Source organism: Kitasatospora sp. NPDC091335, assembly GCF_044757205.1.
In the GTDB taxonomy this organism is placed as follows: Bacteria; Actinomycetota; Actinomycetes; order Streptomycetales; family Streptomycetaceae; genus Kitasatospora.
The window spans coordinates 57,305-102,179 of record NZ_JBIVUM010000027.1 but is presented as its reverse complement, the minus strand read 5'-3'; the positions used below and the strand labels follow the sequence as shown (position 1 = coordinate 102,179).

Here is a 44,875-nt window from a genome sequence, read left to right as displayed (position 1 = left end):
GATAAAACGCGCACGCCGAATATGCCCCAGGCCGTCACGCGGAAAAGCGAAACGACCGGCACGAACCGGAAGTGGTGATTCAAAGGATTGGCCGCCCCGGGACCGTCCGCGCAAACGCGTGTCCGGTGCTCCCAGCCAGGCAGCTCGAAGAACCCTACGCGCTTCTGCGGCCGGATGCAAACGTCGTGCAGAGACGGCCGGCCGGACCCCGGGGAGAGGGGTCCGGCCGGTGGAACCGTGGCAGCTCAGCTGTTGGTGGGGAAGCCCAGGTTGATGCCGCCGTGCGACGGGTCCAGCCAGCGCTGGGTCACGGCCTTGCCCCGGGTGAAGAACTGCACGCCGTCGGATCCGTACGCGTGGGCGTCGCCGAACAGCGAGGCCTTCCAGCCGCCGAAGGAGTAGTAGGCGACCGGGACCGGGATCGGCACGTTGATGCCGACCATGCCGACCTCGACCTCGAACTGGAAGCGCCGGGCCGCGCCGCCGTCGTTGGTGAAGAGGGCGGTGCCGTTGCCGTACGGGTTGGCGTTGATCAGCGCCAGGCCCTCCTCATAGGAGGCGACGCGCACGACCGAGAGGATCGGACCGAAGATCTCGTCGTTGTAGACGGACATGCCGGGCTTCACGTGGTCGAAGAGCGTCGGGCCGAGCCAGAAGCCGTCGGCCGTCGGGGAGCCGTTCTCGTCCTCGGCGGTGACCGGGTGCTTGCGGCCGTCCACCGCGAGCTCGGCGCCGTCGGCGACACCGGACTCGACGTAGGAGGTGACCTTGTCGCGGTGCTGGCCGGTGACCAGCGGGCCCATCTCGGAGTCGCCGTTGCAGCCCGGGCCGACCTTCAGGCCGGCGACCCGCTGCTTGATCTTCTCGACCAGCTCGTCACCGATCGGGTCGACCGCGACCAGCACGGACACCGCCATGCAGCGTTCGCCGGCCGCGCCGAAGCCGGCGTTGACGGCGGCGTCGGCGGCGAGGTCGAGGTCGGCGTCGGGCAGGACCAGCATGTGGTTCTTGGCGCCGCCCAGGGCCTGCACGCGCTTGCCGTAGCGGGTGCCGGTCTCGTAGACGTAGCGGGCGATCGGGGTGGAGCCGACGAAGCTGACCGACTTGATGTCCGGGTGCTCCAGCAGGCGGTCGACGGCCGCCTTGTCGCCGTGCACGACGTTGAACACGCCGTCCGGGAGGCCGGCCTCCTTCCACAGCTCGGCGAGGAAGTTGGCGGCGGACGGGTCCTTCTCCGAGGGCTTCACCACCACGGTGTTGCCGGCCGCGATGGCGATCGGGAAGAACCACATCGGCACCATGGCCGGGAAGTTGAACGGCGAGATGATCGCGACCGGGCCGAGCGGCTGGCGGATCGAGTAGACGTCGACGCCCGTGGAGGCCTGCTCGGTGAAGCCGCCCTTGACCAGCTGCGGGATGCCGCAGGCGTACTCCACGACCTCCAGGCCGCGGGCGATCTCGCCCAGCGCGTCGGAGTGCACCTTGCCGTGCTCCGCCACGATGATCGAGGCCAGCTCGTCGCGGCGGGCGTTCAGCAGCTCGCGGAAGGCGAAGAGCACCGTCGTCCGCTTGGCGATCGACGCGGTGCGCCACCCGGTGAAGGCCGAGGCGGCGGCGGCCACCGCCTGGTCGACCTCGGCGATCCCGGCGAAGTCGACCTGGCCGGCGACCTGGCCGGTGGCCGGGTCGAAGATGTCGCCGCGACGGGGGGCCGCACCGGCGGTGGCGACCGGCTTGCCGCCGATCCAGTGAATGATGTGCTTGCTCAAGGTCCGTCTGCCTCCGAAGTCCCGGGCGGCGTGCTGCCACCGGTCCGGCCTGGCGCCGCCCGCGGGTGGGCCGGGCGACGGAAATTCACGGGGCTACCGCGCTCGTCTCCCAGTCTGGTGGCCGCTTCGGCCAGGCTCAACGAACAGGCTGACGGGGATCGTGGATTCAGCCTTACAGGTCGTCCGGTGGCTCACTCGGACGGCCGCACCCAGCGGTGGGGCGACCCCAGTCCGCCGGGCCGCCCCGGGAGGAGAGCGCTCTCAGGCCTCCTCCCCGGCCTCCGGCTCCTCCAGGTACGGATCGTGCAGCCCGTCCGCCGCCTCCTGGGTCTCCAGCAGGTCCAGCCTCAGGTCCTGCGCCCAGGCCAGCGCCCACCGCTTCCGCTCGTCCACCTCTCCGGCCGGAACGCCCCGGGCGCGGAACCGCCCGTCCGCCGCCTCGGCGAGCGTCTCCAGCCGCTCGGCGAGCGCGGCAGGCTGGAACTCCGGATCCAACTCCCCGGCCAGTGCGAGCAGTTCGCCCTCCCGGTAGCACCGGGTGAGGGCGTGCACGTCGATCAGGTCGCGCGGCATGCCCCGGTCCACGAGCAGCACGGTGGTCAGCGCGCCCGCGTCCTCCAGGGCGACGACCGGCAGCACCACCGGCGGCTCGTCCGGTCCGGGCGCGCCGAGGTCGAGGCGGACCGGACGGTGGCCCAGCGGCTCCTTGCGCAGCTCGACCGAGTGCGACCGGCCGCCCAGTGCCAGCCGGACGGTGAGCTGCTCCAGCCGCGGGGTGCCCGGCCGCTCGACGGCCCCGCCGCCCGCCGCCCGGTACGCCTCACCCAGCGCGGCGGCCACCTCCGGCAGATCGGCGGCGCCGGTCACCAGGGTGAGCCCGTCCTGCGGGCAGGCCGCGACGCCGTGGGCGCGCAGCGCGTGCCCACCGGCCAGGGCGAGGCCGTACCGGTCACAGACCGGTGCGGCGAGCGCGGCCAGGCGCAGCTGGGCCGGTCCCGGGCGAAGGGACGCGTCGACGGCGTGCGGGGCGGTGGTCACGCCTCCAGTCTGACGCGACCGCCCGGCCCGCGCGCCGTCGTCGCCCGCCCTCACCGAACGCCACCGTCGCCCGCCGGCTCCCGCCCGCCCGGGCTCACCCGGCCTCACCGGGCTTCACCGGACCTCACCAGCCGCTGAGCCTCGCGGCCGCCTCGTGCAGGGCGAGTTCCAGCAGCATCGGGTCGGTGAGCCGCCCGGACCCGTCGGGCGGGACCAGCCAGCGCACGCCCCGGCTGCTGCGCTCGGGGTGCGGGACGACGATCCAGGTGCCCTCCCCCGAACTGCGCACTCCGGTGCCGATCCAGCGGGAGGCGGTGCCGACGGGCACCAGGAAGTTGACGTGCTCGCCCCCGAAGTCGGTGAGGACCGGCCCGCGGGTGCGCGGGTCCAGGACCTCCAGGGCCGGGCGCCCGAGCCGTCCGGGGACGGAGAGGACGTCCCAGCGCCGGCCGGCCGGCAGCAGCATCAGGCCCAGCCCGGTGCGCTCCCACTGCTCCCGGAAGGACTCCGGGTCCGGTGCCACCTGGGCGAGCCAGTGCAGTCCGGTGGTCTCCATAGTCGTGTCCCCGCTTCTTGCCGTTCGTCCTGTTCGGAGACGGCGGGAAGACCGAGACCCGCCGTCACCAAGGAGAGGCGGACGGCGGGTCCCGATTACACGACTACGGAGCACCCGACCGGGGGACTTTCACGCGTCAGCTGTCGAAGCCCAGCCCCAGCCGGTCGAGGGTGCGCAGCCAGAGGTTGCGGTGGCCGCCGGTGCGGTCCGCCCGTTCCAGGGACCGGGTGGTGAGTTCGATCCCGGCCCAGCGCACCGGCTCGGGCGGGAACGGCAGCGGCTTGCTGCGCACCATGTCCAGCGAGGTGCGCTCGGTGCGCTCCCCGGCGAGCAGGTCGAGCATCACCTCGGCGCCGAAGCGGGTCGCGCCGACGCCGAGCCCGGTGTAGCCGACCGCGTACGCGACCTTGCCCCGGTAGCCGGTGTCGAAGAAGGCGGAGAACCGGCTGCAGGTGTCGATCGCGCCGCCCCAGGCGTGGCTGAAGCGCAGGCCCTCCAGCTGCGGGAAGCAACGGAAGAAGTGGTTGGCCAGGGTGCGGAAGGTCTCCGGCCGCTGGTCGTACTCGTGCCGGACGTGGCCGCCGAAGTGGTAGACCGCGTCGTAGCCGCCCCAGAGGATCCGGTTGTCGGCGGAGAGCCGGAAGTAGTGGAACTTGTTGGCGCTGTCGCCGAGGCCCTGCCGTCCGCGCCAGCCGATCGAGGCGAGCTGCTCGTCGCTGAGCGGCTCGGTCATCAGCGCGTAGTCGTACACCGGGACGATGTACGGGCGGACCCGCTTGAGCAGGGACGGGAACACGTTGGTGCCGAGCGCGACCTTGCGGGCGAGGACCCGGCCGTACGGGGTGCGGACGGCCATGCCGCTGCCGTGCTCCCGCAGGTCGGTGGCCCTGGTGTGCTCGAAGATCCGCACGCCCTGGCCCAGGCAGGCGTCCTTGAGGCCCCAGGCGAGCTTGGCGGGGTGGACCATCGCCACGCCCTCCTTGTCCCAGAGGCCGCCGAGGAAGGTCGGCGAGTCCACCTCGGCGCGCAGCTGGTCGGCGTCCAGGACGGTGATGTCGAAGCCGTACCGGGCGACCGCCTCGGCGATCTCGTGGAGTTCCTCGACCTGGTGGGGCTGGGTGGCGACGTCGATCTCGCCGGTGCGCTCCCACTCGGCGTCGATGCCGTAGCGCTTGAGGGTGGCCTCGATGCCGTCGAGGTTGGCTGCACCGAGCCGCTCCAGCTGGGCCAGCTCGGACGGCCAGCGGTCCAGGCCGTTGCCGAAGCCGTGGGTGAGGCTGGCCGCACAGAACCCGCCGTTGCGCCCGGACGCGGCCCACCCGACCTCGTTGCCCTCGACCAGCACGACGTCCAGCGAGGGGTCGCGCTCCTTGGCGATGAGGGCGGTCCACAGGCCGGAGTAGCCGCCGCCGACGACCAGCAGGTCGCAGGTGGTGTCGCCGACCAGGGCGGGCAGCGCCGCCGGCCGGCCGGGATCCTCCAGCCAGAAGGGGGTGGGCCTGGCGTCACTGAGCGCGCGGGCGGAGTCCATGCATTATCAGCCACTTTCTAGGAATAGATGACGGTTTCGCGTGTCACCGCTGCCGACCGTACGTCAGGCGGCGGCCTTCCGGCGGTTGCCCAGCCACTGGCCCCCGACGGTCAGCAGGACGGCGGCGAGGAACATCGCCGTGCCGATGACGTTCACCTGCACCGGGATGCCGCGCTGCGAGGCGCCCCAGACGAACATCGGGAAGGTGACCGTGGTCGGGCCCGAGTTGAACTGGGTGATGATGAAGTCGTCGAAGGAGAGCGCGAAGCTGAGCAGCGCGCCCGCCGCTATCCCGGGCGCCGCCAGCGGCAGGGTGACCCTCAGGAAGGTCTGGGTGGGGGTCGCGTAGAGGTCCTGGGCGGCCTGTTCGAGCCTCGGGTCCATGCTCATCACGCGCGCCTTGACCGCCGTCACCACGAAGCTGAGGCAGAACATGATGTGCGCGATGAGGATGGTGGTGAAGCCGAACGGGATGCGCATGTTGAGGAAGAGCGTCCCGAGCGAGGCGGCCATGACCACCTCGGGCATGGCCATCGGCAGGAAGATCATCGCGGTGGTGGCCGAGCGGCCGCGGAAGCGGTGGCGGGCCAGCGCGAAGGCGACCATGGTGCCGAGCACGGTGGCGCCGATGGTGGCGAGCACCGCGATCCGCAGGCTGAGCGAGAGCGACTGGCACATGTCGGCCACGCCGCAGGGGTTCGTCCAGGCGTCGGTGGAGAACTCGTTCCACTCGTAGTTGAACTTGCCCACCGGCTTGTTGAACGAGAAGGCGAGCACGACCAGGTTGGGCAGCACCAGGTAGGCGAGGGCCAGCAGGCCGGCCAGCACCACCAGGTGGGCGCGGATCCACTTGAACATCCGGGACATCAGACCAGATCCTCCGTCCCGGCCTTGCGCATGTAGACCGTCACCATGCCCAGGATGAGGGCCATCAGGATGAAGCTCAGCGCGGCCGCCGTGGGGTAGTCGAGCACGTTCAGGAACTGCTTCTGGATGCCGTTGCCGACCATCTGCTCGCTCGGCGAGCCCAGCAGCTGGGCGTTGATGTAGTCGCCGGAGGCGGGGATGAAGGTCAGCAGGGTGCCCGCGACCACGCCCGGCAGCGAGATCGGGAAGGTGACCTTGCGGAAGGTGGTGAACGGCCGGGCGTAGAGGTCGCCGGCCGCCTCGTGCAGGCGCGGGTCGATCCGCTCCAGCGAGGTGTACAGCGGCAGGATCATGAACGGCAGGAAGTTGTACGTCAGACCGCAGACCACCGCGAGCGGCGTGGCCAGCACCCGGTCGCCCGAGGTGAGGCCGAGCAGGTTGGTGACGTCCAGGACGTGCAGCGCGTCCAGCGCGCCGACCACCGGGCCGCCGTCGGACAGGATGGTCTTCCAGGCCAGCGTGCGGATCAGGAAGCTGGTGAAGAACGGCGCGATGACCAGGATCAGGATGACGTTGCGCCAGCGCTTGCTCGCCTTGAAGGCGATCGTGTACGCGAGCGGGTAGCCGACGGCCAGGCAGAGCACGGTGGCGACGGCCGCGTACGAGAACGAGCGCAGGAAGTGCCACCTGTACTCGACCAGGGCGTCCCAGTAGGTCGAGAAGTGCCAGGTGACCTTGAAGCCCTCTTCGAGCGAGCCGGTCTGCAGCGACGTCGACCCCTGGTAAAGCATCGGGACGGCGAAGAAGACGACCAGCCAGGCGATGCCGGGCAGCAGCAGCCAGTACGGGGTGAGCTTGCGCCTCGGCTTCGGCGACGCGGGTTCCGCCAGGGGGCCGCCGTCGGGGGGTATCGGCTGCGGCGGCGCGGCCGCGGTGGTGGCGGTCATGCGGCCTCCTCCGCGGTGCCCGCGTCGATCGCCTGCGCGGCGTCCAGGGCGAAGGAGTGCGCGGGGTTCCAGTGCAGCAGGACAGGGGCGCCGGGGACGACCCGGGCGTCGCGCTCCATGTTCTGCTCGAAGACGGTGACCTCCTGGCCGCCGTCGGTGCGCACCACGTACTGGGTGGAGACGCCGATGAAGCTGGAGTCGAGCACCGTGCCGGCCAGCCGGTTGCGGCCGTCGGCGACCTGCTCGGAGGCGTGGCTGATGGTGATCTTCTCCGGGCGCACGCCCAGGTGGACGCGCTTGGCGTCGGTGGCGCAGCGCGCCTTCGGCACCGCGAGCCGGGCGCCGGCCGCGCTGAGCAGCAGGTCGCCGCCCTCGGTGCCGGTGACCTCGGCGGGCAGCAGGTTGGACTGGCCGAGGAAGTTGGCCACGAAGGTGGTGGCGGGGTTCTCGTACAGCTCGGCGGGCGCGCCCAGCTGCTCGACCCGGCCGCCGTTCATCACCGCGATGGTGTCGGCCATGGTCATGGCCTCCTCCTGGTCGTGGGTGACGTGCACGAAGGTGATGCCGACCTCGGTCTGGATCCGCTTGAGCTCCAGCTGCATCTGGCGGCGGAGCTTGAGGTCGAGCGCACCGAGCGGCTCGTCCAGGAGCAGCACCTGCGGGTGGTTGATCAGTGCGCGGGCGACCGCGACGCGCTGCTGCTGGCCGCCGGAGAGCTGGTGCGGCTTGCGCCGGGCGTACTGGCCGAGTTCGACCAGCTCCAGCATGTCGTCGACCTGCTTCCTGACGTCCTTCCTGCCGCGCCGGCGCAGGCCGAAGGCGACGTTCTCGAAGATGTCCAGGTGCGGGAAGAGCGCGTAGCTCTGGAAGACGGTGTTCACCGGCCGCTTGTACGGGGGCAGGGCGGTGACGTCCTGGCCGCCGATCAGGACGGTGCCGCTGGTGGGCTCCTCCAGGCCGGCGATCACGCGCAGGGTGGTGGTCTTGCCGCAGCCGGAGGCGCCGAGCAGGGCGAAGAACGATCCCTGCGGGACGGTCAGGTCGAGCGGGTGGACGGCGGTGAAGGAGCCGTAGGTCTTGCCGATGCCGGTGAGCCGGACGTCGCCGCCGACGGCCGTGTCACGCTGCTGGTCTGTCATGGCGTGGTGTCTTCCTGGGTTTCTCTGCCGGGAGTGGGGGTCAGGCGCCGATGAGCTTGGAGAACTTCTGCTCGAAGTCGCTCTCCTCGCTCTCGGAGAGCGTGCGGAACACGTGCGCCTTGACCGCCATCTCGGGGGTGGGTACGACCAGCGGGTTGGCCGCGGTGTCCGGAGCGATGCCGACGAGCTCGTCCTTCATCCCGGTGACGGCGGAGACGAAGCCGATGCCCGCGACCAGCTGCGCCGCGATCTTCGGCTGGTAGTAGAAGTCGATCAGCTTCTCCGCGTTCGTCTTGTGCCGCGCCTTGGCCGGGACCAGCATGTTGTCGGTCGAGGCGATGTAGCCCTTCTCCGGGATCACGAACTCGATGTCCGGGTTGTCGGCGCGCAGCTGGATCAGGTCGCCGCCCCAGGCGACGCAGGCCGCGATGTCGCCCGCGGAGAGCTCCTGGCCGTAGTCGTTGCCGGTGAAGCGGCGGATCTGCTTGCTGTCGACGGCCTTCTGGAGGCGGGCGACCGCGCCGTCGTAGTCGTCGGCGGTGAACCTGGTGACGTCCTTGCCCTGGTCCAGCAGGACCATCCCGACGGAGTCGCGCATCTCGGAGAGGAAGGTGACCCGGCCCTTGAGGTCGGGGTCGTCCAGCAGCTGGGAGACGCTGGTGACCTCCTTGCCCCTGGTCGCCTTCCGGTTGTACGCGACGACGGTCTGGATGCCGGCCCACGGGTAGGTGTAGAGCCGGCCCGGGTCCCAGTCGGGGGCGCGGAAGCGCGACTCGATGGTGGTGATCGCGGTGGTGACGTTCGCCGGGCTGAGCTTCTGCGCCCAGCCGAGCCGGATCAGCCGGGCGGCCATCCAGTCGGTGAGCACCACCAGGTCGCGGCCGGTGTCCTGGCCGGAGGCGAGCTGCGGCTTGATCTTGCCGAAGAACTCGACGTTGTCGTTGACGTCCTCGGTGTACCTGACCTTGATCCCGGTGGCCTCGGTGAAGGCCTCCAGGGTGCCGTGCTTCTCCTTGTCCTTCTCGTCCGCGTCCACGTACAGCGGCCAGTTGGAGAAGGCGACCTCCTTCTGCGTCTCCGAACGGTCCTCGGCGGCGTTCGCGGTCGAGTCGCCGCTCACCCGGGGGGCCGCCGGGATGCCGCAGGCGGCCAGGGTGCCCGCTCCCGCGGCCAGCCCGGCGGCGCGCAGCAGGGTGCGGCGGCCGAGCGCGGCCCGACCGCTGGTCAGACTGCGTTCCCAGGCCCTTCGGACCGGTTCGGGCAGACCGTCGGTGAGCTCGTTGAACGCCATGGAACGGGCCTCCTGGAGGAGAGGGGGTGTGGGGGCACCCGCTGGGGCCGGGGGTTATCTGTCTCCGAAGACGGTGCGGTGCCAGTCCTTGCGGGCCACCGCCGTGGTGTCGAACATGACGTGCTTGACCTGGGTGTACTCGTCCAGCGAGTACTGGGACATGTCCTTGCCGTAGCCGGACGCCTTGTAGCCGCCGTGCGGCATCTCGCTGATGATCGGGATGTGGTCGTTGACCCAGACGCAGCCGGCCGCGATCTCCCTGGTCGCGCGCAGCGAGCGGTGCACGTTGCTCGTCCAGGCGGAGGCGGCCAGGCCGTACGGGGTGTCGTTGGCCAGCCGCAGGCCCTCGTCGTCGCCGTCGAAGGGCAGCACGGCGAGCACCGGGCCGAAGATCTCGCCCTGCACGACCTCGCTGTCCTGGGCCGCGCCGGTGATCAGGGTGGGCGGGAAGTACGCGCCCCGGGTGAGGTCGGTGCCGTCGTGGCCCGTCTCCGGGACCCGGCCGCCGGTGACCACGGTGGCGTACGAGCGGGCGCGCTCCACGAAGCCGGCCACCCGGTCCCGGTGGGCGTAGGAGACCAGCGGGCCGAGGTCGGTGTGCGGGTTCAGCGGGTCGCCGGTCCGGATCGCCGCGTACAGCTCGGCCACCCCGGCCACGAAGGCGTCGTAGAGCGGGCGCTGGACGTAGGCGCGGGTGGCGGCGGTGCAGTCCTGTCCGCCGTTGATCAGCGAGGCGGCGACCGCGCCGTGCACCGCGGCGTCCAGGTCCGCGTCGTCGAAGACCACGAACGGGGCCTTGCCGCCGAGTTCCAGGTGGGTGCGCTTGACGCTCGCGGTGGCGATCTCGGCGACCCGCCTGCCGACGCCGGTGGAGCCGGTGAAGGAGACCATCGCGACGTCCGGGTGCCCGACCAGGTGCTCGCCCGCGGTGCGCCCGGCGCCGGTGACCACGTTGACCACGCCGTCCGGGATGCCCGCGGCGGTGCAGGCCCGGGCGAACATCAGCGAGGTGAGCGGGGTCAGTTCGGCCGGCTTGAGCACGATGGTGTTGCCCGCGGCGATCGCCGGGAGGATCTTCCAGGCGGCCATCTGCAGCGGGTAGTTCCACGGCGAGATCGAGCCGACCACGCCCACCGCCTCGCGCCGCACGTACGAGGTGTGGTCGCCGGAGTACTCGCCGGCCGCCTTGCCCTCCAGGTTGCGGGCCGCGCCGGCGAAGAAGGCGGCGTTGTCGACGGTGCCCGGCACGTCGAACTCGGTGGCCAGCCTGACCGGCTTGCCGGTCTGTGCCGTCTCCACCCGGGCCAGGTCGTCGGCGGCGTCGGCCAGGACGGCGGCCAGCCTGGTCAGCGCCTCGGAGCGCGCGCCGGGGGTGGCCGAGGACCAGCCGGGCAGGGCGGCCTTCGCGGCGGCGACGGCGGTGTCCACGTCCTCGGTGGTGGCCAGCGCGACCTGCTCGACCACACTGCCGTCGGCGGGGTTGACGACCTGGAAGGGTTCGCCGCTCCCCCGGGTCTGGCGGCCCGCGATGTACTGCGCGCCCGGGCCGAAGTCGGTCAGGTCCATCTGATTCCTCCAAGTGCCGTGGTTCGACCGCTGCGGGGTCACGCGTCCGCGGTGGGGGTCTGCGGTCCCGCTGACCTTGCCTGCTGCGGGGCCGGGGTGACAAGGGTCACTCCGACAGTCTCGACACGAAGGGCCTTACAGGGTGCAAGGGTGCGCGCAGGGCAACAGGTCGTCGGGGGGATGGATGATTTACCTGACACCCTGATCCCCCGGAGCCTCCCGTTCCGGTTTCCCACCGCCCCCGGAGGCCCGCGATGCTCCCCACCGTCGCCCGAGTCCTCGACCTGGACGTGATGCGGCGCGGCCTGCCCCAGGTGGTGGCCGGCGCCGACCACCTGGAGCGGCCGGTCCGCTGGGTCCACGTCAGCGAGCTGCCGGACGTCGCCGGGATGCTCCGCGGCGGCGAGCTGGTGCTGACCACCGGCATCGCGCTGCCCGAGGACCGCGAGGGCCTCGCCCGCTACGTCCGCGAGCTGGACGACGTCGGGGTGGCCGGCCTGGTCGTCGAGTTCGGGCGGCGCTACTTCGACTCGCTCCCCCGCGCCCTGGTCAACGCCGCCGAGCAGCGCGGACTGCCGCTGATCACGCTCCGCCGCGAGCTGCGCTTCGTCGCCGTCACCGAGGCCGTGCACGCCCTGGTGGTCAACGCCCAGCTGGAACAGCTGCGGGCCTCCGAATCCGTCCACCAGGTCTTCAACGAGCTGGTCGTGGAGGGCGCCGAACCGCCCGAGGTGATCCGCCAGGTGGCCCGGATGGCCGGCGGCCCCGTCATCCTGGAGAACCTGGCCCACCAGGTGCTCGCCCACGACACCGCCGGACGCCCGGAGGCCGAGGTGCTGGAGGACTGGGAGCGCCGCTCGCGCGGGGTCCGGCCGGCCGGCCGCACCGGCCACGACCCGCGCAGCGGCTGGCTGGTCACCACCGTCGGTGCCCGCGGCCAGGACTGGGGCCGGCTGGTGCTGGTGCAGGAGCCGGGACCACTGCCCGAGGGTGAGGCCCACCCGCACACCATGCTGCTGGAGCGCGGCGCCTCCGCGCTGGCGCTCAACCGGCTGGTGGTCCGCGACCGGGAGAGCCTGGAGCGGCAGACCCACCGCACCCTGCTCTCCGGCATCCTCACCCACGCGCTGACCGTCTCCGAGGCGGCGCTGCGCGCCCAGGCCCTCGGCGTCCCGCTGGAGGGCCGCCGGCTGGTCGGCGTGGTGCTGCGCCAGCGGCGCGGGCCGATCCCGGCCGCGCTGGAGGCGCAGGCCAGGCTGCGGGACTTCACCGAGCTGGCCGCCGGCGCGGCCCGGGCCTGCCGGCTGTCCGCCCTGGTCGGCGCGCTGGACGACGAGGCCGTCGGCCTGCTGGTCACGCTCGGCACCCAGCAGGACGAGCACGCCGCGCTGGACGCCCTCTCGGCCGCGCTGCGCCGGATGTCGGCCGAGTCCGGACGGGAGGGCGCCGACCCGGCCGGCCCGGTGGTCGCGGTCGGCTCCTCGGTCGGCTCGGTGCGCGACGCCCGGCGGACCCTGCTGGAGGCCACCCAGGTCGCCGACGCCGCCCTGCACGACGCGCCCGGCGGCCGCAGCTCCTCCTACTACCGGCTGCCGGACGTCCGGCTGCGCGGCCTGCTCCACCTGCTGCGCGACGACGCCCGGCTGCAGACCTACGTGGAACGGGAGTTGGGCCCGCTGCTGGCCCACGACGCCGAGCACAACGGCCAGTTGGTGCAGATGCTGCGGATCTACCTGGAGCAGGGCCGGAACAAGTCGGCCGCGGCGGACGCCGCGCACCTGTCCCGGCCGTCCTTCTACGACCGGCTGCACAAGGTCGAGCGGATCCTCGGGGTCGACCTCGACCAGGTGGAGTCCTGCCTCTCCCTGCACGTGGCGCTGCTCGCCCTGGACGCCGTACGGCGCTGAGGCCCGCGCCTCGCACCCCAGCAGCTTTCACACCCCGGTGATGCGCCCCCAGACCTTGTGCAGCTCGGGCCGCTCCGCCGAGGTGACGTCGCGCATGGTGCGCAGCCGGGCGCGCATCTCCTCGGTCGGGAAGACCAGCGGGTTCTCGGCGAGTTCGGCCTTCTCCTTGTCGCCGCTGGCCGCCAGCACCTCGCGGGCGGCCGGCACCGGGCAGATGTACTGGACGAACGCGGCGAGTTCGGCGGCCACCTCGGGCTGGTAGTAGTGGTCGATCAGCAGCTCGGCGTTGCGCTTGTGGGCGGCCCGGTTGGGGATCATCAGGCTCTCCGCCCACAGCTCGCCGCCCTCCTCCGGCACCACGAACTCGATGTCCGGGTTCTCGGCGGTGAGCTGGACGGCGTCGCCGGAGTAGGCCTGGCAGGCGATCGCCGCGCCGGAGGCGAGGTCGCTGGTGTAGTCGTTGCCGGTGAAGCGCCGGACGTGGCCGCTGTCGACGACCTTCTGCACCAGGTCCATCGCCTTGTGGGCGTCGTCGTCGCTGAACTCCGCGATGTCCGCGCCCTGGGAGAGCATCAGCAGCCCGAGCGCCTCGTCGAGCCCGGCGAACAGCGTGACCCGGCCCTTGAGGTCGGGGGCCCACAGGTCCTCGGTGGACCTGATCTCCCGGCCGAGCGCCTTGCGGTTGTAGGCGATGCCGGTGATCCCGGACTGCCACGGCACGCTGCGCCGGCGACCGGGGTCGAAGGACGGGTCGGTGAGCTGCGGGTCCAGGTTGGCCGTCACGTTGGGCAGGTTGGCCCGGTCCATCGCCTGCACCCAGCCCAGCGAGACGTACCGCCCGGCCATCCAGTCGCTGATCACCATCAGGTCCCGGCCGGGGGCGGCACCCTGGGTGAGCACCGGGCTGATCTTGCCGAAGAACTCGTCGTTGTCGTTGATGTCCTCGGTGTAGGTGACCGCGATCCCGGTCTTCTCCCTGAAGGCGTCCAGGGTCGGGCGCCCGCCCTCGTCGTCGGTGTCGATGTACTGCGTCCAGTTGGAGAAGGCGAGCCGCCTGTCGCTCTCCGAGCGGTCCGGCGCCGAGCGGCGGTCCTCGGCCACGTACGCGGACGGGATGCCGCAGCCGGTGAGCGTGCCCGCGCCGAGCAGCGCGGCCCCGCCGAGCACGGAACGCCGGCGCACTGCCGGGGAGTCGGACGGACGGCGGGTCAGGGTGGAGCTGCTGGGCATGGCGGGGGCCTTCCGGAGCGTGGGACGGCCCCGGACACACACACGCGCGGGTGTCCGGGGCCGTCCTGGGAGGTACGTCGTCCTGGTCGGTACGTCAGACGGTGTGGGCGTCGGTGAGCGTCAGCACCTCGTCCAGCACCGCGAGGCCGGCCTTGGCCTCCTCCTCGGTGACGGTGCACGGCGGGACGACGTGGAAGCGGTTCATGTTGACGAACGGCCAGAGCCCGCGCTGCTTGCAGGCGGCGGCCAGCTCGCCCATCGGCGCGTTGTCGGCACCGGCCGCGTTGTACGGGACCATCGGCTCGCGGGTCTCCCGGTCCCTCACCAGGTCGAGCGCCCAGAACACCCCGAGGCCGCGGACCTCGCCGATCGACGGGTGCCGCTCGGCCAGCTCGCGCAGGCCGGGGCCGAGCACGGTCTCGCCGATGTGCTTGGCGTTCTCGACGATGCCCTCCTCCGCCATGGTGGTGATGGTCGCCACCGCGGAGGCGCAGGCCAGCGGGTGGCCGGAGTAGGTGAGCCCGCCGGGGAAGGCCCGCTCGGCGAAGGTGGCCGCGATCTCGCCGCTGATCGCCACGCCGCCCAGCGGCACGTAGCCCGAGTTGACGCCCTTGGCGAAGGTGAGCAGGTCCGGGGTGACGCCCCAGTTGTCGGCGGCGAACCACTCTCCGGTGCGGCCGAAGCCCGCCATCACCTCGTCCAGGATGAACACGATCCCGTGGCGGTCGCAGATCTCCCGCACCCCGGCCAGGTAGCCGGCCGGCGGGACCAGGACGCCCGCGGTGCCCACCACGGTCTCCAGGATGATCGCCGCGACGGTGGCAGGCCCCTCGAACGCGATCACCTGCTCCAGGTGCTCCAGCGCGCGCTCGCACTCCTGCGCCTCGTTCTCGGCGTGGAAGTTGGAGCGGTAGGGGTACGGCCCCCAGAAGTGCACCACCCCGGAGACGCCGGTCTCGTTGGGCCAGCGCCGCGGGTCGCCGGTGAGGGCGATCGCGTTCGCGGTGGCGCCGTGGTACGAGCGGTAGGTGGACAGCACCTTCTGCCGGCCGGTGTGCAGCCGGGCCATCCGGATGGCGTTCTCGTTGGCCTCGGCGCCGCCGTTGGTGAAGAAGATCTTGTCCAGGTCGCCGGGGGTGCGCTCGGCGATCAGCCGGGCGGCCTCGCTGCGCGACTCGACCGCGAAGCCGGGCGCGATGGTGCAGAGCTTCGCCGCCTGCTCCTGGATCGCGGCGACCACCCTCGGGTGCTGGTGCCCGATGTTGGTGTTGACCAGCTGCGAGGAGAAGTCGAGGTAGCGGTTGCCGTCGTAGTCCCAGAAGTACGAGCCCTCGGCGCCGGCCACCGCGAGGGGGTCGATCAGCGCCTGGGCGGACCACGAGTGGAAGACGTGCGCACGGTCGGCGGCCTTGACCGCCTGGCCGGCGGCGGGGTCAGCGGTGGGGATGCTCATGCCGGTAAGGCTAGGACGGCCCGTCCCCGAAGGGCAGTTCCATCGTGTCAGCCGGTCGCGCCAACCGTCGACAGGGTGCAAAGGGACAGGGCCCGGGTCGACAAGACCCGGGCCCACTGTCGCATCAGCCGACCATCAGATCGCGGTCATCCTGCGCTCAATGGCCATGACCCGCTAGATCGCGGTCATCCTGCGCTCAATGGCCATGACTCGCTAGATCGCGGTCATCCTGCGCTCAATGGCCATGACTCGCTAGATCGCGGTCATGACGTGCTTCACCCGGGTGTAGTCCTCGAAGCCGTACGCCGACAGGTCCTTGCCGTAGCCGGACTTCTTGAAGCCGCCGTGCGGCATCTCGGCGACCAGCGGGATGTGGGTGTTGATCCAGACGCAGCCGAAGTCCAGGCGGCGCGACATCCGCATGGCGCGGGCGTGGTCCTTGGTCCACACCGAGGAGGCCAGCGCGAACTCGACGCCGTTGGCGTACTCGACGGCCTGGTCCTCGTCGGTGAACTTCTGCACGGTGATGACCGGGCCGAAGACCTCGTTCTGGATGATCTCGTCGTCCTGGTTCAGGCCGGAGACGACGGTCGGGGCGTAGAAGTAGCCCTTGTCGCCGACCCGGTGGCCACCGGCCTCGACCTTGGCGTGGGCGGGCAGCCGCTCGATGAAGCCGGAGACCTGCTTCAGCTGGTTGGCGTTGTTCAGCGGGCCGTACAGCACGTCCTCGTCGTCCACGCCGCCGGTCTTGGTCTCGGCCGCGGCCTTGGCCAGCGCCTCGACGAAGGCGTCGTGGATCGACTCGTGCACCAGCACGCGGGTGGCGGCAGTGCAGTCCTGGCCGGCGTTGAAGTAGCCCGCCACCGAGATGCCCTCGACGGCCTCGGCGATGTCGGCGTCCTCGAAGACCACGACCGGGGCCTTGCCGCCCAGCTCCAGGTGGACGCGCTTGACGTCCTTGGAGGCCGACTCGGCGACCGAGATGCCGGCGCGCACCGAGCCGGTGATGGAGGCCATCGCCGGAGTCTTGTGCTCGACCATCAGCTTGCCGGTCTCGCGGTCGCCGCAGATGACGTTGAAGACGCCGGCCGGCAGCTCCAGGTCCTTGAGGACGCCGCCGATGATCTCGGCCAGCAGCACGGTGGAGGCCGGGGTGGTGTCCGACGGCTTCAGCACGACGGCGTTGCCCGCGGCGATGGCCGGGGCGAACTTCCAGACGGCCATCATCATCGGGTAGTTCCACGGCGCGACCTGGGCACAGACGCCGACCGGCTCGCGGCGGATGATCGAGGTCATCCCGTCCATGTACTCGCCGGCGGCCTTGCCCTCCAGCAGGCGGGCGGCACCGGCGAAGAAGCGGATCTGGTCCACCATCGGACCGATCTCCTCGGAGAGGGTCATCGCGCGGGGCTTGCCGGTGTTGCGCACCTCGGTGTCGACGATCTCGTCGGCCCGGGCCTCGACCGCGTCGGCGATCTTCAGCAGCAGCTTCTGCCGGGTGCTCGGGGTGGAGTCGCGCCAGATCGGGAACGCAGCCGCGGCGGAGGCCATGGCCGCGTCGACATCGGCGGCGCCGGACAGCGGCGACGTCGCGTACGCCTCGCCGGTGGTCGGGTCGACGATGTCGAGCGTGCGGCCGTCGGCCGCGTCGACGAACTCACCGTTGATGTAGTTGCGCAGCGTGCGAAGGTCGCTCACGGGTCTCTCCTCGGTCTGGGCCTGCGGCGTTGCAGATTCCGGCGCCATGGTACGTCGGCGGATACGGCATACGAAGGGTGCCGCCGAGTGGCCGCGTCCGGAGCGACGCGGTCCACTGGTGGCGGTATGTGCGCCGCCCCTCGGGGTCGCGCGCGTACCGTGTCAGGGTAGCCGCACGACTGCTGGTATCGACAGACCGAGTGCGCTTGGGCGATGAAATCCGCATGTGTTTTCCAAGATCACAACGAAATCAGCAGCTTCCTCGCTTGCGAACACGAGAGCGATCAGGCACAGTGGCCGCGTGGCCAACCGCGACCGGAACGCCAGCGTTCCCCTCGACGCCGCCTCCAAGGCGATCATCGAGCAGCTCCAGGAGGACGGGCGCCGCCCGTACGCCGCCATCGGCAAGGCCGTCGGCCTGTCCGAGGCGGCCGTGCGGCAGCGCGTCCAGAAGCTGCTCGACCAGGGCGTGATGCAGATCGTCGCCGTCACGGACCCGCTCACCGTCGGCTTCACCCGCCAGGCGATGGTCGGCATCCGGGTCGAGGGTGACATCGAGCCCGTCGCCGACGCGCTGGCCGCCCTCGACGAGGTCGACTACGTCGTCTGCACCGCAGGCTCGTTCGACCTCCTGGCCGAACTGGTCTGCGAGGACGACGAGCACCTGCTCGAACTGATCAACAAGCGCATCCGCGCCCTTCCCGGCGTGCGGAGCACCGAGAGCTTCGTTTACCTGAAGCTCCGGAAACAGACCTACACCTGGGGCACCCGATGACAGCCGACCCGGCGCAGAAGGACCTTTCCAAGACCGCCTACGACCACCTGTGGATGCACTTCACCCGCATGTCGTCGTACGAGAACTCCCCCGTGCCGACGATCGTCAAGGGCGAGGGCACCTACGTCTGGGACGACAAGGGGCGCAAGTACCTCGACGGCCTCGCCGGCCTGTTCGTCGTGCAGGCCGGCCACGGCCGCGAGGAGCTCGCCGAGGCCGCCGCCAAGCAGGCCAAGGAGCTCGCCTTCTTCCCGGTGTGGAGCTACGCCCACCCGAAGGCCGTCGAGCTGGCCGAGCGTCTGGCCAACTACGCCCCGGGCGACCTGAACAAGGTCTTCTTCTCCACCGGCGGCGGCGAGGCCGTCGAGACCGCCTGGAAGCTCGCCAAGCAGTACTTCAAGCTGACCGGCAAGCCGACCAAGTACAAGGTCATCTCGCGCGCCGTCGCCTACCACGGCACCCCGCAGGGCGCGCTGTCGATCACCGGCCTGCCGGGCCTGAAGGCCCCGTTCGAGCCGCTGGTGCCGGGCACCCACAAGGCCCCGAACACCAACATCTACCGCGCCCCGGCCTTCCTCGAGGGCCCGGACGGCACGGTCGACCCCGAGGCCTACGGCCGCTGGTGCGCCGACGAGATCGAGGTGGCCATCCTCAACGAGGGCGCCGAGACCGTCGCCGCCGTCTTCGTCGAGCCGGTACAGAACGCCGGTGGCTGCTTCCCGCCGCCGCCCGGGTACTTCCAGCGCCTGCGCGAGATCTGCGACCGCCACGACGTGCTGCTGGTCTCGGACGAGGTCATCTGCGCCTTCGGCCGCCTCGGCACCATGTTCGGCGCCGACAAGTTCGGCTACCAGCCCGACATGATCACCTGCGCCAAGGGCATGACCTCGGGTTACTCCCCGATCGGCGCCACGATCATCTCGGACCGCCTGGCCGAGCCGTTCTACAAGGGTGACAACACCTTCCTGCACGGCTACACCTTCGGTGGCCACCCGGTCTCCTCCGCGGTGGCGCTGGCCAACCTCGACATCTTCGAGCGCGAGGGCCTGAACCAGAAGGTCCTCGACAACGAGTCCGCCTTCCTGGGCACCCTGAACAAGCTGCGTGACCTGCCGATCGTCGGCGACGTCCGCGGCAACGGGTACTTCTACGGCATCGAGCTCGTGAAGGACAAGGTCACCAAGGAGTCGTTCAACGACGACGAGGTCGAGCGCGTGCTCTACGGCTTCCTGTCGAAGGCGCTCTTCGACAACGGCCTGTACTGCCGCGCCGACGACCGTGGCGACCCGGTCATCCAGCTGGCCCCGCCGCTGATCTCCGACCAGTCGACCTTCGACGAGATCGAGCAGATCCTGCGGACCAGCCTGACCGACGCGTGGGCGAAGATCTGACCCCCTGATCCTTCTTCCCCACCCTCCGCCGAAGGGCGGTCCCGCTCCCCGCGGGGCCGCCCTTCGGCGTCTCCGGGCCCGCTTTTCCCGGCCGCAACATCACAGTCGTACGACCAAACATGCCTGAATGCGGGTGATTTGCCCGTGATGGACCAGTGCGCCGCATCCGCCACCAGGCCCCGTCGTTCTAATCTGACGACTGTCATATCCCTGCGGCCACCCAGGATGGATCCTCATGTCAGCGGCACCGCCTGACAACGACGTGCTGTGGGCCCGAGGGATCGTCAAGTCCCATGACGGCACCCCCGCCGTGCGCGGCATCTCGATCGGCGTCCGCGAGGGCGAGGTGCTCGCCGTCACCGGCCCGCGCGGCTGCGGCAAGAGCACCCTGCTCGGCTGTCTCTCCGCACAGCTCCCGGTCGACGAGGGCGAGGTCTGGTTCAACAGCGCCCCCGTGCACACCCTCTCCCGGGCCGGCCGCGAACGGCTGCGCCGCGACCGCTTCGGCTTCGTCGGCTCCGAGCCGCACCTGGTGCCCGAACTGACCGCCCGGGAGAACGTCGCCCTGCCGCTGCTGCTCGCCGGGGCCGGCAACAAGGCCGCCTACACCGCCGCCGCCGAGTGGCTGGAGCGCCTCGACGTCGGCGACTGCGCCCGGCAGCGCCCCGAGCGGCTGCTCCAGAGCCAGCGCCAGCGGGTCGCCGTCGCCCGCGCCCTGGCCCCGCTGCCGCCGGTCGTCTTCGCCGACGACCCCACCGCCCCGCTGCACCGCGAGGCCTCCGACCAGGTCATGCGGATACTGACCAGCGCGGCCCGATCCCACCAGCTCACCCTCGTCCTGGCCACCCACGACCCCGAGCTCGTCCGGTTCGCGGACCGCGCCGTCGCCCTCGTCGACGGACGGCTCACCGCCCCCGCCGCCCCCGTCCCCCGCGGCCCCGCCGTCCGCGGGACCGCAGCGGCCGCCGTCACGGCCAACCACCGCTGACCACGCCGAGCCGCGAAAGAGTCGACGTGTTCTATCTCCGTCTGGCCCGGGGCTACCGGGTGCCCGACCTCGGCCGCTGGCTGCTCACCACCCTGGCCGCCGCCGTGGTCGCCGCCTTCCTGCTGCGCTCCCTCGGCCGGGCGATGAGCGACCCGACCGGCGGCGCCGACCCGCTGGCCCGGCTGCTCTGGTGCCTGCCCCCGCTCGCCGCCGTCGCCTGGTTCGCGGCCGTCACCGCCCGCGCGGTGCCCGCCCGGCGGCCCGAACGGATCGCCGGCCTCACCGCCGCCGGGGCCGGCTCCCGCCGGATCCGGACGCTGATCGCCGGCGAGGTCACGCTCGCCTCCACCCTCGGCAGCCTGCTCGCCCTGCTGCTCTTCCTGGTGCTGCGCAACGACATCGCCGGGCCCGCCCTCGCCCCCGACCTCGGCATGGGCGTCCCGCTGCCCGCGGCCGCGCCGATCGCCCTGCTCACGCTCGTCCCGCTCACCGCCGGCACCGCCGCCGCCTGCGCGGTGCCCTCCCCCGAGGGCCTGCCCGGTGGCCGCGTCCACGCCCCGACCGGCTTCGGCGTCTGGCGGATCGCCCTGGCCACGGGCCTGGGAGTGATCGGCGCCGCGCTCGAACTCATCGCGCTGCGGCCCGGCGCCGCCGCCGACGGCCGGCCGATCCACCTGCCCGCCGGACTCGGCACCACCAGCACCGCCGCCCTCGGCGGCTGGGCCGCCAGTGCGCTCGGCCTCGCCCTGCTCACCGGACCGCTGCTGGCCTGGACCGGGCGGCTGCTCGCCGTCGGCCGGCCCACCCCGCTGCGGCTGCTCGCCGGGCGCGGACTCACCGCCCAGGCCCGGCGGCTCGGTGCTCCGCTGGCCGTGCTCACCCTCGCCGTCGCGCTGGTGCTCACCACCGTCCGGTACTGGATCGGGGCGCCGGACAGCGCCGACGCGCTGCCCGCCGTCGAGGCCGGGCTGGTGCTCGGCTGCGCGGCCGCCGCGGTGATCGCCCGGCTCGCCGAGGTCCGCACCGACCGCCGCGAGGTCACCGACGCGCTGCTGCGCCTCGGCACCTCACCCCGGATGCTGTTCGGCGCGGTCGCGCTGCGCACCCTCGCGGTGGGCAGCACGCTGCTGCTGACCGGCGGGGCGACCGCCGCGCTGGCGGCCGCCGGACTGCGCTGACCCGGACTTCCCCCGGCAGGCCTCCTGCCCAGGGCTCCCGCGGTGGGGCTCAGCCCGCCGCGGCGAGCTGGCCGCAGGCGCCGTCGATCTCCTGGCCGCGGGTGTCACGGACGGTCGTCGGCACACCGTGCGACTGGAGCCGGCGGACGAACTCGCGCTCGTCCTCGGGCCGGGAGGCCGTCCACTTCGAACCGGGCGTCGGGTTCAGCGGGATCAGGTTGACGTGCACCCGGCGGTTCTTGATCAGCCGGCCGAGCAGGTCGGCCCGCCAGGCCTGGTCGTTGATGTCCTTGATCAGGGCGTACTCGATGGAGATCCGGCGGCCGGACTTCTCCGCGTAGTTCCAGGCCGCGTCCAGCACCTCGGCGACCTTCCAGCGGGTGTTCACCGGCACCAGCTCGTCGCGCAGCTCGTCGTCCGGGGCGTGCAGCGACAGCGCGAGGCGGCAGCTGAGGCCCTCGTCGGCGAACCGGTGCATCGCCGGGACGAGGCCGACGGTGGAGACCGTGATGCCGCGCTGGGACAGGCCGAAGCCGTCCGGCGCCGGGTCGGTCAGCCGGCGGATCGAGGCCAGCACCCGGTTGTAGTTGGCCAGCGGCTCGCCCATGCCCATGAAGACCACGTTCGACAGCCGCGCCTCGCCACCCGGACTGCCGCCGTCTCCAGGAACCGACCCCCCGCGCGCCCCGAACTCCCCCGCCTTGAGCGAGCGCATCCCGGCGGCGATCTGCTCCACGATCTCGCCGGTGGAGAGGTTGCGGGTCAGCCCGGCCTGGCCGGTGGCGCAGAACGGACAGTTCATGCCGCAGCCGGCCTGGGAGCTGATGCACATGGTGACCCGGTCCGGGTAGCGCATCAGCACCGACTCCACGAGCGTGCCGTCGAAGAGCTTCCAGAGCGTCTTGCGGGTGGCGTCGTCGTCGCAGGAGACGTGCCGGACCACCGACATCAGCTCGGGCAGCAGGCTCCCGGTGAGCTTCTCCCGGCTGGCGGCGGGGATGTCCGTCCAGCTCTCCGGGTCGTTCGACATCCGGCCGAAGTAGTGGTTGGAGAGCTGCTTGGCGCGGAACGGCTGCTCGCCCAGCTCGGCGACGGCCTCCTTGCGCTCGGCGGGGCTCAGGTCGGCGAGGTGTCGCGGGGGCTTTGCGCCGCGCGGCGCGACAAAGGTGAGTTCTCCGGGCTTAGGCATGGTTCCTCAAGTGTCGCAGACGCGCGGGGGCCCCGGACGCCAGGCGTCCGGGGCCCGTCGTACCCGCGGGTCAGCTGCCGACGAAGGCCGCCAGCAGCAGCCAGACCACCGGGGCGGTCGGCAGGAGCGAGTCCAGCCGGTCCATGATGCCGCCGTGGCCGGGCAGCAGCGTGCCCATGTCCTTGATCCCGAGGTCGCGCTTGATCATCGACTCGCCCAGGTCGCCCAGGGTCGCGGTGACCGCCGCGCAGCCGCCCAGGATCAGGCCCTGCCACCAGCTGCCGCCGTCGATCATCAGCTGCATCAGCAGCGCGCCCGCCAGCATCGACAGGCCGATGCCGCCGGCCAGGCCCTCCCGGGTCTTGCCGGGGCTGATCGTCGGGGCCAGCTTGGTCTTGCCGAACTTGTAGCCCACCGCGTAGGCGCCGGTGTCGCTGCAGATCGTGACGATCAGGAAGAGCACGATCCGCTGGGGACCGTCGTCGGCCGCCAGCATCATCGCCACGAAGGTGGCCAGGAACGGCACGTAGAAGGCCGTGAACACACCTGCCGTTATGTCCCGCAGGTAGTCCTCCGGCGGCTCCGCCATCCGCCAGACCATCACCGCGAGCCCGGTCAGCGCGAGCGAGGCGGCGGCCCACTGGATGCCGGACCAGTAGCCGGTGGCCACCATGGCGATGCCGCCCACGACCAGCGGGACCAGCGGCGCCTTGATCTGCTTGCGCTCGGAGAGCCGACTGGTCAGCTCCCAGACGCCGACCGCGACCGCGGCCATCACGACGACCAGGAACATCGCCTTCACCACGAACAGCGAGGCGACGATCACCGCGCCGAGGCCGACGCCCACGCCTATGGCGGCCTGGAGGTTACGGCCGCCGCGCTGCTTGCGCGGCTGCGGCTGCGGCTGCGGGGCGGGCTGGGCGGCCACTGGTGTCTCCTGCCCTGGGTGGGACGTCGGCACGAAGCGGGGCTGCCCGGCCGCCGGGTGGTTCGCCGGCGGCGCGGGATGCACCGGTGCCCCCGGGTGCGGCTGGGTGCCGTGACCGGGGGCGGGGGTCGTGTCGTCGGATATCGCGCGCAGCACGACCGTCTCCGTCACGCCCGGCGGCGCCGGGTCGGGCTGCTCGTCCCGGAACAGCGGGCCGCTCAGCCGGCCGGCCTCGCGGGCCTGCCCCTCCTCGGGGTCGGCCGGGCCGCCGTGGGCGGATCGGCCGTCGGCCGCGGGCCAACCGTGGGATCCGGGCCGGCCGTGGGACGCGGGCCCGCCGTGGGATCCGGGCCGACCGTCAGCCGCGGGCCGGCCGTGGGCGGCCGACCGACCGGGGTCGGGCGCGCCGGGCGGCGGGCCGGGGTCGGCCGGTACGGGAGGCATGACCTGAGTCTCCTCCGCGTCGCCGCCCCAGTACACCGGAGGCTGCTGCGACTGATCCGAACGGAGGCCCGGTGCCCCCGGAACGGGGCCCGGCGCGCCCGGGGGCACGACGTGGCCGCCCGGGTGGCCGGGGTGTCCCTGGACCGGTGCCGGCTGCTCTCCGTACCCCGGCGCCTGGTGGGCCGGAGTACGGACCGCCTGCGGGTGCGGCGCCGGACGGTAGGGCTGGAACTGCTGGTCGGACGTGCCCCAGTAGCCGGGGGCGTCAGGGGCGTCGTTCATCAGACCTCGAGCAGCTCGGCTTCCTTGTGCTTCAACAGCTCGTCGATCTGGGCCACGTACTTGGCCGTGGTGTCGTCGAGCTCCTTCTCGGAACGGCGGCCGTCGTCCTCGCCGATCTCGCCGTCCTTCACCAGCTTGTCGATGGCGTCCTTGGCCTTGCGGCGCACGGCGCGGATCGAGACCTTGGCGTCCTCGCCCTTGGTACGGGCGACCTTGATGAACTCCCGGCGGCGCTCCTCGGTCAGCTCCGGCAGCACCACGCGGATGATCGAGCCGTCGTTGGACGGGTTGACGCCCAGGTCGGAGTCGCGGATCGCCTGCTCGATGGCCTTCAGCGCGGTCTTGTCGAACGGCGAGACGACCGCCATCCGCGGCTCCGGCACCGAGAAGGAGGCCAGCTGGTTGATCGGGGTCTTGGCGCCGTAGTACTCGGCGACGATCTTGGCGAACATCGCCGGGTGCGCGCGGCCGGTGCGGATGGCCGCGAAGTCGTCCTTGGCGTGGAGGACGGCCTTCTCCATCTTCTCCTCGGCCTCGAGGAGGGTCTCTTCGATCACTGTGGTCTCCCTGTCCGGTTCATCTGCTGTTGTCCCGACCGGTGTCGGCGCGGCGGCCGGTAGCGGCGCCGGCGCCGCCCGGTACGGCTGGTTGCTGCTCAGGCCCGGACAGAATCCTGGCTGATGAGTGTGCCGATCTTCTCACTCTTCACCGCGCGCGCGATATTGCCCTCGGCCAGCAGCTCGAAGACCAGCATCGGCAGGTTGTTGTCCTTGCACAGCGTGATCGCGGTGAGGTCGGCGACCTTGAGGTCGCGCGCGATGACCTCGGAGTACTCCAGCGCGTCGAACTTGACCGCGTCCGGGTTGGTCCGGGGGTCGGAGTCGTAGACGCCGTCCACGCCGTTCTTGCCCATCAGCAGGACGTCCGCGTGGATCTCCAGGGCGCGCTGGACGGCCGTGGTGTCGGTGGAGAAGTACGGCATGCCCATCCCGGCGCCGAAGATCACCACGCGGCCCTTCTCCAGGTGCCGGACGGCCCGCAGCGGGAGGTACGGCTCGGCGACCTGGCCCATGGTGATGGCGGTCTGGACCCGGGTCTCGATGCCCTCCTTGACCAGGAAGTCCTGCAGCGCCAGGCAGTTCATGACGGTGCCGAGCATGCCCATGTAGTCGGAACGGGCCCGGTCCATGCCGCGGACCTGGAGCTCGGCGCCCCGGAAGAAGTTCCCGCCGCCGATGACCACCGCGACCTCGGTACCGGCACGGACGACGGTGGCGATCTCCCGGGCGATCGCGTGCACGACGTCCGGGTCGACGCCGAGCCCGCCACCACCGGCGAAGGCTTCACCGGACAGCTTGAGCAGCACCCGGCGGCGCGAGCCCGCCTTGGGGTCCTGCGCGGTCTCCTGCGTCTCCTGCATGGACTTCTCCTTTTTGCACCTACTGGTCACAGGCGCGGGTGTGCGGATGCCCCGCCTGCGTGTACACGCGAGGAGGCCACTGCCGCGGGAACCGGTTTCGGTGTCCTGCACGGCAATGGCCTCCTCGTCGTTCATGGTGCCGACGCGAGCCCGCCCGTCGGCGGTAGGCGTGGGGTGAGCCCGTTCGGCGTTCCTCCCGCCCCGGTCAGCGGGCGGGGGCGGTTCCCAGCGTAAGGGGGCCGGGGACCAGGTGGAACGTGGCTCAGGCGCCGACGCGGAAGCGGGCGAAGCGCTTGAGGGCGACGCCATTCTCCGCGAGGACCTTGGCGACGGTCTTCTTGTTGTCCTTCGCGAAGGCCTGCTCCAGGACGGAGTTCTCCTTCACGAAGCCCGTGACGCGACCCTCGACGATCTTCGGCAGGGCGGCCTCCGGCTTGCCCTCCTCGCGGGCGGTGGCCTCGGCGACGCGGCGCTCGTTCTCGAGCTCCTCGGCCGGGATCTCCTCGCGGGACAGGTACTTCGGCGCGAAGGCGGCGATGTGCTGCGCGACGTCCTTGGCGACCTCGGCGTTCTCCTTGTCCAGCTCGACCAGGACGCCGACGGCCGGCGGCAGGTCAGGGCTGGTCTTGTGCAGGTAGACCGCGACGAAGCCGTCACCGTCGAACTGGGCGAAGCGACGGAGGACGATCTTCTCGCCCAGCGAAGCGTTGGCCTCGTCGACGAACTGCTGGACGGTCTTGCCGGCCTCGATCTCGGAAGCCAGGGCGGCGTCCAGGTCGGCCGGGGCCGACTTGGCGACGTGGGCGGCGATCGTGTCGGCGACCTCGACGAACTTCTCGCCCTTGGCGACGAAGTCGGTCTCGCAGTTCAGCTCGACCAGGACACCGGACTTCTTGTCCTCGGCGATCAGCGCGGCGACGGCACCGTTGGAGGCGTCGCGGCCCTCACGCTTGGCAACGCCCTTCTGGCCCTTGATGCGCAGGAGCTCGACGGCCTTCTCGACGTTGCCCTCGGCCTCGTCCAGGGCCTTCTTGCAGTCCATCATGCCGGCGCCGGTGAGCTCACGGAGCTTCTTGACGTCCGCGGCGGTGAAGTTCGCCATGGTGTGAATCTCTTCTCGCGTCTCGCGTGTCTGCGTGGAGTGGCGCCGGGACCGGTGGTTCGGTCCCGGCGCGGGAGAGAGGGGCACCCGCCGGTTTCGTACCGGCGGGTGCCCCTCACCCTTGGTACGTCAGGCCTGCTCGGCCGGAGCCTCGGCGGCGGGGGCCTCGACGGCCGGAGCCTCGGTGGCGGCAGCCTCGGCGGCGGGGGCCTCGACAGCGGACTCGGCGGCGGGGGCCTCAACGGCGGCGTCGGCGGCGGGGGCTTCCTCGGCCTTCTTCTCGCCCTCGAGGATGTCCTTCTCCCAGTCGGCCAGCGGCTGGTCGGCACCCGGCTCGGCCTTGACGTCGCCCTTGGCGACACCGGCGCGGGACTTCAGGCCCTCGGCCACGGCGTCGGCGATCACGCGGGTCAGCAGGGTGACGGAGCGGATCGCGTCGTCGTTGCCCGGGATCTTGTAGTCGACCTCGTCCGGGTCACAGTTGGTGTCCAGGATGGCGACGACCGGGATGTTGAGCTTCCGGGCCTCGCCGACCGCGATGTGCTCCTTCTTGGTGTCCACGATCCACACGGCGCTGGGGACGCGCTGCATGTCACGGATACCGCCGAGGGTCTTCTCCAGCTTGTCGTGCTCGCGCTGGAGGACCAGGAGCTCCTTCTTGGTGAGGCCGGAACCGGCCACGTCCGAGAAGTCCAGCTCGCCGAGCTCCTTCAGACGCTGAAGGCGCTTGTAGACGGTCGAGAAGTTGGTCAGCATGCCGCCGAGCCAGCGCTGGTTCACGTAGGGCATGCCCACGCGGGTGGCCTGCTCGGCGATGGCCTCCTGGGCCTGCTTCTTCGTGCCGACGAAGAGGACGCTGCCGCCGTGGGCAACGGTCTCCTTGATGAACTCGAAGGCGCGGTCGATGTAGTTCAGCGACTGCAGGAGGTCGATGATGTAGATGCCGTTGCGCTCCGTGATGATGAAGCGCTTCATCTTCGGGTTCCAGCGGCGGGTCTGGTGACCGAAGTGGACGCCGCTCTCCAGCAGCTCCCGCATCGTGACGACGGCCATTGCCGTACTCCTTGGTGTTGCGGCCCGGCAGCGGCACTGCGTCGCAGCGATAGCCCACAGCCGGGTCAGGCTCGGTTTGTCCGTGGCGGCCAGGTGACAGCCACGCCTGACGCCCCGAACGTGCCGAGCCGCTTGCGCCCGCCCGGCCTGGGGCCGGTCGGGCTCGGCGGACCGAGCGGCACTCGCACCTGGCGGGGCCGCGGACGAACCGCGTCCGACCGCCGGTGGCGGGGCGTGCGAAGTCGACCCGGCAGACCGGGTCGCGTGTGAAGTGTACGGGAAGCGCCGAGGGGCGGGCGACTCCACGGACGACCGGGGCCCCGCCGGGGAACTGGGAAGAGCCTGGGAAACGGCCTGGACGGGCGGGTTCCGGCGGGGCTGCGGCGGAGTCGGGGGCTCGCGGCGCGGGGCTCGGACGGGGGTGGGGTGCGCGGCGGGGGCGCGGGTCTGGAACGGGCTGCGCGGAGGGGTTGCCGGGGGCGGGCGCGGGCTGCCGGGTGCCTGCCCGGGGCCGGTGGCCGGCATGCCGCCTCTACCCCGGATGGCGGCGCTCGTACACCCGTCGGGGGGACGGCGTTCGGGGTGGAGGCGGTTTGTCCACAGGAATCCGGATCTGGGTGGCGCGCGGGCGGTGGGGCGGCGAGCCTGCGGGCATGGCTGGTCGCCGACGGTTCGGTGGAGTGGGCGAAGTGGACGGGGTGGGCGAGGTGGGCAGGGTGGGCAGGGCCGCCGGGGCGGTCGGGGTGGTGCGGGGCGGGCGGTGGAGGCGCGGGGTGCTGGCCGTGGTGGTGGCGGCGCCGCTCGTGCTGTCGGGGGCTTCGGGTGCCTCGGGTACCTCGGGGGCTTCCGGTGGTGACGGCGCGGCTGGCGCCTCGGGCCCTGACGACGGGACCGGGCGGGGTGGTGGACGGGCCTGGCCGGTGGGCGGGCCCGCCGGGTTGCTGGAGCGGTTCGATCCGCCGGCGAAGGCCTGGTCCGCCGGGCACCGGGGCGTGGATCTCGCCGCCGCGCCCGGAGTGGAGGTACGGGCGGCCGCTCCCGGGGTGGTCACCTTCTCCGGACTGGTGGCGGGACGGCCCGTGGTGACCGTCTCCCACCCGGGCTCGGGCTCTCCCCCGCTCCGGACCACCTACCTGCCCGTCAACGGCACCGTCCCGGTCGGCGCCTCGGTGGCGGCCGGGCAGGTGATCGGGCGGCTCGCCCCGGACGGACGGCACTGCGCCGGACGCGACTGCCTGCACTGGGGCCTGCTGCGCGGAGCCCGCTACCTGGACCCACTGGCCTTGTTCGGCGCGGGCACCGCGCGACTGCTGCCGTTGGACGGCACGGGCGGGTAGCGCACGCCTGCGCGCACTCCACGCACCCGCCCGCCTTCACACACCCTCCGGGCTCCCGGCGGAGGCCGATCAGGAGCGGACGAGCCCGTGCAACACCAGCGCGACGGCGGCGTCGGCGATCTCCTCGGGGGTCTCGGCCGCGCAACCGCCGCGGCCGCCGGCCTGCGCCTGCTCGGCCCGACGGGTCGCCGCCTCCACGATTCCCTGGACCAGGGTCGCGGCGAGCCGGGGCTGCTCGTGGCCGAGGTCCTCCAGCGTTCGGCCGACCAGGCCGGCCAGCCTGCCGTGCGCCGCCCTGATCCGCTCGCGCGCGGCCTCGTCGAGTTCCAGCGCCGAGATCGCCACGACCGCGCGGTGCCGGGGGTCGGCGGCCAGCGCCAGCTGGCCCCGGACGTAGGCCTCGATCCGCTCGACAGCGGTGTCGCAGCTCGCCATCCCGGCCTCGATCTCAGCCGCCCAGAGCGGGAAGTCCACCTCGCAGAGCGCCTCGACCACGGCGGCGCGGGAGCGGAAGTACTCGTAGACCGAGGAGCGCGCCAGCCCGGTGCGCGCCGCGAGTGCGGGGAAGGTCAGGGCCTCCATACCGCCCTCGGTGAGCAGGGTGCGGGCAGCGTCGAGGAGGGCTGCTCGCTGGAGCTGGCGATGCTCGGCCACCGTGGCCGCTCGGATCTTCGGCACGCTCCCACTGTACGGAGCCCTACCTTGGACCGATACGGCGCCGCGCACCGGGAGGCGGTGCGGGCCCACGGCCGACGCCCGACGGCCCGGTTTCCAACGGCCCGGCCTACGACGGCCCGGCTTACGACGGCCCGGTTCCGACGTCGGAACCCGACGCCCTATCGGATGTCCGACAGCTTGGCGCGCAGCTGGAGGACGGACTTGGTGTGGATCTGACTCACCCGACTCTCCGTCACCCCCAGCACCTGTCCGATCTCGGCGAGGGTGAGCCCCTCGTAGTAGTAGAGCGTCACCACCGTCTTCTCCCGCTCGGGGAGGGTGTTGACCGCCTGGGCCAGCAGTCTGCGCAGCTCACGGTCCTCGGCCACCTCGACCGGATTGTCCGCGCCGTGGTCCTCCAGGGTGTCCATCAGGCTCAGCCGGTCGCCGCCCTCCCCCACCGGGTGGAGCAGCTCGTCCAGGGCCACCACGTTGGCGAGCGACAACTGGCTGAAGATGGCGTGCAGGTCCTCGATCGCGATGCCCATCTCGGCCGCGACCTCGGGCTCGTGCGGAGTCCGGCGCAGCCGGGCCTCCAGGGTCGCGTACGTCCGTTCGACCGCCTTGGCCTTCTGCCGCACCGAGCGCGGGATCCAGTCCAGGGCGCGCAGCTCGTCGATGATCGCGCCGCGGATGCGGCTGATCGCGTAGGTCTCGAACTTGATGGCGCGGTCGATGTCGAACTTCTCGATCGCGTCGATCAGCCCGAAGACCCCGGAGGAGACGAAGTCCGCCTGTTCGACGTTGGAGGGCAGGCCGACCCCGACCCGCCCCGCCACGTACTTGACGAGCGGTGAGTAGTGCAGGATCAGCTGCTCCCGCAGCCGCTGGTCCCCGCTCTCCTTGTAGGAGCGCCAGAGGTCTTCGAGCGCCGTTCGCCCCTGTGTCGCGGCATCCCGGGTGTCCTGTCGCCGATCGCCGCCCGCCACCCCCTGCCGGCGGGGCGGGGACAGCGGCGAGGCGAAAGGCGGGGAGGCGGCGCTCCGGGCCTGCGCGCTGCCTGGCTGCCGGGGCGCGCCGGCGGCCACCGCGCCGGGGGATGCGCCGGCGGGCGGGCCGGCGGCACCTGCCGTGCCGGCACCACCAACCGGCTCACCGCCTCGGACCGCATCCGCGGGCTGGCCTGGCACCACCGTCGGCCGGCCGCCCTGGCGAGACAGGCCTCCCATCGTCCCCGCCGACTTGGACGGGACGTCGGGCGCGGAGCGCCGCTCTGTCCGCGGCCCTCCCGAGGACCGAGCGCCACCGGTCACTCTGTGTCCGGGAATGTGTGTGGGCATGCGTTGGTCTGCGCCGTTCTGCCGAGTCATGTGCTGATAGGGAAGGCATGTGGAGCGTAGCGTGACCGACTCACTGCAAAGCGCTACCGCCACCCGGTCGTCCCTCGATCCGGTGGCGTTCGTACATCGGATCGAGGAGCGAACAGGGGAGCCGGACCGGCAGGTCGGCCGGGCGGCTCCGGCATACGCTCCCTCGGCGCGAAGGTGTCCTCCGGTCCGGCGCTCACCTCCTCCGCACCATGCGCCAGTGCGCACCGTGCCGCTCCACGTAGCCGAGCGAACCCAGCTCGTAGAGCCGTTGCAGGACCTCATCCGGCGGGAGACCGGACTGGCGGGCCAACCGTTCGACCGGGGCACCCTCCGCCGTCGCCGGTACGGCCTCCAGCACCCGGGCCACTGCCGGCTCCAGCAGGTCGCGCGGGAGTACCGGACCGCTGCGCTGAGGCGCCAGATCGTCCCCGATGGCCCCGATCAGCTCGGTGATCTCGGCCGCGTCGGTGACCAGGACGGCGCCGCCGCTGCGGATCAGGGCGTGCACTCCGGCGGAGAGTGCCGAGGTCACCGGGCCCGCGACTCCCATGGTGTGGCGATTGAGGTCCCGCGCGCGTCTGGCCGTGCTCAGGGCGCCGCTGCGCACCGCCGCCTCGACCACCACCGTGCCCCGGGTGAGCGCCGCGATGACCCGGTTGCGGAGCACGAAGCGGAAGCGGTTCGGGTGCTCCCCCGGCGGGAGTTCACTGATCAGCAGGCCCTGGACGCCGATCCGGCGGATCAGTTCGGCGTTGCCCTTGGGATAGGCCACGTCGACCCCGCAGGCGAGCACGGCCGCGGTCATCCCGCCGACGGCGAGTGCTCCACGGTGCGCGGCCGCGTCGATCCCGTAGGCGGCACCGGAGATCACCACCCAACCGCGCTCGGCCAGCTGGGCCGCCAGTTCGCCGGCGACGTGGGCGCCGTAGGCAGTGCAGGCACGGGAGCCCACCATCGCGACCGAGCGGAGCGCGAGCAGCCGCAGCGATCCGGTGCCCGTCACCCAGAGCCCGATCGGACGTCCGTCGCCCAGGTCGTCGAGTTGGCTGGGCCACTCCGTGTCCCCCGGAATGATGAACCGTCCACCGACGTCCTGTACCCGTTTCAGGTCCATCTGCGGGTCCAGCCCCGGGAGCCGCGCCTGGTACCCGGCCAGTCGCATGGCGTCCAGTCCGGGGTGGTCGGGCACGGTTCCGTCCCGGATCGCCTGGACCACGTCGACGGCGGGGAGTTGGCCGAGCCACCGGCCGACCACCGCGTCCCCCGGTTCGCTGAGCCTGCCGAGCAGCACCCGGGCGAGGCGCTCGGGATCGGGCCCGGCTCCGGCTCCGACTCCGGAACCGGGGACGGCCTCGGCCGGGCCGGAAATTCGAGCGTGCCTCAGCGGCTGGTTCATGCCTCACCCTCCTTGTTCTCCGGATGCTCCTCACGCGGCTCGCGCTTCCCGGACCGACCACCGCCCGGACTGCCGCGCTGCGCCGGGATTCCGCCGAGCCGGCCGAAGACCCGTTCGGCCAGCGGCAGTCCGTGCTCCACACCCGTGCGCAGGACCAGGGCGGTACGCACGTCCCGCTGGTCCGGCCGGTCGCGTCCGGCGAGGTCGGCGACCGTCCAGGCGACCCGGAGCACCCGGTCCAGGCCGCGGGCGGTCAGCAGCCCTCGCTCCAACTGCCGTGCGGCGTCGTTGAGTGCGCCGGACGCGAGGTGCCAGCGGGTGCGCAGTTCGTGGCCCGGCACCTCCGCGTTGGTCCGCCACGGAGTGCTCGCCAGGCGGGCCGCCGCCCGTTCCCGTGCGGCCAGCACCCGGGCCGCGACGGTCTCGGTGGTCTCCGCCGAGGCGTCCCGCTCCATGAGCTCGGCCCTGGTCACCGGAGCCACCTGGACCTGGAGGTCGACCCGGTCCAGCAACGGCCCGGACAGCCGCCCCTGGTAGCGGCTGACCATGGCCGGGGTGCACTCGCAGCCCTCGCCCCGCCGCGAGTACCGGCCGCACGGACAGGGATTGGCCGCCAGGCAGAGCAGGAAGCGGGCCGGGAGTCGCATCGATCCGGCCGAGCGGGCGATCACCACCTCACCCGACTCCAACGGCTGGCGCAGTGCGTCGAGCACCCGGACGGGGAACTCGGGCGCCTCGTCCAGGAACAGCACACCCCGGTGGGCCAGCGAGACCGCCCCCGGTCTCGGCAGACCGCTGCCGCCGCCGACGATCGCGGGCATCGTGGCCTTCTCCACAGTCGGTATGTCTCATGAGACATCAGCTCACTGGCAGGCCAAGTCACGGCGCTCTCTCGGAGTCATTGAGAGGGCTGTTCGATGAGACATCTCCTCGGGGGCCCTGTGTGACTGACATCACCTTCCGGCATCAGCCTTGGCTGCCCCTCAAGGGCGAGCACACGCGTAATACAGGTGCCGCTCGCCGTAGAGCATGATGAGCGCGGCGAACCCCACGTCAGCCCCGGCCCGCGCGCCTCCCGGTCGACCTGTTCTCTCGCTACTCGTCGCACGCGGCCTCGTCATGAGCCACCACCAGGACACGCGCCGTGACCGGGGTGGTGGTGCGGAGCCGCCGGTCGAGAGCGCATCCGCAACGCCGGCTCCGCACAACCGGGACCTTGACCGCAGGTGTTCGTCAGCCGTGCACGAGCCGCAGGCCGGGCCGTACCGGCGCGGACTGCTCGCCGCCGCCCTCGACGGCGATGGGCACGAGGCCGAAGACGTAGTCGTTCAGCTCTTCGGGGAAGATGTTCATCTGCGTGGCCACGTCAGCCGGGGACATCGACAGCGGCGGCTTGCGCAAGGCATCGAAGACCTTGGCCAGCAGCTGGCTGCTCTCCCGGACCATGGACGACCCGGGCTCAGAGGTGCGGTAGCCCATGCTCGCCAACTGCTTCATCGCCTGGTTGTAGCGCCACTCCGACAGCAGGTCCAGCTTGCGCAACCGGTACGTCAGCGCCATCGCGGACACGCCCCAGCGACGCTTGGCGCTCAGAATTCGCTCCACCGAGGCGTTGGTCAGCCTCTGCGCGGTGATCCCGGCCTTGGGCATCAGGAAGGCGGAGGCGAAGTCGTTCGCCTCGCCCTCAGAGTCACGCCCGTGCGGGATGCGGTGCTCGCAGTGCAGGGCGAGGTGCCCGAGCTCGTGCGCGGCGTCGAAGCGCCCACGCTCACCGGTCTTACGGGTGTTCAGGAACACGAACGGCGTTCCGGACTTGATGGTGGAGAAGGCGTCCGCGTCCAGGCAGTCCGGGGCCAGGGAGAACACCCGCACGCCGTTGGCCTCCAGCAGGTGCACCAGGTTCGGCACCGGGTCCTCGCCCAGCCCCCAGTGCGCCCTGAGTTGTTCGGCGGCTTCCTCCGGCCCTAGGTGCGGGTACGTCGGCACGTTGGGTTTCGGCAGCTTGAAACGTTCCTCCAGCCACGTGTTCAGTGTGGCCGCCACCGTCCCCGAACTCAGTGCACTGTCCCGCTCCAGGGCGCTCATCTTCGACGGTGCCCGGAAGCTGACCATGTCGGGGAGCATCTCCCCCGGCACGGAAGCCTCGAAGAACGACACGGGGTAGCGCAGGGCTTTGGCGAGCGAGGAAAGTGACTCCTCCGAGGGCGGCTTGCGGTGGTTCTCGAACGCGGTGATGCTCTGCGGCGAGACTCCCGACTCCCGTGCCAAGGCCGCCAGCGTCAACCGCCGGCGCTTGCGCGCGAGAACCAGCCGTTCAGGGGTGAACACTTTCCTCAGCTCCCATGTCGTACCTACGTAATGCCCGTCAGCCCCCCAGCAGCTCCACGATGACCTCGGTGCCACCATCGTCCCCGGGGTCGTCGAGCAGGTTGACGTCCACGCCGATCGCGCCCAGGTCGGGCAGGTCCAGCGGGATGCGCTCCAGCCACTCGTCGACGAACTTGCCGTTCATCTTGATCGGCATGGACAGCTCGGCCAGGAGCCTGTCCTTCTCCCACTTGTAGAGCAGGCACCAGGTCGGGATGTCGTCGAGCTCCCGGCCGTATTTGATCGCGTCGCGGGTCATGAAGGCGAACTGCCCGTTGAGCTCCACGATGCGAGCCATCTTCGGCCCCTTCGGGTTCCTCGAGCGCACCTTGGCGTCGAGGTCACCGACCCCGCCCGCCGCGCTGACCGCAGTGACCGCGTGGCTCCGGGACGGGTGGATCGTGCGCAGGATGCTGTCCCGCGTCGTGTACTCCCATCCCGTCTTCTCCTTCTCCTTCTTCTCGCCGATGAAGCGGTTGGTGCGGCTCCAGAAGGTGGTGCCCCGCATCGCCGGCGCGTCGAAGTCGGTGCAACGACGGGCCTCGGCGCTGGCCGCGTCGAACGCCTCATGGAACAGGTCGACCGTGAAATCGAGCTCGGCGAGCCGCTCCTCGCGCCACTCAGCACTGAGGTTCTGCAAGGACCCCTCCAGACAACCGTAGGTTTCATAAACCATACCTCATCTGAGGGCCGGTTTATGAAACCCTGGTCATCATCGCACACCAGTTCGTATCTGTCATCCCAGCTCGCAGCCCATTTAGGCATGCCAGAGGAACCCGTGGCGGTGGTGGTCGTTCGGCGTGTCGCAGCGGATCCCCGCCCCGTCGCCGACGGCCGCGCGGGAAGGTAGGCAGGTCGCCGGACGCCGCAAAATCGGACTGGGTCGGGTACCCGGCGGTCGTTTCCTCCTCCCCGAGGGGCAACCGCGGCAGGTCAGACCGGCATGGAGCGGGAGTGGGACCGCAGATGCCTACGGAGCCTGTCCCGTAGCCCTGCCAGCGGCGCGGTGGCACCCAGGCGCGTCAAGAACTCGTTCACGTCCCAGGCGACGAGGTGGCCCTGGCGGGAGAGGTACAGGCCGAGGCGGTCGATGCGGTAGCGGTCGTCGTAGTCCAGGAGGAGGTAGCCGGCGAGCTGGTAGACCTCGTCCTGGCCGAGCCGCTGGGGGCGGGTGGTGGCCTTGCAGTCCAGCAGCAGTCCGCCGAGGATGAAGTCGGCGTCGGCGCCGCCGATGTCCGCGCTGCCCGCGAAGTCGGGGCCGCAGATCCGGGACTCGGGCGCCAGTGCGCGGAACTCCCTGAACGGCCCGTCGGCGAGTTCCATCTGCCGGGCGAGGTCCTCGACGACGTACTCCGGTACGGCCGCGCACAGCTGACCGAGCGTCGTTGTCCCACTGGCGGTGGCAAGCGGGCTGAACCGCCGCACCTGCCCGGAGCGGAAGACGTCCTCGAAGTGCGCGGCGACAAAGCACATGCGGCTCACGGCTTCCTCGTGTAGCCGTCCGGGGCCGGCCAGGTGGTCGTCCACGGCCGCCAGGAGCTGTCGGCCTGCCTGGTACAGGGCCGCGCGGGCGCTGGAGGCGGGCGCCCCGGGAATGAAACGGTCGGAGCCGATGGCGTGGATGCCGAGGGTGACGGCCCCGCCGAGCAGACGGCCGAGGGAGAGTCGCAGGCGGTAGTCGACGGCGTGTCCGAGGGCCGACCAGTCGGGGTGCTGGACGTCGATGGGCTGGACGGGGTGCGGCAGGCCGGCACTGCGGCGTAGGTAGTCGTGGACCAGTGCGCCGCTGCTGGGCAGGTGTTCGGCCATGAACCGCGACATCGGCGAGGTGGTGTAGCGCAGTTGCCCGGTCAGGGGCAGCGCGATCAGCGGCACCCCCGCGATGGTGCCGTTCTTCTCCTCGTGCGCGATTGCCTTCTCGTAGGCGTCCACCCAGGAGATTCCGCGGGCATCGAGCTGGCGGCGGGCGCGGGTGACGGCCACGTAGACCAGCCGCGCCTCGTCGGAGCGCATCGGCATCTGCCGGCCCTCCTCGGTGACCGGCGGGGCCGAGAAGCCGTCGCCGATGCGCACGCATCCCCACTCGCGGCCCTTGGCCTTGTGCACGGTGGAGACCGTGACCTTCGCGCTCTCCTCCGGTGTCAGCCGGTCCACGGCCTTCAGGATCGTCTCGGGGCCGTAGGCGTCGACGAGCTGGACGATCGCCTTCAGGTCCTGGGCGGCCTTGTCCTGCTCGGCGTACTCCTGCACCTCGCCCCAGGAGCTGAAGAGGAACAGCTCCGGGTGGCTGGTGCGCCGGCCGGCCTTGAGCTCCTGGGCGGCGGTGGCGATCCGCTGGAGCGCGCTGCCGCCGCCCGCCAGGGCCACCGGCACCCCGCGCTCCAGGTAGGCCAGGACCTCCTGGAGCGCGTCCGCGTTGCCCCGGCACAGCACCGCGTCGGGCTCGGCGGCCGGGCCGATGCGGGAGTCTTCCGGTCCGGAGCCGGTCAGCCGCATCTGCGACTCGGCGTGCCCCAGCCACCGGTTGGCCTGCTCGGCGATCCGGGGGCCGAAGCGGAACGACTGCGTGAGGTGGAGGTGCTCGGCGGGAAAGCCCGTCATCACGTCCTTGGCGGAGCGCCAGGCGTAAATCTGCTGGGCGGGGTCGCCGACGCAGATCCGCTGGGCGTTCTGGGCGAGGAACACCTCCTCCAGAACGGGGTTGGTGTCCTGGGCCTCGTCCAGCAGGACGAAGTCCGCGTCCAGGACGGGCCGGTTCAGCGCCCACATCTTCATGTAGAAGTCGTGTTCGAACCGCAGCCTTCCCGTCGTGGACTGGATGTCCTCCCACGCCTTGACCGCGTACGGCAGCAGCACCCGGGCAACGTAGTCCTGCCCCTGCATGTCCAGGCCGTTGAGGCGCTCCATGTGGCGGGCCATCACCTGCAGGTCGGTGGTGTAGCAGAACTTGCGGAGCATGCCCATCACCAGCCGCGCCTGGTGGTTGACCTTGACCTTGACGGCGTTCACGACCAGGTCGCGCTCGATGCCAAGCAGCCGGGCGGTCTCCTTCGCCGGGATCCGCGCGGAGGCTTCCAACCGCTGGCGATAGTTCCTACCCACCGCCTTGAACGCCAGCGAGTGCGAGGTGCGGCACTCCACGTTGGACCCGAAGCGCTTGCGGGCGTCGTCCGCGATCGACCGGTTGAACGCCATGTACAGGCCGCGCCTGCGGGTGGCGGCGCCCATCAGCATCAGAGTGGAGGTCTTGCCCGTCCCGGCCCCGGCGACCAGCGCCAGGTCCCGGCCCGAGGCGAACACCTCTCGCGCCGCCTGCTGTTCCTCGGTCGGCTCCATGGCCACGTTGTTCCTCCCCTGGCGTGCGGCTTCATCTGCCGCGATCACCGAGGCTGCCCCGACCAGTCACTTTCCGTCAAGGCTCGCCGGTGCGGATCACATCCCCCGGCACTGCTCTCCGTGCGGCCGGCGGGGTGCCGGACGACCGGAAGGAGCGGTGTGCGACGGTCAGACGAAGGCGAAGGCGAGTACCCACAGCAGGCCGGTGAGGCCGCAGGTGACCGGGCGGTCGGACGGCTGGGATCCGTACCAGACCATCGCGACGGTGGCGGCCCCGTAGGCCGTCCAGGCGAGTCGGCGGCTCCAGGCGCCACTCAGCAGGTTGGTGAACAGGATCACCGCTCCGGCCGCCCACCACAGGCCCCGCAAGGTCGCAGCCCCGGCGGGAACTGTCTGGGCGTGGGCGAGGATGAACCGGCGGACCGGGTGGTCCACAGTCGCTATCACCGGCCACACGGCGCCGGTGATCAGCTCCTGGCCCCAGTGCGCGAGTTCGCCCGCGGCCTGGCTCTGCGCGACCTTCCAGACTGCGAGGACACCGGCGGCCGCTCCCACGACGAGGTGCCAGGGGTGGTGCCGGGCGGCCTGCTTGAGCTTGAACCGCAAGCGCCGCGCCCATGACCAGCGGTAGCCCAGACCCCGCCGCAGCATGGACAGCGGCCGGTGACGCGAGGAGGCGCCGCCCAGGCTGAACGAGTAGTAGTGAGCGTGTTCGTGGCGGACCCAGGTCTCCTCCTCCGTCTCCCTAGCCCTGGGCGGGGGGCCTGGGACCGTGATGACGATCGGCGGGACAGGCTGGGGCCCGCTGTCGCCGGCCTCGTCCTCTTCGGTGGCCGCGGCGACGAACAGGGCCTTGTACTGCGCGCCAAGGTCGGGCAGGTGCCGCTCATGGTGCGGGGAGTTCAGCAGGTGGCCGCCGGCCGCGTAGGACTCGATGTACTCCTGCTCGACGGTGAGCAGGTCCTGCGTCCGCACGCGGTCCACCTCGGTGATGACCGGCGTGAGGCCCTGGGCCATGAGGATCAGTGTCCACAGCCGCATGCCCGGGTTGGTCGGCTGGTTGAGATGGCCGGCCAGCCGGGTCTGCAGGCTCTTCTCCGTCTGGCCGACGTAGCGCACGCGGTGATCACGCGGGTCGGTGAGGGTGTAGATCGACCCGTGGGTGGGCCGGTCCGGGCTCTTGCGCTGAGAGGGCATACGACTGCGGGTGGGCAAGGACGTCCTTCCTGTCGCGGAAGCAGACCGCCACCACCGAGGCGGGCGGAGCGCGGGAGGTGCCCGTTCTAGCAGCTGACGGTGACACACCGACACGTCGGCGCCCGTGCGGCAGAGCCATGGGCCGTACGCGCACCAGCGCACGCCGACATGAACGCGCCATCTGTCGCAGGAGGGTGTTCCGACTACCCCGTGATACCGCTCGGGTGCGTTGTGCCAGCACTCCGGGGCTACAGTGCCTTGCTCGGCCTTCCGCCCAACCTCTGGCCACCGCGCCGCACGGAACAGTCCGGTGCGAGCACACTGCACCGTTTGCACCGGTCAGCCCCCCGACTGCTGCCGTTCCGGCCTCCTGGGAGAGACGGTCGCGCCGATGGCCGGTTCGTACCGCACAACAAGATCATTGTTGATCATCCGTCAGGAATTGTCGGCCGCCGCTGCTACACAACTTCCCAAGGACGGAGCCATATCACGCGGTCCGCCGGTCAGGGGAGGGAAAGCTCATGGCACCCGAGGGATACACCTACGTGCGCGGTCATATCCGGCGCAAGCCGCGCCCGAGGATGAAGAAGACCAGCGGCTGGCTCATCGCCGCGCTCGTCGTCGGCGGTGTGTGGCTGTACGGACAGGGCGGCGGCAGCACGACGACCACCAACACGAACCCGGGCAGCACCGCTCCGGCCTCCGCTCCGGCGGCGGGCCACTGATGCGCCGGAAGCTGCGGCACCTCGGGCTGCGGCTGCCCCGCACGACAGCCGAGCGCGTCGCCGCCGCCGTCATCGCGCTCGTGGTCCTGTCCTGGGCACTCGACGGCCTGCGGTGGGCGTTCACCACCGGGCTGCCCGTGCTCGTGGCCGTGGCCGGGCTCGCTGCGGCCGGCCTGGCTGCCTGGTGGTGGCTTCGACGCGCTGGCGAGGCGGCCCGGCAGCAGCGGCTCGCCACGTTTCGGCTCAGCCTCGCGCAGCTCGACGCCATGGACGACAAGCAGTTCGAGTTCGCCCTGCGCGACCTGCTCATCCGCGACGGTATCCCGGCCCGGCAGGTCGGCCAGCAGGGCGACCAGGCCGCCGACGTCATCGGCGAGGACCGGCTGCGAGGCCGGATCGTTGTACAGGCCAAGCACACCAAGGTCGGCGGCAAGGTCGGCTCGCAGGTGATGTACCAGGTCAAGGGCACCGCCGGGCCCGTGCACCATGCCGAGGTCGCGGTGGTGGTCACCAACGGCTCCTTCACCCGCGACGCGAAGGCGTGGGGCGACAAGCACGCCGTGCACTGGGTCGACCGGGATGCTCTTCGACGTTGGGCCGAGGGCGGAGTGGCGCTGCCCGACCTCCTCCGTCTGCCCCTGCGAACTGCCAGGCGCGGCCGGCTCAGGGCTGCGGCGTGAGAACCGGACACGAGGACGAGAAGGAGGTGGCATGACGCCGCTGGAGGACGTGCTGGAAGACCATCTCGCCAACGAGGCGACGCCCTCGTCCGGGCACGCCCCGATGCCGAGGGCGCCGTGGCGGTGGCAGGAGGAGGCGCTCCTGGCCGCCCAGGGCGTCTTCTGGGTGCTCTTCTTCATCGGGAACCTTCTCCTGGGCGCCTGGCTGGACAAGCACCACTGGGTGATCAAGATGGCCCTCGTGATCGGCTGCTGCCTCCTCGCCTGGTGGGGCTCCCGCCGCAACTGGCGCAAGGAGTGGGAGGAGGACGTGCGCCGCAACGGGTTGCGGTTTTCCCCCGAGCAGATCGACTCCTTCCACCACCGGGGCTTCGAGTACGCCGTGCGGGACCTGATGCGCCGCGACGGTTTCACCGCCGAGCGGGTCGGCGGCGCCGGTGACAACGCCTGCGACGTGCGGGCCGTGGATCCGGACGGCCGCGTGTGGGTGGTCCAGTGCAAGCACCGGCGTGACGGAGCCAACGGCAAGGCGGTCGGGACCCCGGACCTTCAGCAGGTCAAGGGCACCGCCGAACCGGTCCACGGGGCCACGTTCGCCCTGGTCGTCACCAACGGCCGCTTCTCCTCGAAGGCCATACCGTGGGGCAAGACCTACGGCGTCCATCTGGTCGGTCGGCAACTGCTGGCCGAATGGGCCGCCGGAAGCGGATTGCTGTGGAACCTCGTCGAGGAGATCCGGCGGCCCAAGCGTCACCCCGCTGACCGATGAGACCGCAGCGAACAGCGGACTCATCGAACGCCGTCACCACTTCGCATGCGCCGCTGCCCTGTCCGGCCGTCGTGTCACCGGCCCGCAGCCGCTGCCGACCGTTGTCGGGGCGGTCTGGGATGATGACGAAGGCGGCCGGCCCCACTAACGCTGGGGCCGGCCGCCATTCGTTGCCCGGCCGCCAAGGCGGCCTGTGCCGCTGTCAGGCCAGGTGGTCGAAGGCCCCGGCCTTCGCACCCGCGACCATCGCCTTGATCTCATCCCGGGTGTAGACCAGCGGGGTCTGCTCGGGCCGCTTGGAGTCGCGGATCGCGATGAACTCGTCGACCACTCCGAACTCCACGCAGTTGTCGTTGCCCCCGCTGAACGGGCTCTTCTCCCAGGTGACGCCGGAGAAGTCCAGCTCAACGGGGTCGGGCTTGGTGGTGCTCACGCTTACAGCTCCTTGAGGATCTTGTTGATCTGGCTGCGGGTCTCGGGTGGGCCGAGGGCACGGGCCCGCAGGTGGTCGAAGACCTCGGTGTAGCGCTCCACATCCTCAGACCCCTCGAAGTACACCGAGTTGGTCAGATTCTCCACCCACACCACGTCCGGGTTCGGCTCGGGGAAACCCATGAGCATGAACGACCCGTACAGACCGGGGTGGAAGCCGGCGGAGAACGGTAGGAGCTGGACCGTGATGTTCGTGCGAGGCGCGACATCCAACAGGTGCTCCAGCTCGCCCTTCAAGACGGCCCGGTTGCCCTCGATCCGCCGTATGGCCGCCTCGTCGATCACCGCCCAGAGCTTCGGCGCGTCCTCGCGGCCGAGCACCTTCTCCTGACGCTCCATCCGCACGGTCACCAGGGCATCCACCTGCTTGGCGGTCAGGTCCACCCGCATCTCGGTGATGACCTGCCGCGCGTAGTCCGCGGTCTGCAGCAGACCGGGCATCAGCTGCGGCTCGTAGGAGCGGAAGCTCGTCGCGCTGGACTCCAGCGCAAGGTAGCCGCCGTACTGGGTGGTGTTGATGACCGCCGAGTACTTCTTCCACCACTGCTGGCGCTGGGCCTGGTCAGCGCGGACCAGGTCGAGGATGTCCTCCCGCTCCACCGGGTCGGTCACCTCGTAGCAGTCCAGCAGGGCCTTAACCAGTACCGGGGTGGTGCCCCGGTCGCCGTTCTCGATCCGACTGAGCGAGCTCTGGTTGACCTCCACGACCTCGGCGACCTCGCTCAGCGTCAGCTCCTTGGCGTCCCTCAACTCCTTGAGTCGGGAGGCGAGCTGACGGCGGTACACGGACTGCGGAGCCGGGTTCCTCTTCGCCATGGCGCAAGTCTCCACCCCACCCGAGACGGAAGACAACCAATCCGAGGGAATTCGTCTTAGGCATATTGCCCAGACCCAGGGTTCGGCGGCATGCTGACTCCTGGTGGCGAGCTGTGACCTTCCGGTCGCACTTCGTGTCATATGCCGCTGCCTGCCTTGCGCCGACTGCCGGGGGCTTTCGTCTGCCCCGACGCCGACGTGCCTGCCGAACCCTCGCGCGAGCCTTCCTCCACGTCCGTGGCCGGCGGCTTGCTCTGTCCACTGGGGAGCCCGCCATGCACGAAGACCAGGTCCGCCCTCGTTACGAACCCGAAGTGGCCGCATGCGGCTTCTTCCTGGTACCCCGCCCCGACGGCTTCGTGCTGCACATGAACGCCAGCGCCGAGCACATCAGCGAGATGCGCTCGCGCGTCTTCAAGGCCGTGGCCTCGGCCGGGGCGGCCGAGCCGGTCGCCGAGGCCGCCCGGCTGGTGGCCAGCGAACTGGTCGGCAACGCGGTGCGGCTGTGCGGCCCGTGGGCCCCGGTGATCGTCCTGGTCGCCAGCGCCGACGAGCAGATCCTGGTGCAGGTCCACGACCCGGTGCCGTCAGCGATGCCAGACCGGAAGGCCGAGCCGCCGGACAACGCGCATGCCGAGACCGGCCGCGGGCTGTGGATTCTCGACGTCCTCGCCCCGGGCTGGACCGTGAGGCCCACACCGGTCGGCAAGCAGATCACCTGCACGCTGCCGCGCGAAGACCTCGCGGCTGCCTGACCCCGCCGCTTCCGGCGCGAAAGCCGCACCGTCCGCCCCGGACGTGCGCCTCGCGCCGGGCCGCGCCATCGCTCCCGGCACCCCGGGACCGACGCGCGGCGGGCACCGCCCCACCCCTTCTGATCGGGGCGGTGCCCTTCGCGGCCTGGCCGCCGCCCGGCGAACACCGGATGTCGGCGGCCGGGCCGCCCCGAGCACAGCTGACCGGCACCAACCGTCCGTCCTGCCCACTGCCGTGGAGGCTTCCATGACGCTCGTCCCCAGCCCTGTGACCGGCCTGGCCGTCACCGTCCGACCCGGCCGCCCACTGGCCGGCCTCGTGCGGGTGGACGGCTCGAAGAACGCCGCCCTGCCGCTGCTGGCAGCAGCCGCCGCGATCCGCCGCCCGGTCCACCTGGACAACGTTCCCGACAGCGCGGACGTGCAGCTGATGCTGACCCTGCTTCAGCGCTCGGGCTGCCACCTCGCCCGGCCCGTCACCGACCCCCGGGCGGTTGCCCTCATGCCGGTGGACAGCCGCATCCCGGTGCCCGAGCTCCCGGACGCCGCCCGCATCCGCGCCTCCTACTACCTGGTGCCCGCCCTGCTGGCCGCCTGCGGACAGGCCCGGCTGCCGTGGCCCGGCGGCTGCCAGATCGGCGAGCGCGGCATGGACCAGCACTTCAAGGTCTACGCGGCCTTCGGCGACAAGGTCGAAGTCGACGACGCCGGCTACCAGGTCACATCCTCCCCCGACGGCCCCGGACAGGTGGTGATCGACCTGCCGTTCCGCTCCCGGGGCGCAAGCGTCGTGGCCGTGCTCCGCGCCGTGGTCGGCGGCCACCGGCTGCTGCTGGGCAACCCCAACCTGTCCCCGGAGTTCACCGGCGTGCTGGACTGCCTGCGCCAGGCCGGATGGCGGGCAAACCTCGGAGAGGACACCCTCGCCGTCGAGCCACCGGCCCTCGCCGACCAGGCGACCCTGACCTGGGCGGTGCCCGGCGACAAGATCGAGGCCGGGACACTGGCCTGCGCTATCGCCGCGACTGGCGGAAGCGGCCGGATCGAAGGCGTGCGCGGCCAGGACACCGTCCCCGTCACCGAGGCCCTGAACTGGCTGGGCATCCCCGCCCTGGCCGAGCCCGAAGCCCTGGTCCTGCCCGGCGGGGGCACCGCGAGCGGCACACCACTGTTCGCCATCGCCTCGCTCGCCCCGGGCGGCCTGGACGCCGACTTCGAGCCCGCCCTGATGGCACT

At 71.5% G+C, this 44,875-nt stretch carries 38 protein-coding genes and 1 pseudogene (1 of these 39 only partly in view); 11 read left to right on the top strand and 28 right to left on the bottom strand.

What is annotated here, in order from left to right; all coding sequences use genetic code 11:
* Positions 1 to 245: 245 nt before the first annotated feature.
* The 9 genes from ACIQOW_RS36885 to ACIQOW_RS36845 all read right to left on the bottom strand — a co-directional run bounded on the left by ACIQOW_RS36885 (position 246) and on the right by ACIQOW_RS36845 (position 10,704).
* Positions 246 to 1,769, bottom strand: coding sequence for a CoA-acylating methylmalonate-semialdehyde dehydrogenase (locus ACIQOW_RS36885; protein ID WP_401092204.1), 1,524 nt, complete (start codon positions 1,767 to 1,769; stop codon positions 246 to 248).
* 261 nt (positions 1,770 to 2,030) lie between these two features.
* Positions 2,031 to 2,807: a nucleotidyl transferase AbiEii/AbiGii toxin family protein gene (locus ACIQOW_RS36880; protein WP_401092203.1), complete on the bottom strand. Its 777-nt coding sequence runs from the start codon at positions 2,805 to 2,807 to the stop codon at positions 2,031 to 2,033.
* 124 nt (positions 2,808 to 2,931) lie between these two features.
* On the bottom strand, positions 2,932 to 3,363 hold the full coding sequence (locus tag ACIQOW_RS36875; RefSeq protein WP_401092202.1) for a hypothetical protein: 432 nt from the start codon (positions 3,361 to 3,363) through the stop codon (positions 2,932 to 2,934).
* A gap of 136 nt (positions 3,364 to 3,499) precedes the next feature.
* Entirely contained in the window at positions 3,500 to 4,894 is a 1,395-nt protein-coding gene (locus tag ACIQOW_RS36870) for an NAD(P)/FAD-dependent oxidoreductase (RefSeq protein ID WP_401092201.1), read from the bottom strand.
* A gap of 63 nt (positions 4,895 to 4,957) precedes the next feature.
* The gene (locus ACIQOW_RS36865; protein WP_401092200.1) at positions 4,958 to 5,761 is read right to left on the bottom strand and encodes an ABC transporter permease; all 804 of its coding nucleotides are present in this window, start codon (positions 5,759 to 5,761) and stop codon (positions 4,958 to 4,960) included.
* Entirely contained in the window at positions 5,761 to 6,708 is a 948-nt protein-coding gene (locus ACIQOW_RS36860) for an ABC transporter permease (RefSeq protein ID WP_401092199.1), read from the bottom strand. The genes ACIQOW_RS36865 and ACIQOW_RS36860 overlap by 1 nt, the downstream gene beginning before the upstream one ends.
* A complete protein-coding gene (locus tag ACIQOW_RS36855) occupies positions 6,705 to 7,847 on the bottom strand; it encodes an ABC transporter ATP-binding protein (protein WP_401092198.1) in 1,143 nt (380 codons plus the stop codon). Before ACIQOW_RS36855 ends, ACIQOW_RS36860 begins: the two co-directional genes overlap by 4 nt.
* 40 nt (positions 7,848 to 7,887) lie before the next feature.
* A complete protein-coding gene (locus ACIQOW_RS36850) occupies positions 7,888 to 9,138 on the bottom strand; it encodes a spermidine/putrescine ABC transporter substrate-binding protein (RefSeq protein ID WP_401092197.1) in 1,251 nt (416 codons plus the stop codon).
* A 54-nt stretch (positions 9,139 to 9,192) separates the two neighbouring features.
* On the bottom strand, positions 9,193 to 10,704 hold the full coding sequence (locus ACIQOW_RS36845) for a gamma-aminobutyraldehyde dehydrogenase (protein WP_401092196.1): 1,512 nt from the start codon (positions 10,702 to 10,704) through the stop codon (positions 9,193 to 9,195).
* Positions 10,705 to 10,958: 254 nt separating this feature from the next.
* Between ACIQOW_RS36845 and ACIQOW_RS36840 the strand changes: the two genes are divergently transcribed.
* A complete protein-coding gene (locus ACIQOW_RS36840) occupies positions 10,959 to 12,611 on the top strand; it encodes a PucR family transcriptional regulator (RefSeq protein WP_188297090.1) in 1,653 nt (550 codons plus the stop codon).
* A gap of 27 nt (positions 12,612 to 12,638) precedes the next feature.
* Here ACIQOW_RS36840 and ACIQOW_RS36835 read toward each other — a convergent pair whose 3' ends face one another.
* From ACIQOW_RS36835 to ACIQOW_RS36825, 3 genes are all read right to left on the bottom strand, one after another.
* Positions 12,639 to 13,841: a spermidine/putrescine ABC transporter substrate-binding protein gene (locus ACIQOW_RS36835; RefSeq protein WP_401092195.1), complete on the bottom strand. Its 1,203-nt coding sequence runs from the start codon at positions 13,839 to 13,841 to the stop codon at positions 12,639 to 12,641.
* Positions 13,842 to 13,935: 94 nt separating this feature from the next.
* On the bottom strand, positions 13,936 to 15,294 hold the full coding sequence (locus ACIQOW_RS36830; protein ID WP_401092194.1) for an aspartate aminotransferase family protein: 1,359 nt from the start codon (positions 15,292 to 15,294) through the stop codon (positions 13,936 to 13,938).
* 252 nt (positions 15,295 to 15,546) lie between these two features.
* Positions 15,547 to 17,040, bottom strand: a complete 1,494-nt coding sequence (locus tag ACIQOW_RS36825) for a gamma-aminobutyraldehyde dehydrogenase (RefSeq protein ID WP_401092193.1) — start codon at positions 17,038 to 17,040, stop codon at positions 15,547 to 15,549.
* Positions 17,041 to 17,293: 253 nt separating this feature from the next.
* Here ACIQOW_RS36825 and ACIQOW_RS36820 point away from each other — a divergent pair, with 253 nt between their 5' ends.
* The 4 genes from ACIQOW_RS36820 (at position 17,294) to ACIQOW_RS36805 (ending at position 21,324) form a co-directional block, all read left to right on the top strand.
* A complete protein-coding gene (locus ACIQOW_RS36820; RefSeq protein WP_030243538.1) occupies positions 17,294 to 17,767 on the top strand; it encodes an Lrp/AsnC family transcriptional regulator in 474 nt (157 codons plus the stop codon).
* Positions 17,764 to 19,158 (top strand): aspartate aminotransferase family protein, encoded by a 1,395-nt coding sequence (locus tag ACIQOW_RS36815; protein ID WP_188297086.1) that lies wholly within the window; start codon positions 17,764 to 17,766, stop codon positions 19,156 to 19,158. The genes ACIQOW_RS36820 and ACIQOW_RS36815 overlap by 4 nt, the downstream gene beginning before the upstream one ends.
* A gap of 235 nt (positions 19,159 to 19,393) precedes the next feature.
* A complete protein-coding gene (locus ACIQOW_RS36810; RefSeq protein WP_401092192.1) occupies positions 19,394 to 20,146 on the top strand; it encodes an ABC transporter ATP-binding protein in 753 nt (250 codons plus the stop codon).
* Between the two features lie 26 nt (positions 20,147 to 20,172).
* Positions 20,173 to 21,324: a hypothetical protein gene (locus tag ACIQOW_RS36805; protein WP_401092191.1), complete on the top strand. Its 1,152-nt coding sequence runs from the start codon at positions 20,173 to 20,175 to the stop codon at positions 21,322 to 21,324.
* A gap of 49 nt (positions 21,325 to 21,373) precedes the next feature.
* Here the strand turns inward: ACIQOW_RS36805 and rlmN are convergent, their stop codons facing one another.
* From rlmN to rpsB, 6 genes are all read right to left on the bottom strand, one after another.
* On the bottom strand, positions 21,374 to 22,513 hold the full coding sequence (gene rlmN / locus ACIQOW_RS36800; RefSeq protein ID WP_401092190.1) for a 23S rRNA (adenine(2503)-C(2))-methyltransferase RlmN: 1,140 nt from the start codon (positions 22,511 to 22,513) through the stop codon (positions 21,374 to 21,376).
* A 70-nt stretch (positions 22,514 to 22,583) separates the two neighbouring features.
* Entirely contained in the window at positions 22,584 to 23,885 is a 1,302-nt protein-coding gene (locus ACIQOW_RS36795; protein ID WP_401092189.1) for a phosphatidate cytidylyltransferase, read from the bottom strand.
* Positions 23,886 to 24,166: 281 nt separating this feature from the next.
* On the bottom strand, positions 24,167 to 24,724 hold the full coding sequence (gene frr, locus ACIQOW_RS36790) for a ribosome recycling factor (protein ID WP_188301746.1): 558 nt from the start codon (positions 24,722 to 24,724) through the stop codon (positions 24,167 to 24,169).
* 98 nt (positions 24,725 to 24,822) lie between these two features.
* Positions 24,823 to 25,587, bottom strand: a complete 765-nt coding sequence (gene pyrH, locus ACIQOW_RS36785) for a UMP kinase (protein WP_030056790.1) — start codon at positions 25,585 to 25,587, stop codon at positions 24,823 to 24,825.
* Positions 25,588 to 25,849: 262 nt separating this feature from the next.
* Positions 25,850 to 26,689, bottom strand: a complete 840-nt coding sequence (gene tsf / locus ACIQOW_RS36780; protein WP_401092188.1) for a translation elongation factor Ts — start codon at positions 26,687 to 26,689, stop codon at positions 25,850 to 25,852.
* A 129-nt stretch (positions 26,690 to 26,818) separates the two neighbouring features.
* A complete protein-coding gene (gene rpsB / locus ACIQOW_RS36775) occupies positions 26,819 to 27,742 on the bottom strand; it encodes a 30S ribosomal protein S2 (protein ID WP_401092187.1) in 924 nt (307 codons plus the stop codon).
* A gap of 920 nt (positions 27,743 to 28,662) precedes the next feature.
* Between rpsB and ACIQOW_RS36770 the strand changes: the two genes are divergently transcribed.
* Positions 28,663 to 29,079, top strand: coding sequence for a M23 family metallopeptidase (locus ACIQOW_RS36770; RefSeq protein ID WP_401092186.1), 417 nt, complete (start codon positions 28,663 to 28,665; stop codon positions 29,077 to 29,079).
* A 69-nt stretch (positions 29,080 to 29,148) separates the two neighbouring features.
* On the opposite strand, the gene ACIQOW_RS36765 is transcribed toward ACIQOW_RS36770, so the two are convergent.
* The 8 genes and pseudogenes from ACIQOW_RS36765 to ACIQOW_RS36730 all read right to left on the bottom strand — a co-directional run bounded on the left by ACIQOW_RS36765 (position 29,149) and on the right by ACIQOW_RS36730 (position 39,402).
* On the bottom strand, positions 29,149 to 29,733 hold the full coding sequence (locus tag ACIQOW_RS36765) for a TetR/AcrR family transcriptional regulator (protein WP_401092206.1): 585 nt from the start codon (positions 29,731 to 29,733) through the stop codon (positions 29,149 to 29,151).
* Between the two features lie 182 nt (positions 29,734 to 29,915).
* Positions 29,916 to 30,725 (bottom strand): RNA polymerase sigma factor WhiG, encoded by an 810-nt coding sequence (gene whiG / locus ACIQOW_RS36760; protein ID WP_188301743.1) that lies wholly within the window; start codon positions 30,723 to 30,725, stop codon positions 29,916 to 29,918.
* 574 nt (positions 30,726 to 31,299) lie between these two features.
* Entirely contained in the window at positions 31,300 to 32,502 is a 1,203-nt protein-coding gene (gene dprA, locus ACIQOW_RS36755; RefSeq protein ID WP_401092185.1) for a DNA-processing protein DprA, read from the bottom strand.
* 119 nt (positions 32,503 to 32,621) lie between these two features.
* Positions 32,622 to 33,329: pseudogene (locus ACIQOW_RS36750) on the bottom strand (ATP-binding protein); the annotation flags it as partial.
* Positions 33,330 to 33,735: 406 nt separating this feature from the next.
* The gene (locus tag ACIQOW_RS36745; protein ID WP_401092184.1) at positions 33,736 to 34,830 is read right to left on the bottom strand and encodes a helix-turn-helix domain-containing protein; all 1,095 of its coding nucleotides are present in this window, start codon (positions 34,828 to 34,830) and stop codon (positions 33,736 to 33,738) included.
* 37 nt (positions 34,831 to 34,867) lie between these two features.
* Entirely contained in the window at positions 34,868 to 35,509 is a 642-nt protein-coding gene (locus ACIQOW_RS36740; protein ID WP_401092183.1) for a hypothetical protein, read from the bottom strand.
* Positions 35,510 to 35,802: 293 nt separating this feature from the next.
* Positions 35,803 to 38,205, bottom strand: a complete 2,403-nt coding sequence (locus ACIQOW_RS36735) for a UvrD-helicase domain-containing protein (RefSeq protein WP_401092182.1) — start codon at positions 38,203 to 38,205, stop codon at positions 35,803 to 35,805.
* Positions 38,206 to 38,373: 168 nt separating this feature from the next.
* A complete protein-coding gene (locus tag ACIQOW_RS36730; RefSeq protein ID WP_401092181.1) occupies positions 38,374 to 39,402 on the bottom strand; it encodes a GIY-YIG nuclease family protein in 1,029 nt (342 codons plus the stop codon).
* Positions 39,403 to 39,923: 521 nt separating this feature from the next.
* Between ACIQOW_RS36730 and ACIQOW_RS36725 the strand changes: the two genes are divergently transcribed.
* Genes ACIQOW_RS36725 through ACIQOW_RS36715 form a run of 3 tightly spaced genes read left to right on the top strand, consistent with a single transcriptional unit; the run spans position 39,924 to position 41,576 of the window.
* Positions 39,924 to 40,127 carry a hypothetical protein gene (locus ACIQOW_RS36725; protein ID WP_401092180.1) on the top strand — a complete coding sequence of 68 codons (204 nt, stop codon included), beginning with the start codon at positions 39,924 to 39,926 and terminating at the stop codon, positions 40,125 to 40,127.
* Positions 40,127 to 40,807, top strand: a complete 681-nt coding sequence (locus ACIQOW_RS36720; protein WP_401092179.1) for a restriction endonuclease — start codon at positions 40,127 to 40,129, stop codon at positions 40,805 to 40,807. Before ACIQOW_RS36725 ends, ACIQOW_RS36720 begins: the two co-directional genes overlap by 1 nt.
* Positions 40,808 to 40,838: 31 nt before the next feature.
* Entirely contained in the window at positions 40,839 to 41,576 is a 738-nt protein-coding gene (locus ACIQOW_RS36715; RefSeq protein WP_401092178.1) for a restriction endonuclease, read from the top strand.
* A gap of 202 nt (positions 41,577 to 41,778) precedes the next feature.
* Here ACIQOW_RS36715 and ACIQOW_RS36710 read toward each other — a convergent pair whose 3' ends face one another.
* Together ACIQOW_RS36710 and ACIQOW_RS36705 are read right to left on the bottom strand one after the other, a co-directional pair.
* On the bottom strand, positions 41,779 to 42,009 hold the full coding sequence (locus tag ACIQOW_RS36710) for a DUF397 domain-containing protein (protein WP_401092177.1): 231 nt from the start codon (positions 42,007 to 42,009) through the stop codon (positions 41,779 to 41,781).
* A 2-nt stretch (positions 42,010 to 42,011) separates the two neighbouring features.
* Positions 42,012 to 42,884: a helix-turn-helix transcriptional regulator gene (locus tag ACIQOW_RS36705; protein WP_401092176.1), complete on the bottom strand. Its 873-nt coding sequence runs from the start codon at positions 42,882 to 42,884 to the stop codon at positions 42,012 to 42,014.
* A gap of 275 nt (positions 42,885 to 43,159) precedes the next feature.
* Here ACIQOW_RS36705 and ACIQOW_RS36700 point away from each other — a divergent pair, with 275 nt between their 5' ends.
* Together ACIQOW_RS36700 and ACIQOW_RS36695 are read left to right on the top strand one after the other, a co-directional pair.
* A complete protein-coding gene (locus tag ACIQOW_RS36700; protein WP_401092175.1) occupies positions 43,160 to 43,639 on the top strand; it encodes an ATP-binding protein in 480 nt (159 codons plus the stop codon).
* Between the two features lie 247 nt (positions 43,640 to 43,886).
* Positions 43,887 to 44,875 carry the 5' portion of a UDP-N-acetylglucosamine 1-carboxyvinyltransferase gene (locus ACIQOW_RS36695; RefSeq protein WP_401092174.1) on the top strand. It continues 325 nt past the right edge of the window, so 989 of the gene's 1,314 nt are visible here — the first part of the coding sequence; the start codon lies at positions 43,887 to 43,889; its stop codon lies off the right edge, out of view.

Coding starts and splice junctions, on each gene's coding strand:
- ACIQOW_RS36730 (WP_401092181.1), bottom strand. CDS start 39,402: ATGCCCTCTCAGCGCAAGAGCCCGGACCGGCCCACCCACGGGTCGATC.
- ACIQOW_RS36860 (WP_401092199.1), bottom strand. CDS start 6,708: ATGACCGCCACCACCGCGGCCGCGCCGCCGCAGCCGATACCCCCCGAC.
- ACIQOW_RS36735 (WP_401092182.1), bottom strand. CDS start 38,205: ATGGAGCCGACCGAGGAACAGCAGGCGGCGCGAGAGGTGTTCGCCTCG.
- ACIQOW_RS36715 (WP_401092178.1), top strand. CDS start 40,839: ATGACGCCGCTGGAGGACGTGCTGGAAGACCATCTCGCCAACGAGGCG.
- ACIQOW_RS36810 (WP_401092192.1), top strand. CDS start 19,394: ATGTCAGCGGCACCGCCTGACAACGACGTGCTGTGGGCCCGAGGGATC.
- ACIQOW_RS36875 (WP_401092202.1), bottom strand. CDS start 3,363: ATGGAGACCACCGGACTGCACTGGCTCGCCCAGGTGGCACCGGACCCG.
- tsf (WP_401092188.1), bottom strand. CDS start 26,689: ATGGCGAACTTCACCGCCGCGGACGTCAAGAAGCTCCGTGAGCTCACC.
- rpsB (WP_401092187.1), bottom strand. CDS start 27,742: ATGGCCGTCGTCACGATGCGGGAGCTGCTGGAGAGCGGCGTCCACTTC.
- ACIQOW_RS36825 (WP_401092193.1), bottom strand. CDS start 17,040: ATGGCGCCGGAATCTGCAACGCCGCAGGCCCAGACCGAGGAGAGACCC.
- ACIQOW_RS36865 (WP_401092200.1), bottom strand. CDS start 5,761: ATGTCCCGGATGTTCAAGTGGATCCGCGCCCACCTGGTGGTGCTGGCC.
- ACIQOW_RS36725 (WP_401092180.1), top strand. CDS start 39,924: ATGGCACCCGAGGGATACACCTACGTGCGCGGTCATATCCGGCGCAAG.
- ACIQOW_RS36855 (WP_401092198.1), bottom strand. CDS start 7,847: ATGACAGACCAGCAGCGTGACACGGCCGTCGGCGGCGACGTCCGGCTC.
- ACIQOW_RS36845 (WP_401092196.1), bottom strand. CDS start 10,704: ATGGACCTGACCGACTTCGGCCCGGGCGCGCAGTACATCGCGGGCCGC.
- ACIQOW_RS36850 (WP_401092197.1), bottom strand. CDS start 9,138: ATGGCGTTCAACGAGCTCACCGACGGTCTGCCCGAACCGGTCCGAAGG.
- ACIQOW_RS36830 (WP_401092194.1), bottom strand. CDS start 15,294: ATGAGCATCCCCACCGCTGACCCCGCCGCCGGCCAGGCGGTCAAGGCC.
- ACIQOW_RS36870 (WP_401092201.1), bottom strand. CDS start 4,894: ATGGACTCCGCCCGCGCGCTCAGTGACGCCAGGCCCACCCCCTTCTGG.
- dprA (WP_401092185.1), bottom strand. CDS start 32,502: ATGAACCAGCCGCTGAGGCACGCTCGAATTTCCGGCCCGGCCGAGGCC.
- rlmN (WP_401092190.1), bottom strand. CDS start 22,513: ATGCCTAAGCCCGGAGAACTCACCTTTGTCGCGCCGCGCGGCGCAAAG.
- ACIQOW_RS36795 (WP_401092189.1), bottom strand. CDS start 23,885: ATGCCTCCCGTACCGGCCGACCCCGGCCCGCCGCCCGGCGCGCCCGAC.
- ACIQOW_RS36815 (WP_188297086.1), top strand. CDS start 17,764: ATGACAGCCGACCCGGCGCAGAAGGACCTTTCCAAGACCGCCTACGAC.
- pyrH (WP_030056790.1), bottom strand. CDS start 25,587: ATGCAGGAGACGCAGGAGACCGCGCAGGACCCCAAGGCGGGCTCGCGC.
- ACIQOW_RS36700 (WP_401092175.1), top strand. CDS start 43,160: ATGCACGAAGACCAGGTCCGCCCTCGTTACGAACCCGAAGTGGCCGCA.
- ACIQOW_RS36840 (WP_188297090.1), top strand. CDS start 10,959: ATGCTCCCCACCGTCGCCCGAGTCCTCGACCTGGACGTGATGCGGCGC.
- ACIQOW_RS36835 (WP_401092195.1), bottom strand. CDS start 13,841: ATGCCCAGCAGCTCCACCCTGACCCGCCGTCCGTCCGACTCCCCGGCA.
- ACIQOW_RS36705 (WP_401092176.1), bottom strand. CDS start 42,884: ATGGCGAAGAGGAACCCGGCTCCGCAGTCCGTGTACCGCCGTCAGCTC.
- ACIQOW_RS36720 (WP_401092179.1), top strand. CDS start 40,127: ATGCGCCGGAAGCTGCGGCACCTCGGGCTGCGGCTGCCCCGCACGACA.